Source organism: Pseudolactococcus chungangensis CAU 28 = DSM 22330 (genome assembly GCF_002441885.1).
GTDB classification, from domain to species: domain Bacteria; phylum Bacillota; class Bacilli; order Lactobacillales; family Streptococcaceae; genus Pseudolactococcus; species Pseudolactococcus chungangensis.
Map to the genome: position 1 here is coordinate 1 of NZ_JXJT01000021.1, position 40393 is coordinate 40393.

General features: G+C 38.6%; 38 protein-coding genes and 1 pseudogene. 36 read left to right on the forward strand and 3 right to left on the reverse strand.

The features are described 5' to 3' along the window. From RR45_RS08565 to RR45_RS08705, 29 genes and pseudogenes are all read left to right on the forward strand, one after another. Positions 1-539 (forward strand): annotated as a pseudogene (locus RR45_RS08565) (DUF3114 domain-containing protein); the annotation flags it as partial. Next, positions 536-1303: a hypothetical protein gene (locus tag RR45_RS08570; RefSeq protein ID WP_072353396.1), complete on the forward strand. Its 768-nt coding sequence runs from the start codon at positions 536-538 to the stop codon at positions 1301-1303. The pseudogene RR45_RS08565 and the gene RR45_RS08570, both read left to right, overlap by 4 nt. A gap of 37 nt (positions 1304-1340) precedes the next feature. Then, complete coding sequence (locus tag RR45_RS08575; RefSeq protein ID WP_143188701.1) at positions 1341-2069, forward strand: hypothetical protein; 729 nt, start codon at positions 1341-1343, stop codon at positions 2067-2069. A 322-nt stretch (positions 2070-2391) separates the two neighbouring features. After that, complete coding sequence (locus tag RR45_RS08580) at positions 2392-3252, forward strand: transporter substrate-binding domain-containing protein (protein WP_031365778.1); 861 nt, start codon at positions 2392-2394, stop codon at positions 3250-3252. Positions 3253-3315: 63 nt separating this feature from the next. Beyond that, positions 3316-4218: an amino acid ABC transporter permease gene (locus RR45_RS08585; protein WP_031365777.1), complete on the forward strand. Its 903-nt coding sequence runs from the start codon at positions 3316-3318 to the stop codon at positions 4216-4218. Next, positions 4215-4976, forward strand: a complete 762-nt coding sequence (locus RR45_RS08590; RefSeq protein WP_031365776.1) for an amino acid ABC transporter ATP-binding protein — start codon at positions 4215-4217, stop codon at positions 4974-4976. The genes RR45_RS08585 and RR45_RS08590 overlap by 4 nt, the downstream gene beginning before the upstream one ends. After that, a complete protein-coding gene (locus tag RR45_RS08595) occupies positions 4976-5200 on the forward strand; it encodes a DUF4059 family protein (RefSeq protein ID WP_031365775.1) in 225 nt (74 codons plus the stop codon). The genes RR45_RS08590 and RR45_RS08595 overlap by 1 nt, the downstream gene beginning before the upstream one ends. A 236-nt stretch (positions 5201-5436) precedes the next feature. Next, a complete protein-coding gene (gene trxB / locus RR45_RS08600) occupies positions 5437-6360 on the forward strand; it encodes a thioredoxin-disulfide reductase (RefSeq protein WP_031365774.1) in 924 nt (307 codons plus the stop codon). Positions 6361-6556: 196 nt separating this feature from the next. After that, the gene (gene secG, locus RR45_RS08605; RefSeq protein WP_031365773.1) at positions 6557-6793 is read left to right on the forward strand and encodes a preprotein translocase subunit SecG; all 237 of its coding nucleotides are present in this window, start codon (positions 6557-6559) and stop codon (positions 6791-6793) included. Positions 6794-6998: 205 nt separating this feature from the next. After that, on the forward strand, positions 6999-9296 hold the full coding sequence (gene rnr / locus RR45_RS08610) for a ribonuclease R (RefSeq protein ID WP_072353397.1): 2298 nt from the start codon (positions 6999-7001) through the stop codon (positions 9294-9296). A 13-nt stretch (positions 9297-9309) separates the two neighbouring features. Next, positions 9310-9780, forward strand: a complete 471-nt coding sequence (smpB, locus tag RR45_RS08615; protein ID WP_031365771.1) for an SsrA-binding protein SmpB — start codon at positions 9310-9312, stop codon at positions 9778-9780. Positions 9781-10153: 373 nt separating this feature from the next. After that, complete coding sequence (locus tag RR45_RS08620; RefSeq protein WP_031365770.1) at positions 10154-11323, forward strand: nucleotide sugar dehydrogenase; 1170 nt, start codon at positions 10154-10156, stop codon at positions 11321-11323. Between the two features lie 36 nt (positions 11324-11359). After that, positions 11360-12553 (forward strand): glycosyltransferase, encoded by a 1194-nt coding sequence (locus RR45_RS08625; protein ID WP_031365769.1) that lies wholly within the window; start codon positions 11360-11362, stop codon positions 12551-12553. A 219-nt stretch (positions 12554-12772) separates the two neighbouring features. After that, entirely contained in the window at positions 12773-13840 is a 1068-nt protein-coding gene (locus tag RR45_RS08630) for a FecCD family ABC transporter permease (protein ID WP_031365768.1), read from the forward strand. Positions 13841-13842: 2 nt separating this feature from the next. Beyond that, positions 13843-14604, forward strand: a complete 762-nt coding sequence (locus RR45_RS08635) for an ABC transporter ATP-binding protein (protein ID WP_031365767.1) — start codon at positions 13843-13845, stop codon at positions 14602-14604. A 100-nt stretch (positions 14605-14704) separates the two neighbouring features. Next, positions 14705-15745 carry an ABC transporter substrate-binding protein gene (locus tag RR45_RS08640; protein WP_031365766.1) on the forward strand — a complete coding sequence of 347 codons (1041 nt, stop codon included), beginning with the start codon at positions 14705-14707 and terminating at the stop codon, positions 15743-15745. A 12-nt stretch (positions 15746-15757) separates the two neighbouring features. Then, positions 15758-16771 (forward strand): NAD(P)/FAD-dependent oxidoreductase, encoded by a 1014-nt coding sequence (locus tag RR45_RS08645; RefSeq protein ID WP_072353398.1) that lies wholly within the window; start codon positions 15758-15760, stop codon positions 16769-16771. A gap of 247 nt (positions 16772-17018) precedes the next feature. Next, the gene (locus RR45_RS08650; protein ID WP_031365764.1) at positions 17019-17894 is read left to right on the forward strand and encodes a phosphate ABC transporter substrate-binding protein; all 876 of its coding nucleotides are present in this window, start codon (positions 17019-17021) and stop codon (positions 17892-17894) included. Positions 17895-18232: 338 nt separating this feature from the next. Beyond that, positions 18233-19093, forward strand: coding sequence for a phosphate ABC transporter substrate-binding protein PstS (locus tag RR45_RS08655; RefSeq protein ID WP_031365763.1), 861 nt, complete (start codon positions 18233-18235; stop codon positions 19091-19093). Positions 19094-19337: 244 nt separating this feature from the next. Next, a complete protein-coding gene (gene pstC, locus RR45_RS08660) occupies positions 19338-20261 on the forward strand; it encodes a phosphate ABC transporter permease subunit PstC (RefSeq protein WP_031365762.1) in 924 nt (307 codons plus the stop codon). Continuing rightward, positions 20261-21148, forward strand: coding sequence for a phosphate ABC transporter permease PstA (gene pstA / locus RR45_RS08665; RefSeq protein WP_031365761.1), 888 nt, complete (start codon positions 20261-20263; stop codon positions 21146-21148). Before pstC ends, pstA begins: the two co-directional genes overlap by 1 nt. A 279-nt stretch (positions 21149-21427) precedes the next feature. Further along, positions 21428-22231 carry a phosphate ABC transporter ATP-binding protein PstB gene (gene pstB / locus RR45_RS08670; protein WP_031365760.1) on the forward strand — a complete coding sequence of 268 codons (804 nt, stop codon included), beginning with the start codon at positions 21428-21430 and terminating at the stop codon, positions 22229-22231. 80 nt (positions 22232-22311) lie between these two features. Beyond that, complete coding sequence (gene pstB / locus RR45_RS08675; RefSeq protein ID WP_031365759.1) at positions 22312-23070, forward strand: phosphate ABC transporter ATP-binding protein PstB; 759 nt, start codon at positions 22312-22314, stop codon at positions 23068-23070. Between the two features lie 62 nt (positions 23071-23132). Continuing rightward, positions 23133-23786, forward strand: a complete 654-nt coding sequence (phoU, locus tag RR45_RS08680; protein ID WP_031365758.1) for a phosphate signaling complex protein PhoU — start codon at positions 23133-23135, stop codon at positions 23784-23786. Positions 23787-23969: 183 nt separating this feature from the next. Then, positions 23970-25076 (forward strand): SLC13 family permease, encoded by a 1107-nt coding sequence (locus RR45_RS08685; RefSeq protein ID WP_031365757.1) that lies wholly within the window; start codon positions 23970-23972, stop codon positions 25074-25076. Positions 25077-25176: 100 nt separating this feature from the next. Then, positions 25177-25584 carry a MarR family winged helix-turn-helix transcriptional regulator gene (locus RR45_RS08690; protein WP_031365756.1) on the forward strand — a complete coding sequence of 136 codons (408 nt, stop codon included), beginning with the start codon at positions 25177-25179 and terminating at the stop codon, positions 25582-25584. A gap of 18 nt (positions 25585-25602) precedes the next feature. Further along, positions 25603-26238, forward strand: coding sequence for a nitroreductase family protein (locus RR45_RS08695; protein ID WP_031365755.1), 636 nt, complete (start codon positions 25603-25605; stop codon positions 26236-26238). 27 nt (positions 26239-26265) lie between these two features. Continuing rightward, entirely contained in the window at positions 26266-26631 is a 366-nt protein-coding gene (locus RR45_RS08700) for a DUF1304 domain-containing protein (protein WP_031365754.1), read from the forward strand. A gap of 139 nt (positions 26632-26770) precedes the next feature. Further along, positions 26771-27367 (forward strand): 3'-5' exonuclease, encoded by a 597-nt coding sequence (locus tag RR45_RS08705; RefSeq protein ID WP_031365753.1) that lies wholly within the window; start codon positions 26771-26773, stop codon positions 27365-27367. 7 nt (positions 27368-27374) lie between these two features. On the opposite strand, the gene RR45_RS08710 is transcribed toward RR45_RS08705, so the two are convergent. Continuing rightward, complete coding sequence (locus tag RR45_RS08710; RefSeq protein ID WP_031365752.1) at positions 27375-27914, reverse strand: TetR/AcrR family transcriptional regulator; 540 nt, start codon at positions 27912-27914, stop codon at positions 27375-27377. A 150-nt stretch (positions 27915-28064) separates the two neighbouring features. Here RR45_RS08710 and RR45_RS08715 point away from each other — a divergent pair, with 150 nt between their 5' ends. Next, a complete protein-coding gene (locus tag RR45_RS08715; RefSeq protein ID WP_031365751.1) occupies positions 28065-30476 on the forward strand; it encodes a YhgE/Pip domain-containing protein in 2412 nt (803 codons plus the stop codon). Between the two features lie 16 nt (positions 30477-30492). On the opposite strand, the gene RR45_RS08720 is transcribed toward RR45_RS08715, so the two are convergent. Beyond that, positions 30493-31305: a Cof-type HAD-IIB family hydrolase gene (locus RR45_RS08720; protein ID WP_031365750.1), complete on the reverse strand. Its 813-nt coding sequence runs from the start codon at positions 31303-31305 to the stop codon at positions 30493-30495. A 451-nt stretch (positions 31306-31756) separates the two neighbouring features. Between RR45_RS08720 and RR45_RS08725 the strand changes: the two genes are divergently transcribed. The 5 genes from RR45_RS08725 (at position 31757) to RR45_RS08745 (ending at position 38263) form a co-directional block, all read left to right on the forward strand. Continuing rightward, positions 31757-33196, forward strand: a complete 1440-nt coding sequence (locus RR45_RS08725; RefSeq protein ID WP_031365749.1) for an NCS2 family permease — start codon at positions 31757-31759, stop codon at positions 33194-33196. A gap of 189 nt (positions 33197-33385) precedes the next feature. After that, positions 33386-34522 (forward strand): flavodoxin-dependent (E)-4-hydroxy-3-methylbut-2-enyl-diphosphate synthase, encoded by a 1137-nt coding sequence (gene ispG, locus RR45_RS08730; RefSeq protein ID WP_031365748.1) that lies wholly within the window; start codon positions 33386-33388, stop codon positions 34520-34522. Between the two features lie 284 nt (positions 34523-34806). Beyond that, a complete protein-coding gene (gene purF / locus RR45_RS08735) occupies positions 34807-36234 on the forward strand; it encodes an amidophosphoribosyltransferase (RefSeq protein ID WP_031365747.1) in 1428 nt (475 codons plus the stop codon). 127 nt (positions 36235-36361) lie between these two features. Beyond that, positions 36362-37348: an aromatic acid exporter family protein gene (locus RR45_RS08740; protein WP_031365746.1), complete on the forward strand. Its 987-nt coding sequence runs from the start codon at positions 36362-36364 to the stop codon at positions 37346-37348. Between the two features lie 6 nt (positions 37349-37354). Then, positions 37355-38263: a DMT family transporter gene (locus RR45_RS08745; RefSeq protein ID WP_031365745.1), complete on the forward strand. Its 909-nt coding sequence runs from the start codon at positions 37355-37357 to the stop codon at positions 38261-38263. Positions 38264-38349: 86 nt separating this feature from the next. On the opposite strand, the gene queA is transcribed toward RR45_RS08745, so the two are convergent. Then, positions 38350-39381 (reverse strand): tRNA preQ1(34) S-adenosylmethionine ribosyltransferase-isomerase QueA, encoded by a 1032-nt coding sequence (gene queA, locus RR45_RS08750; protein WP_031365744.1) that lies wholly within the window; start codon positions 39379-39381, stop codon positions 38350-38352. A gap of 107 nt (positions 39382-39488) precedes the next feature. Here queA and RR45_RS08755 point away from each other — a divergent pair, with 107 nt between their 5' ends. Continuing rightward, positions 39489-40193 (forward strand): glucosamine-6-phosphate deaminase, encoded by a 705-nt coding sequence (locus RR45_RS08755; RefSeq protein ID WP_031365743.1) that lies wholly within the window; start codon positions 39489-39491, stop codon positions 40191-40193. The last annotated feature ends 200 nt before the right edge of the window (positions 40194-40393 follow it).

Below are 40393 nucleotides of genomic sequence, written 5' to 3' on the forward strand. Positions count from 1 at the left end.
ACCACCAAATGCGGTATTGGTTGGATAAACCAATCGTGGAGTATATCAATAACAAACTACCAGTAGGCGAGGGAGAAACGAAGGATTCCGCTTATTTGAAGTGGTTGGAGGAAATGGGGATTGTAGCAGGCAATCCAGCGGCAGATTTGCATAATAGAACAACTAATACAGAAAATGCAGTTCATCCCAAAAATGAAAAGATTACAGCAGGACATATTGAAATCATTTTCACGCATGATTGTAATAATACGGTTAGTATGTGGAACCATTTAGAAAAAGATGAAAGTGGAGTTCGGTACGATACCAATCCAGAGCGATATACGAAAGATTACCAAAATATTGCTAACACAGATTCGGCGAATTATGCCGACCCTAAAATTGAAAATGGGAAATATATAAATAGTGGTAAAGGTCACAATCCTTTGGATGTAAACTTTCCACCAGAGACCGAATCTGAGTTGAGAAGCGAAGCAAAAAGTGAGTATAAGAAAAAACCACCTTATAAAACAGACTTGGGAAAAATCAGAGGTGGGAAATGAAATTAAAAAATAAATTTTCTATTTCCAAAATGATTTCGCTGTTAATGTTTGTCAGTGCTCTGAGCGTGTTAGTAGCTTGTACTCAGATTAAGAAAGGAATAAATTCAATGTCAGAAGATAAAAAAATTACGAAAATAGAAATTGGAGAAACCTATAAAGCAACTTGGAGTAAAATAGCTGATGAGAAAATAGAAAATGACAAAGTTCTTTATTATATAAAGTTTTTGGATGAAAAAACTTTTATGTATGTTGAGGATGACACGCAACACTACGAAGAATATTACTCAGAAGAACACGACGATATAAAACTTATTTCAATAAAACTGGGAACTTATAAAAAAAGTGGAGATAATTTTGTTCAAGAAAGCTATCTTGCTTATGATGATTTAGTTTTTTCTCCATTGATTGATGTAAAAAAGGGAGCTATTGGAGAGGTTAGTAGTTTCATGAAAAAACACAAAGAGTTTTTTGAGGAGGATATGATTTATAAGTATGTTATTGAAAAGTATGACGACTATTATCGAATAGATGGGAACAAGCCTAAAACTAGTAAACCGTCAGATGCTTTACGTATTTCAGATGTCAAATTACCAGATACAGTTGAGGAATTTTTGGCTCAGTATAACTTAACCTCCGAAGATAATAAAAAATCATCAGATGTTAAACCTCAATCTTATGGGCAATCAGAAAAGAAAAAGATGTTTGACCCTGCACAATTTCCAGTGCATAGAGAAGATGATGGGACAATATGGGTTGGTTTCTAATTTATCGTTAAGCGAAAACAGGGAGTGATGAAAAGTTATGGTAAACAAAAAAATTATTTATAAAATTGCTCTGTTGTTCGTTATGTTCCTTTCTTTGATGAGTTTAGTGGCTTGTAGCCAGATTAAGAAAGGAATAAATTCAATGTCAGAAGATAGAAAAGTTACAGAAATAAAAATTGGGGAGACTTATACAATGTCTTGGAAAAATTCTGATTTTATCGAAGCTGATAGGAGCTTTGATTATATAAAATTATTGGACGATAAAACATTTATATATGTCAGTGATGATACGCAACATTCTAAAGAGTATTACCAAAGAGACGGAGATAATAAAGTCATTTCGATAGAGTCAGGAACCTATGAAAAAGAGGGAGATAATTTTATTCAAAAAAGTTATCTTTCTGACCAAGGTTTAGTTTTCTCGCCAGATATTGATGTTAAAAAAGGCGTTAGTGGGAAACTAAGCAATTTTATGTCTAAAAATGAAAAATCGTTTGATAGTACTAAAGGTGGTGGTGTAGCTATTGAAAAACATGACAATTATTATCGCATAAATTCTTCAAATTTAAAAGGCAATCCGTCAGACGCTCTACACATTTCAGAAGTCAAATTACCAGATACAGTAGAAGAATTTTTGGCTCAGTATAACTTAACGTCAGATGTTAAACCCCAATCTTATGGACGAACAGAAAAGAAAAAGATGTTTGACCCTGCACAATTTCCAGTGCATAGAGAAGATGATGGGACAATATGGATTGGTTTCTGAATTATTATTAAGAGAAAATAGGGAGTGATGAAAGACTATAGCAAATAGAAAGATTACTTAATAAAATTACCTGGCTGTTCCTTAATCAAACTATCAGACAGAAAGTCATTATAATTTCGGAATTGGTATGGTTTTCTTATTAGTCTAAATAAATTTAGAAAGGAAAGTGGGCTCTCTATTTTTACTTATATGAGTATAAGAAATAAAATCTCTCGGGGTTTTATTTTTTTTATGGCGGTCATAATCTTTCATGATGATGCTGACAAATGAAGTATGATAAAATAAAAATATCTTATTAAATAGAAAAAAGAGGATTTTTTTGATGAAAAAATTTAAAAAAATAATCGTGTCAGGTTTAATTTTAAGTGCAGCAGTTGCCCTTGCAGCTTGCGAGAAATCGTCAACAACTGCGATATCTGATACATCAAAAAAAGATAAAGTTACGACTATTACAGTTGCAACGGATGCAGATACGAAACCTTTCACTTATTCTGAGAACGATAAACCGACAGGTTACGATATTGAAGTGGCGCGTGCGGTATTTAAAGCATTGCCAGAATATAAACTCAAAGTAGAAGTGACTGATTTTGATAGTGTGATTGCAGGTGTCGACTCAGGTCGCTATCAGTTTGCGGCTAATGATATTGGTTGGCGAGAAGAACGAGCTGAAAAGTATTACTTCTCAGTCCCCTTGTCTAAATCGAATAATGCTGTTGCTGTGAAGTCTGGTGTTAAAGTCAAAACCTTGGGTGACCTAGCTGGGAAATCTACAGAAGTACTGCCATCAGCAAATTACACCACCATTTTATCCAAATATAATGAGGAAAATTCGGATAAACAAGTCAAACTCAACTATGTCGATGGTAGCTATCCAACAGCTAGTCGATTAGCAGATGTTGACTCTGGCAAGATCGATTTTCTCTTATACGATGCGATTTCGCTTAAAACAATTATCAAGGACAAAGGGTTGAACGATTTGAAGGTGGTGAATATTGCCTCAGAATCAACAGATGCTCACGATGGTTTTGAGTATTTCTTATTTACCAAGGATGCACAAGGCAAGGAATTGAAAACTAAGGTTGACAAGGTCTTGAAAAAGCTAGAGGCAAATGGTACACTCAAAGAGTTATCAGAAAAATATTTTGGTGGTGATTTTGTACCATCAGCTGATGCCTATAAATAATCTGAATTATAAAAGGGTGTCATCGTTATCAGCCCGAAAAAGTATAGAAAGTTTTGATATACCATGAAAAAAGCAAGCAAAATAGCCTTCGGGATCTTGGCAGTCTTGGTGTTAGCAATTGTAATTGTAAGTGTCACGGTCAAAGGACAGTACACGTTTACTGCGTTCTGGACCATGTTTTTTGACAAGATTTTTAACTGGAATGCCTTTATTAGTGCCTTCAAACCTATCATCACTCGGGTGCCAACGTCCTTTATTATCACCTTGATTGCCATGGCGATAGGTTTAGTTTTAGGTTTACTCTTAGCCTTAATCAAGCTGAATAAGTTGCCCGTTTTAGACCAGATTCGTGCACTCGCCGTCAGCTTTATACGTGGCACGCCGATTTATGTTCAACTTTTATTGACTTATACTGGTATTCCTTTGATACTCAAAGCGATTAACCTTAATTATGGCACGGCTTATAATATCAATGATATTTCGCCGATGCTTTTTGTCATTTTAACCTTTGCTTTTAATGAAGCAGCTTATAATTCTGAGACGATACGTGCAGCGATTGAGTCTGTCGATGTTGGTCAGATTGAGGCAGCAAAATCACTCGGTATGACTAATTTTCAAGTTTTTAAGCGCGTGACATTGCCAGAAGCAGCAACAGTTGCTATCGCGCCCCTTGGCAACGCACTCATGGGCTTACTCAAAGGGACATCACTCGCCTTTGTTGCAGGTGTCATTGAAATGACCGCTGAAGCTAAAATCATCGGTGGCTCAAGTTTCCGTGTTTTCGAAAGCTACCTTGCCGTCGCACTCGTTTACTGGGCCATTAACCTCGTCTTCGAAAACTTGATTAGACTATTAGAGCGACGATTACAGATTACACCGAAACAAAAAAATAAAAGCCGTTTAATGCCAACAGGAAATCCTTTTGAACAGAGTTCAGTGGGCAATGGTGGAGGAGATGTCGTATGACCATCAAACTATCAAATCTATATAAAAAATTTGGTGACACTGTCGTCTTGGATGATGTGTCATTAGAAATTGAACCAGGTGATGTGATTGCACTGATTGGCGCATCTGGGGCTGGTAAATCGACTTTTTTACGCTCGATTAATTATCTAGAAGTACCAGATTCAGGCCATGTTGATATTGACGATTTGCATCTCGATTTTGCGAATATCAATAAAGATGATATTCTGAACCTTCGCCGTAAAACGGCCATGGTCTTTCAACAGTTCAATCTATTTGAGCGTCGTACAGCACTTGAAAATGTCATGGAAGGTTTAATACAAGTCAAAAAAATAGATAAAGTAACTGCAGCAGAACAAGCCGCGCAAGAATTAATCAAGGTTGGTCTTTCAGACCGGATGGCTTATTATCCGAAATTTTTATCAGGTGGTCAAAAGCAACGTGTCGGGATTGCAAGAGCGCTAGCTATGAAACCAGCGTTGTTACTCTTAGATGAACCAACGTCTGCTCTTGATCCAGAATTGGTTAGTGAAGTGCAGGCGTCAATCATTCAAGCCGCTAAATCAGGTCAAACCATGATTATCGTGAGTCACGAGATGGATTTTGTTTATCATGTAGCGAGCAAGGTGATTTTTTTAGAACAGGGGAAAATCATCGAATCTGGCACACCAGAAGACGTCTTTTATGCGCCAAAACACCCAAGAACGAAAGAATTTCTTGCGCGTCACACTAAAAATCTCGAAATAGGGAGTTTCCTTTAATGCAAGCTATTTTAGCCATTTATCTTAAATCTTTGTTTATCTCAGCTGTCCTTGTGTTAATTCTCAGCGGCCTCTATATGTTAGGCACCATTTCCCGAAACTATGATAAGCCTTTAAGTGTCCGTCAAAATAAAATTTTTGATATCTTATTGATTGATATTCTAACGATTCCAATCTTGAGTTTTGCTGTTTTGGCAATCTTGATTATTTTGAAATCTAGATGATTGATTACAACAATGTTCGTTTATCTGGAATACGTATGATCTCTAAAAGTTGGCGTTTACTTCTAACCTTTAGCGGTCTTTTTTCATGAGGCAATTATTTTTAAGGTCGTACAATATTTTGATAGGTTAATAAAACGATATACTTGCATATTCAACGTGAGAAATATAGAATGTAATTACCATTGATATTCCTGAAATAATTATTTAAGGAATATCAATAAAAAGTGAGGGGAAAAATGACTTTATATGATACAATCGTCATCGGTGCCGGTCCTGGTGGGATGACAGCAGCGATGTATGCAGCACGTAGTGAACTCAAAGTATTACTACTTGAACGTGGCGCACCAGGTGGCCAAATGAATAATACAGCTGAAGTAGAAAATTATCCAGGCTTTGCTACAATTATGGGGCCTGAATTATCAATGAAAATGTTTGAACCGCTTGAAGAATTAGGTGTCGAAAATGCTTACGGTATCGTCCAAAATGTAACTGCCAATTCTGAAGGCATCAAGCAAGTCATCACTGAAGATGAGGTTTACGAGGCTAGAACTGTCATTATTGCGACAGGGGCTCAGCATCGCCATCTCAATGTTCCTGGTGAAGCAGAGTACGGCGCGCGTGGTGTATCTTACTGTGCGGTCTGTGATGGTGCTTTCTTCCGTAACCAAGATATTTTGGTTGTCGGAGGTGGGGATTCGGCCGTAGAAGAAGCGCTATTTCTCACGCGTTTTGGTAGCTCTGTGACGATTTTACACCGTCGTGATGAACTCCGCGCTCAAAAAATCATTCAAGAACGGGCTTATTCAAATGAAAAAATTTCATTTATCTGGGATTCAGCCGTAGAAGAAGTTTTGGGCAATGACATGAAGATTACAGGCGTTCGGATTAAAAATCTTAAAACGGGTGAAATCAGTGAAAAAGAATTTGGTGGCTTGTTTGTCTATATCGGCATTGATCCGATGACGGATACAGTGAAAGAACTGGGCATTACGGATGAGAGTGGCTGGATTATAACTGATCAAGGCATGCAAACTAAAGTACCAGGTATCTTCGCAGTCGGAGATGTGCGCCAAAAAGACCTCCGTCAAATTACAACAGCAGTCGGAGAAGGTGCACTAGCTGGTCAAGGTGTTTACAAATATATCACGGATAATGCTTGATATAAATGACTAAATAATATAAAAGAATCGAAAGGTTCTTTTTTTATTTTAAGCAAAGATATGTTTTTTATGTTATAATGACTATGTGATGGCTATTTCTAGCACCAGGATTTTAAAGGATGACTGCCATCCGACCTGATTGGGATAGAAATAATCAAATGTTGGATGTAGAAAGTCGGAGAAGATGATAAAAGTTATTTACGATATTTTAATTGCAGTCTTACTTATATTGTCAGCAGTTTTGATTGTGTCAATTATGATTCAACCCTCTAAACAAGACAGCGCTGCGAGTGCCTTTACAGGCGGTGGTGATGAACTATTTGAGCGCCGTAAAGCACGAGGCTTTGAAGCCGTGATGCAACGTTTTACTGGTGTGATGATTGGACTTTGGCTGCTTGTTGGTTTTGCACTAGTTGTTTTATCTACCAGATAATGACGGGAATCTCTAAACTTTGTGCTTGAAGGCCGTTTTCGAGACAGGACAGATGAGGCGATTCTTGCTTTATCTATTGTACCATTGTCAAAACGGTTGAGTCGTAAAGTGTCAGGTACCCTAAAAAAAGCTGGGATAAACTCTCAGCTTTTTGTGTTATCACAACGAAATATATTGAGTCCTACTCAAAAAATAGAAAGAATATATGAAATTAAGTAAAAAAGTAACTGATTTTTTGGCAAATATGCCATCAAAATCAATCTCGCCAAAAATGTTGGCGACCAATCTCGGATTGGTTGACAATGCGAGCGATTATAAACATTTGCTCAAAACCATTGCCCAATTAGAAGAAAGTAAGGTAATCGAAGTGACTGCTGGGGGCAATATCGCCCTGCCACAACCAGAGGCAGAAGTTCTCGAGGGGACTTTCTCTGCCAATCCACGTGGTTTTGGTTTTGTCAGAATTGGCGAAAATGAACCAGATGTGTTTGTTAAGCGTGGTAACACAAAATTTGCCATGAACGAAGATATCGTTGAAGTCAAAATCACCTCACCAGCTAATCCGCTCAAAGGCAATGAAGCCGAGGGGAAAGTCGTTGCCATCAAATCACGCGCTGTGACAAATTTGGTCGGTGAGTTCTACGAGTTTGATGAAGAAGAAAAGAAAAATAGTGGCTCACTTCTTGGCTACGTTGTCAATAAAAATAAGAAAATTCCCTTTAAAACTAATATTTCTAAAAAAGGCTTGCATCCAGAAGTAGGCGATATTGTTAGAGTTGACATTACACATTATCCTGATCGTGACTTTCCAGATGTTTTACAAGGTTTGGTCGTAGAAATCATCGGAAAATCAACAGATACAGGGATTGACGTCCTAGAAGTCTTGGAATCAATGGGTATTCCGTCACCATTCCCAGAGGATGTGTTGGCGGAGGCAAACGCTGTCCCTGATGAAATCGACGAAAAAGACATCATCGGTCGTGTGGATTACCGTAATGAAATCAGTTTCACTATTGACGGCGCAGACGCTAAAGACCTTGACGATGCCGTGCATATCAAAGCATTAGATAACGGTAACATTGAGCTTGGTGTGCATATCGCTGATGTCAGCTACTATGTGACAGAAGGTTCGGCTCTTGACCGTGAGGCACTCAACCGCGGGACATCAACTTATGTGACGGACCGTGTCGTACCGATGCTACCAGAGCGTTTGTCAAATGGTATCTGTTCCCTTAATCCACGTGTCAATCGTTTCACGCAGTCATGTGTCATGGAAATTAATCCAGACGGCTATGTTGTCAACTATCAAATTTCTCAGTCTGTGATTAAAACAACGGAACGTATGACTTATTCTGATGTTAACGAAATGCTCGCTGGTAATCAAGATTTTTTGGATAAATTTGCGGCAATTGCTGAATCAGTTGAGCAAATGGCGAAACTTCATGAGATTTTGCTTGCCATGCGTGCCCGTCGTGGCTCAATTGACTTTGAAACGCAGGAAGCGAAAATCATCGTTGATAAATTGGGTAAACCGATTGATATTCAAGTTCGCAATCGAGGGACAGCTGAGATGATGATTGAGTCCTTCATGTTGATTGCCAATGAAACAGTTGCACGTAGTTTTGCGACACGTGAACTGCCATTTATCTATCGTGTGCATGAGCATCCAAAAGCCGATAAATTAACGCGTTTTATTGATTTTGCCTCAGTATTTGGTATTCCTTTGAAAGGGACACCTGAAAAAATGCAGTCAAAAGACCTGCAAGATTTCATGTTGAGAATCAAAGGTCAACCAGGCGAAATGGTGCTCTCAACCATGTTATTACGTTCAATGCAACAGGCACGTTATGATGAAGATAACCTCGGTCACTTCGGTCTAGCTGCGGAGTACTATACACATTTCACGTCTCCGATTCGCCGTTACCCAGATTTACTGGTGCATCGCTTGATTCGTGCTGAAAGCCATCCGACGACTGAAACGATTGAGCATTTCGAAGAAATTATCCCTGAAATTGCCAAACTCACATCATCTCGCGAACGTCGCGCCATTGATGCTGAGCGTGCAGTTGAAGCCATGAAAAAAGCAGAGTATATGGAGAGTTACGTTGGTACTGAGTACGATGTGACAATTTCGTCTGTCACCCGCTTTGGTTTCTTCGTGTCATTGCCCAATACCATTGAAGGCTTGGTGCATATGTCTACGCTAGGCGATGATTTCTACAACTTTAATGAACGTGATCTGACGCTCAAAGGTGAGCGTACTGGTAAGGTATTCCGTATGGGGCACCCTGTTAAAGTCAAGTTAGTGAAAGCCGATAAAATCACCGGCGACATTGACTTTGAACATGTCGACAGCGATTTAGATGTCGTTGAAGCCATTGAAAAGCGTAGTAGAGATAGCCGTGGCGGGCGTGATTCACGTGATAAACGCCCTGATTGGCAGAAAAATAAAGATAAGAAACCCTTTCATAAAAAAGGCGGAAAACCTGCTAGAAAAAAATAGGAGGTGTTTGTAAATGGCAAAAGATAAAGTGAAAGATAATGTCGTCGCTCAAAATAAAAAGGCACATTATGACTATGAGATTACCGAAACATTTGAGGCTGGCATTGTACTGACTGGTACAGAAATCAAGTCAGTTAGACAAGCTCGAATCAATATCAGAGACGGTTTTGCGCGTGTTAGAAATGGTGAGGTTTGGCTGAGTAATGTTCATATTTCGCCTTTCGATGAGGGGAATATTTGGAATGTTGACCCGACACGTAGTCGCAAACTTTTATTGCATAAAAAACAAATTGCTAAAATTGAAGCTGAAATTTCACAAGCTGGTATGAGTTTTGTGCCTTTGCGGGTCTATGTTAAAGATGGATTTGCTAAAGTCCTCATGGGGCTTGCCAAAGGTAAGAAAAATTACGACAAGCGTGAAACGATTAAGCGAAAAGAACAAAATCGTGACATTGCTAAACAGCTAAAAGCCTTTAACCGTTGAGTCTTCAACGGTTTTTTTGATACTCTAAAAAAATATGTCCCGATAATACAGTTTTTTGTCCTGAAAATATATAGGCAATTAAAGCTCATACTGTTACAATTTAACTATAGCTAATATGAAAAATAAAATAATTTAAGTTAAAAACATTAGATTAATCAAGAATATACTTTTGTTATATTGCCATATTTGGCTAGTTAGAAGATACATCTGTCATCGTTTATGAGGTAGACGATTTTTTTTACCTCAAAAACAGCTTGAATTGGCATGCATTTTTTTGTTTTTAATAAAAAATAAGAAAATAATTGAAATAAAGTTCAATACCATAAGCTGTACGGCTGATGATTAAAGAAAAAAGATTAGGAATCAATGGAAAATGAGGATATCGGTATTTGGGTTAGGTTATGTAGGATTAGCGAATTCATTGTTATTAGGTCAGCATGAGGAGGTGATGGGCTATGACATTGATAGTCACAAGATTAGATTATTGGAACAGGATTGCTCACCTTTAGTAGATGATTACATTGAAACATTTATTAAAGAGAAACGTTCTAATGTGAGCTATACGAGTGATTTTGAGCAAGCGGTTTTACATGGAGAGTATTTGGTGATTGCAACACCAACAGATTACGATGAATCAACAGATTATTTTGATACGTCGTCTATTGAAGAGGTAGTTGAAAAAGCAATTCAAATCAAAGCTGATGCGAAATTCATTATCAAATCTACGATTCCAATCGGCTATGTTGCGACCCTAAAAAAACAATTTCCAAGTGTTCAAACGATTATTTTTTGTCCTGAGTTTTTGAGGGAAGGAACAGCGCTGTATGATAATCTTTATCCGTCTAGGATTATCATTGGTGATACGACTGATGCAGCAAAAGAGATTGGTGCCTTATTTTTGCGAAATGTCTGGGATAAGGAAGTGGCTGTCTTATACACGGGTGAGACTGAGGCGGAAGCAATCAAGTTATTTGCCAATACTTACCTAGCCCTTCGTGTCGCCTATTTTAATGAATTGGATACATTTGCGCAGATAAATGGTCTTGAATCTAGGCAAATCATTGAGGGAATGGGGTTAGATGAGCGTATCGGTTCTCACTATAACAACCCAAGTTTTGGTTATGGTGGCTATTGTTTACCTAAGGATACCAAGCAGTTAAAACAAAATTATCGGCAAGTCCCTGAGCGCTTAATTTCAGCGATTGTTGCGTCAAATGATGTTCGAAAAGATTTTGTTGCCGATAAGATTATGGCGAAAAATCCTAAAACAGTTGGTATTTTTCGTTTAACGATGAAGCATGGGAGCGATAATTTTAGATACAGTGCCATTCAAGATGTTATGGCGAGACTGAAATCTAAGGGTGTTGAAATTGTTATTTACGAACCAACTTTGAGTATGCCACATTTTAAGAATCATCAACTTGTGCATAGTTTAGAAGACTTTAAAAACGTGGCTGAGATTATTGTCGCCAATCGCTGGGATGAAAGTTTGCGTGATGTGGCACATAAAGTGCATACGCACGATGTATTTGTGAGAGACTGAAATATAAAGTCGATCAACTAGATTAATGGAGAGAAAATGTTAAAATTTTTAAGTATATTTTTATTGGTTTATGGTGTGCTTGCCATTTCGCATATCGTATTTCAGATTGTGCTATGTCATAGTGATCATAGAAAACAGAACAAGAAAGCATTTAAGGACTTTCATAGTCAATATCAGGCTAGTGTTTCTGTGATTGTGCCTGCCTATAACGAAGTGCCTCAAATTTTGAAAAATTGTATTGATTCTATTGTGGCACAAAAGATCGCTAACTTAGAAGTCATCGTTGTGGATGATGGCTCGAAAAATCGTGAAGAATTGATTGAAAAAGTCTATGATACTTATCAATCCAATCAAAATGTTAAAATTTTATTGCCTGAGAAAAATAGGGGTAAGCGTCATTGTCAAAAACTTGGCTTTGATATTGCCAAAGGTGACATTATTGTCACAGTGGATTCAGATACCTTACTACATGATGAGGATGCTGTTGAAAAATTAATTCAGCGTTTTGCAAATAAAAAAGTTGGCGCTGTCACTGGCGATGTTCGAGTTGAAAACAAAAATAAAAATATCTTAACACGTCTGATTACGTATCGCTATTGGTCTGCTTTTCACCAAGAGCGGGCGGCTCAGAGCCGCTTTCACGTTGTCATGTGTTGTTCAGGACCATTTTCAGCCTATCGTAAAGAAATCATTGAGAAAGTCAAAGAAAAGTACATTACACAGTATTTCTTGGGCGAAAATTGTACTTATGGGGATGACCGTCATTTGACGAATTTGGTTCTTGAGTCAGGCTATGAAGTTGCTTTCCAAAGTGATAGTCAGGTTTATACGTTTGTCCCTGAAACAATTGGTGGGTATATCAAACAGCAAGTGAGATGGAATAAGAGTTTCTATCGTGAGATGCTCTGGACGATTAAGTTTGCGCATCAGCATCATTTTTATATGTTTTATGATTTGGTCATGCAATTTGTCTTGCCTTTTATGTTGGTTGTGTCTCTCATTGCTATGATGATTCAAACAGTTATTTATCAAGATGTCGGACATTTATATCAGTATTTGATTGTTTTGGTTTTGATTGCTATTGTTCGTTCATTGTACGGTATTTACAGAACTAAAGATTTCGGGTTTTTACTTTTTGTTATCTACGGCTTTATGCACGTGCTGCTTTTATTACCTGTTAGATTCTACGCATTATTGACATTAAAATCTACAAAATGGGGAACTCGATAAGTTTCATTTATGGTATAAAATATAATACTAATCCAAAGAACAGCTTGCTTAGGTAAGTTGTTTTTTTGTTAAATCTACCAAATTGACAAAATAATCTGACAAAAAATGTAAAAATATATTTACGTTTTGTTGGAAGTCGGCTATACTGAAATAGTTATAAAAATAATAAGACTGAAAAGCTAGAGTAAGCTTGAAGTCCTAATCTATAAAGGGGAAGAAATGTTTACCATCAACAAGAAACGAAAAATACCGATGATTGCATGGGTTGTACTGTTTCTGATGATGATTATCATATCTGTTATCGTTTCGGTCAGCAATGGTCAGGCTGAGATTTCATTTTGGGATGTCGGTCGTATTTTAGTCAACAAGATAAGTCACGGTACAATTGGTGAGATTAAGGAGTTACCAGTCTCTTCTGTCAACATCATTTGGTTTATCCGGATGCCGAGAATTCTATTGGCAATTTTTGTCGGATTGGGTTTGGCCTTATGTGGTACAGTGATGCAGGCAGTCGTTCAAAATCCGTTGGCTGATCCTTATATCTTAGGGATTTCATCAGGATCATCTCTTGGCACAACCTTTGCTATTTTGATTGGCTTTGGGTCGGGCTCAATTTTATCTCAGTTTGGGGTTGGTATTGGTGCTTTCGCCGGTGCTATGATTGCGACTTTATCCGTTCTGATGTTATCAAATATTGGTGGTCGAATGACAAGTGTCAAGTTGATTTTATCGGGTTCAGTCATTAGTAGCCTATTTGGTTCTATTTCGAACTTAATCGTTTATCTAGCAGGTAATTCTGAAGGGATTAAAACAATTCAGTTTTGGTTAATGGGGAGTCTCGCATCAGCAACTTGGTCTAAATTAGGCATGGTGATTGTGCCAGTTTTACTTGTTTTAGCTTTCTTTTTGACGCAGTCAAGAATCTTAAATGTGATGCTTTTGGGAGATGAGGCAGCGATTACACTAGGCGTTTCGCTCGGTAAATACCGCCGAGCCTACATGGCTATGACCTCGCTGATAACAGGACTCATCGTCGCAAATTCAGGTATGATAGGCTTTGTCGGTCTCATTGTACCACACATTGTACGTGGCTTATTTGGCAGTGATCACAAGGTGACATTACCGTTAACCGCCGTTTGTGGCGCTCTGTTTATGGTTTGGGCGGATTTAATTTCTCGGATTTTGATTCATAATGTAGAACTTCCGATTGGGATTATTACAGCCATGATTGGTGCACCTCTATTTATCTACATTATCATTAAAAAAGGGTATAGTTTTGGGGGCTAAAAATGAGATTATCTATTCAAAATCTTGAGATAGAAGTGGCGCATCAGTCAATTGTGCGTCAGGTTTCCTTAGAGGTACCAGATAAAAAAACGGTCGGTCTCATTGGTGCCAATGGTTCAGGCAAATCAACATTGTTAAGAAGTATTTACAAGAGTATCGCACCGACACAAGGAACGATTTATATAGATGATATTGATGTTTTGAATTCGCCTAATAAAAAGGTAGCAAAACATCTGGGTGTGGTAGGCCAGTTTAATGAACTGAATTTTGACTTGACAGTTGAGCAGATGGTTTTGTTAGGTAGAACACCGCATAAGAAAATGATGGAAGCAGATAATTTCTATGATTATCAACGCGTACAGGAGGCGCTTTTAAGAACGAATCTGATGAACTACAAAGACAGGAGTTATATCTCCTTGTCTGGTGGAGAAAAGCAGCGGGTGATTCTAGCCAGAACCATTGCCCAAGAGCCTCAGGTTATGATTTTGGATGAGCCGACCAATCATCTGGATATTCGCTATCAGTTGGAGATTTTGACGGCGGTTCAAAATCTTAATATCACGACCTTTGTTGCGCTCCATGATTTGGAACTGACAGCATCATATTGTGATTACATCTATGCGTTGAAAAATGGTGAAGTCATTGCGCAAGGGACGCCTGAGGCAGTCCTGACGGAAGAATTAATCGCTGAGATTTATCAAGTCAAGTGTCAAATTTATGAAAATCCGATTACGCATCAACTGGGGTTTCATTATTCAATATAATATAGAGAACTTCGAGTGGACGTGCCCCTTGCTTGGACAGATAACAAGTGGAAGTCAAGTTTCAAGTCTTCACAAAGTGAAGGCGCAGAAAGGGAAGAAAATGAAAAAAATTATAACGGCAACTATTTTAGGCTTATCAGCTTTGACATTAGCTGCCTGTACTCAAAAAACGACAGAAAAATCAACATCAACGGCAAGTCAATCAGATAAGACAACTTATCCACTGACGATTAAAAACTATCGAAAGAGTGTGGGAAGTGATTCGAAAGCAGACCCAACTTGGCCTGAAAGTACGCAAACATTTACGCATGTACCTAAAAAAGTACTAGCCAATACCCGCCCGATGGCTGAACTTTTACTCCATCTCGGACTTGAAAAATCAATCGCAGGTGTAGGGGCAGTTTTTGGTGAGAAAGATGCGAGCGTTGCAGCAGAATTTGACAAGCTTAAAAGTCTAGGTGATAACTATATTCCGCAGGAAACAGCTTTATCAGTTGACCCAGATATGGTTTTTGGTCGTGGTGGCTTGTTTGAAAAATCTGAGTGGGGTGTTGGGACGGTTGAGTCCTTAAATGAAATGAACATCCCAACTTATATTATGAAGACATCCATCAAAGGCGGAACATTTGATTCGATTTATGGCGATATAGACAATCTCGGCAAAATTTTTAACGTGAAGCCTGCTGCAGATAAATTTAAAGGTGAGTTAAAAGCACGTGAAACGGCTTTGAAAGACAGTCTAAAAGATGTCAAGAAAACACAGACCTTTGCTTATATCCATTCCAATGACCCAGCTGACATCAGTGGTTATTCATTAACTGGTGATACATTCTCTGTTAGTTTGTTCAAAATGTTGAAGCTCAAACAAGCCTATGATGTGCCAACAGGTACGGTAAGTATTGAAAAAATCATAGAATCTGACCCAGATATGATCATCATTCCAAAATGGGATGACACAGATAACGCTGAAAAAACCGTTAAAGGTCTTTATAGTAGTGATAAAGTTTCAAACTTAAAAGCGATTAAAAATAAAAAAGTTTACATTCTGAACTATAACTATCTGTTTGGTTATAGTTATCAATCGCTTGCAGGATTTGAAGAATTTGCCAAAGTCATCTACCCTGAACTTGCCAAAAAATAGACGAGGTAACCAATGACAGAAACAAATTATGATGTTGTGATTGTAGGTGGTGGACCATCTGGCCTTTATAGTAGTTTTTCGTGTGGTATCCGTGGTTTAAAAGTTAAGTTACTTGAAGCACGCGCAACACTTGGGGGCAGAATTCCCTTATATCAGGAAAATATCATCTGGGATTTAGGGGGCGCTCAAGGCAAGTTAGCGAGTGATATTGCAAACAATCTATTAGATGCTGCTCAGCAATTCTCACCAGATATTACTTATAATCAACAAGTAAAGCACATCAAAAAAGAAGAAACCGGCTTTACCCTAACGACTCAAAGTGGGCAAGAATACCAATCAAAAACGGTTATTTTGGCATCAGCTTTAGGGATTATTCAGCCTAGAAAGCTGAAAATACCTGATACCTATGAAAATCTCCATTATCCTGTAAGTGAAGTGATTAACTTCAAGGCGTATACGGGTCAAACCGTCCTTCTCTATGGCAATCCTGACTCCCTGTCTAGCTATGCCATTCTACTCAAACAAGTCGCTAAATCGGTAATTTTAGTCACGAAAAAAACAAATTTTCCAAATACCGAACATTTTGCGACAAATGTTACTGTCTTAACGCAAGTTGAGGTAAGCAATTTTGCATCGGAAGGAGACTTTATCTCTGCCGTTACCTTATCCGATGGACAGATTATTCCTGTTTCGCAAGTCTTGATTCATCTGGGTATGAAACGGGAAACCAACACAATCACATTTGAGAATTTTGAATTAGAAACAGTTGACCAACATGGTCACGACTTCATTAAAAATAAAGCAGACACGACAACAAGTATTGAAGGTCTATATGTTGTTGGTGATTTAGGTAGCTATCCCGATAAAAACTATATGCTAGCGGCTTGTATGACAGAAGGCTCAAATGCAGCTGGCCAAGCTGCTCGTTATCTGTATAATACAGCAAGAGGACAACTCATTGTTTCAACACATAATGACGTTTTTAAGACTAAAAACATAGACATGGTTTTGCAATACTTTTCTTGATAGTAAAGGACGCCCTAAGCGTCTTTTTTTACCATTCTTTTACATGATTTTTACAAAAAAACGGCAGAACTTTTACACAAGATTTGGTGATTCAGCGGTATAATTATTTTTGTAAGGCAATGGTGCCTACAAAAAAAAAAAAATAATGACAAACATAAAAAAAATTAGTTCGCCTAAGCCTATCCAAGTTTGGACGATGAACGATTTTGATTTTAGTGGTCATTAGGTCTTGTAAAGGGAAAAAATCATGAAAAAATCAGTTTTGATCGCAGCAGCAGCTGTTTCACTTTTTGCACTTGCAGCTTGCGGACAAAAATCTTCAGGCACAGCATCTTCTTCATCATCAACAGCTAAGTCAGAAAAAATCACTGTCGCAGGCTCAACAGCCTTGCAACCTTTGGTAGAAGCTAATGTTGAGAGCTTTACACAAGAGAACACTAACCTACAAATCACTGTTCAGGGTGGTGGTTCAGGTCTTGGTTTATCACAAGTCTCAAGTGGCGCGATTCAGATTGGGAATTCTGACCTTTTCGCGGAAGAAAAAGATGCTAGCTTAGCAGAAAAAGTTAAAGACCATAAAGTTGCTGTTGTAGGTTTTGCGCCAATTGTTAATAAAGACATCAAACTTGATGGTTTGACAACTGATCAACTTAAATCGATCTTCTCAGGCAAAGTTAAGAACTGGAAAGAAGTCGGCGGGCAAGATCAAGCTATTACAGTGATCAACCGTGCTGAAGGTTCAGGCACACGCTTTAACTTTGAAAAATATGGTCTTGAAAACACACAAGTTGTTAAAGCAAGCGAACAAGATTCATCAGGTGCTGTTGTACAAATGGTTTCACAAACACCAGGTGCGATTAGCTATGTTGCTTTCTCAAATATCAAAGACAGCGTTAAAGCACTTGAACTTGATGGTGTGAAACCAACTGAAAAAAATGTGGCAACAAATGACTGGAAAATCTGGTCTTACGAGCATATGTATACAGAAAAAGGCAACACAACAGATGGTCAAGAAAAATTCATCACTGCTGTGACAAAAAATAAAGCACTCCTTGAAAAATTAGGTTACCTCTCTATCGAAGATATGAAAGTCACTCGCGATCAAGATGGTAAAATCAAATAAGACAACTCATTAGCATTTCAAATCGTTCAATGTTCAAAATCAATACGGTATTATACTCGTTCAAGCACAAAATCAAAACAGCTTTTGGCTAGTTTTAGTCAACTCTTCGTCAAGCATCCTTATCGTATACCTATACGTTTTCGGATGCTTTCCTTGATTTAACTAAAACTATCTCGAAATCTAGCGTTTTGATTTGATACTTGAGTGAGTATAACGATGCAAGTTTGACCTTTCAAATTTGCTAATACATAGCAAAACCTCCAAAGTTTTTACACAAAATTTACATTTATCCACGACATAAATGTTAAAATAGAAGTATTGAACGATTTGGAGGAGTTATGAGGAGAAAGATAGTGCTTTTGGCCTCAGCCTTGGTAGTCCTTGCGACATTATCAGGTTGTGCTAAGTGGATAGATAAAGGTGAATCAATTACGGCTGTAGGATCTAGTGCCTTACAGCCTTTAGTTGAGTCTGCCGCTGAAACATTTGCCCAAGAAAATCCAGGAAAATTTATTAATGTTCAGGGTGGTGGTTCGGGAACTGGCTTATCACAAGTTCAGTCTGGGGCTGTTCAAATTGGTAATTCGGACTTATTCGCTGAGGAAAAAGATGGGATTGATGCTAAAAAATTGGTCGATCATAAGGTTGCAGTCGTCGGGATTGCACCGATTGTCAATAAAAAAGTAGGCATTAAGGCTTTAACAACAGATCAGCTACGTCAAATTTTTACTGGTGAAATTAGGAACTGGAAAGAAGTTGGCGGCAAAGATCAGAAAATTGTCTTGATCAATAGAGCTACAGGTTCTGGTACACGTGCAACATTTGAGCGCTGGATTATGGATGGCAAACCAGCCAAAAACTCTCAAGAGCAGGATTCATCTGGTATGGTTAAATCTATTGTTGCGCAAACTCCAGGTGCGATCAGCTACCTTGCTTTTTCAAATATAGATACATCAGTGACAAAAATTTCACTTGATGGGTACGCTCCAACTACGGCCAATGTTGCCGATAACAGCTGGCCGATTTGGGCGTATGAGCATATGTATACCAAAGGCCAACCTAATAGTCTGACAAAAACATTTTTAGATTTTGTCTTGTCTGATACAGTTCAAGACAGTCTTGTTCAAAAAATGGGGTATATTTCTGTCAATCAGATGCACGTGGAACGTGATGCTGATGGTCATATCACTACAAAATAAAATAATATTGCCTAACGCTTAAATGAGGGGATATAATGAGGCTTGTATGCTGAATCCTCTCAACACTGAAGGACATTTCTAAAAAATCGGACTTGTGACTTTTGGCTAAATTTTCCGATAACTTCGTTAGAGCTCTGCACCGTGCAAACGCACGCCTTGTCGCTTTGCCTCGCTCTCGAAAAATTTATCTCAAAAAACACAAGAGTATTTTCTAGAGATGCCCTTAATATAGAAATTAAATCGAATGAAAAAAGAAAATATTCAAGAAAAGTTACTTTCTAAATCAAAAAATTCCCAACTAGAGAAATTTGGCAAGACAATTACCTTCTTTTGTATTGCTGTGATTGTCTTTGTTGTTGCTATGATTTTCTTCTTTGTCGCACAAAAAGGGTTCTCAACCTTTTTTGTTGACAAGATTAATCCATTCAAATTCTTATTTGGGACGACTTGGAATCCATCAGAGCTTGGTCCTGATGGCAAACCTTTAGTTGGTGCACTACCGATGATTACTGGGTCACTTATCGTGACGGTTTTGTCAGCGATTTTGGCGACACCTTTTGCAATTGGTGCTGCCGTCTTTATGACAGAAATCTCACCAAATCGTGGTGCTAAATTATTGCAACCAGTTATTGAATTATTGGTTGGTATTCCGTCTGTTGTTTATGGCTTTATCGGTTTGACAGTCGTTGTACCAGCTATTCGTGCTGTCTTTGGCGGAACTGGTTTTGGTCTTTTATCGGGTATCTTCGTCCTTTTTGTTATGATTTTACCAACCGTTACTTCCATGACAGTGGATGCTATGAAAGCTGTGCCTAACTTTTATAAAGAAGCTTCACTCGGTTTAGGCGCAACACGATGGCAAACAATTTGGCGTGTCTTACTTCGTGCAGCAGCACCTGGTATTCTAACCGCTGTCGTATTTGGCATGGCTAGAGCCTTTGGTGAAGCCTTGGCCATTCAGATGGTTGTTGGTAATGCCGCAATTTTGCCAACAAGTTTGACATCTCCTGCGTCAACTCTGACTTCTGTCTTGACGCAAGGTATCGGAAATACGATCATGGGTACAGTTCAAAATAATGTTTTATGGTCACTCGCATTGATTTTATTGCTCATGTCTTTATTATTTAACATCGGAATGCGCGCTATTGCGAAGAGAGGAAGCTTATAATGAATCCTAAAAAAGTTGATAAAATGGCAACAAGTGTCCTCTATATTATTTCTGGCATTATCGTTGTCATTCTGGCGTCTTTATTGCTCTATATTCTCGTTCGAGGGGTGCCACATATTTCTTGGCATTTCTTGACGAGTCCCTCAAAAGCCTATGAAGTAGGCGGTGGGATTGGTATTCAGCTCTTTAACAGTATCTTCTTACTTGTGATTACGATGATTATTTCATTTCCATTATCACTCGGTGCGGGAATTTATTTATCTGAATATGCCAATCAAAAATCTTGGGTGACTAATTTGGTTAGAACATCAATTGAAATTTTGAGTTCATTACCATCAGTTGTTGTAGGTTTGTTTGGTTTCTTGATTTTTGTTGTTCAGTTTGGTTATGGTTTCTCGATTATCTCAGGTGCTTTAGCCTTGACCGTTTTTAATCTCCCTTTGATGACGCGTAATGTCGAAGAATCGCTAAAAGCGGTGCATCATACGCAACGTGAGGGTGGTTTAGCGCTTGGCTTATCGCGGTGGGAAACAGTCTTACACGTGATTGTACCAGAAGCCTTGCCAGGTATCGTGACAGGCGTTGTCTTGTCATCTGGCCGTATCTTCGGTGAAGCAGCAGCGCTAATCTATACAGCAGGTCAATCTGCTCCTGCCCTTGACTGGTCAAACTGGAACCCTATGTCAGTTAGCTCACCTATTTCTATTTTCCGTCAAGCAGAAACTTTGGCTGTTCATATCTGGAAAGTCAACGGCGAAGGCACTGTACCAGATGGTGCAGCAGTCTCTGCAGGTGCGAGTGCTGTCCTCATTATCTTTGTTCTTTTGTTTAATTTCGGAGCACGCTTTATCGGCAAGAAAAATCATAGCAAATTGACAGCATCATAAAATAGCAAGAAAGACTTTGAGCGGACGTTATACGCCTTCAAGTACAAAATCAGAAAGCTTTTGCCTAATTTTAGCCAACTCATCGTCAAACGTTCTTAACGTACATCTATACGCTTGCGAATGTTTTCCTTGATTTGTCTAAAATTAGTACAAAATCTTGTGTTTTGATTTTATACTTGAATGCGTATGTTTGCGAATGACCTTGCTTGGCAGGAGCGTAAGCGGAGGTCAAGTTTCAAGATTTCTCGTTGTGAAATCTAAGAAAGGAACAACACTAGTATGGCAACTTATGATTGGCAAGAACGTCATATCATTGGCCTTGATGGTCGTGAGATAGCCCTTGAAACGAAAGATTTACACGTTTTTTATGGCAGTAACGAATCCATTAAAGGGATCGATATGAAGTTTGAAAAAAATAAAATCACTGCTTTGATAGGACCTTCTGGGTCTGGTAAATCAACTTACCTGCGCAGTTTGAATCGGATGAATGATACGATTGCGATTGCAAAAGTAACAGGTGAGATTAACTATCAAGGTGTTGATGTGAACAAAGAAAACGTCAATGTTTATGAAATGCGTAAGCATATCGGGATGGTTTTCCAACGTCCCAATCCTTTTTCAAAATCAATTTATCGTAATATTACTTTTGCGCTTGAGCGTCAAGGTATTAAAGATAAAAAAACACTGGATGAGATTGTTGAAACATCTCTTAAGCAAGCGGCACTTTGGGATCAGGTGAAAGATGACTTAGATAAGTCTGCTTTAGCACTTTCAGGTGGTCAGCAACAGCGTCTATGTATTGCGCGTGCGATTGCGGTTAAACCAGATATTTTATTGATGGATGAACCAGCATCAGCGCTAGATCCGATTTCAACGATGCAGCTAGAAGAAACGATGATGACACTCAAAGAAAATTATACAATCATTATCGTGACGCATAATATGCAACAAGCAGCGCGTGCAAGTGATTATACTGGATTTTTCTATTCAGGTGATTTAATCGAATATGATAAAACAGCAAAAATATTTACGCGCCCTGAGCTAAAATCTACTGGGGATTATGTATCAGGACATTTCGGTTAAAATGTTGGGTCGCATGGTTGAAGACCTTAAAATGTCAAGAGACGATTAATGCGCCTGACCAATAAGATTAAGGAAACATTATGACAGAACCTATTTTACAAGTGAAAGATTTATCGCTTTTCTATGGCAAAAAGCAATCATTATTTGATATCAACATGGATTTTTATCCGGGTGAGATCACTGCCTTGATTGGCCCATCAGGATCAGGGAAATCGACACTTTTACGCTCAATTAATCGGATGAATGATTTAGTTCCCTCAGCTAAAGTGACGGGAAAAATCATGTATAAGGATAGTGATATTTACAGCCCAAAAACAGATATGGTTGAGCTGCGTAAGGAAATCGGCATGGTTTTCCAACAGCCTAACCCGTTCCCTTTTTCTATCTACGAAAATGTGATTTATGGCTTGCGACTTAAAGGTATCAAAGACAAGGCGATTTTAGATGAAGCAGTTGAGGAGTCATTGAAAGCTGCTAATGTTTGGGATGAAGTCAAGGATAAGCTACATAGTTCAGCGCTTGGTCTCTCAGGTGGTCAGCAGCAACGTGTTTGTATTGCTCGGGTTCTAGCTGTCAATCCTGATATTCTCTTGCTAGATGAACCGACATCAGCACTTGACCCAATTTCCTCTGGTAAAATTGAGACAATGCTGTTAGACTTAAAAGAGAGATATACGATTTTAATCGTGACACACTCAATGCAGCAAGCCAGTCGAATTTCTGATCGGACAGCCTTTTTCTTAAATGGTGAACTGATCGAGTACGATAAAACTAAGAAAATTTTCTTGGATCCAAAAGAACAGTCAACATCGGACTATGTGACGGGTAAATTTGGTTAAGCGTGTACCATCATACGCTGATTTAAAAACTCGTCTTAAAGACCTACTAAGAAAGGAATGATATGTTAAGAACACAATTTGAAGAAGAACTTAATAAATTGCACAACCAGTTTTATTCGATGGGCACGCAAGTGTCTGCTCAAGTCAACCGTTCTGTCCGTGCTTTCGTCAGTCATGATCGTGATTTGGCAGAAGAAGTGATTGAAGCTGACCAACAAATCAATGATCAAGAAACAAAATTGGAAACTAAGTCATTAGAAATGATTGCTTTACAACAACCAGTCTCACATGATTTGCGGACAATTATCACTGTTTTGAAAGCCTCTTCAGACTTAGAACGTATGGGTGACCACGCAGTTTCTATCGCCAAAGCAACGATTAGCCTGAAAGGTGAAGAACGTATCCATGTCGTTGAAGAAGATATTTCACTCATGGGTGAACGTGTCAAATCAATCGTGGATGCGGCACTCAACGCCTACATTCAAGGTGATGCTGAGCGCGCGCGCGAAATCGCCCATTGGGATGACACAGTTGACCAAATGTATGGTGAAATTCAAAACAAGACATTATCAGCTATGGAAGAAAATAAAGAAACGATTACAACAGGTAAAGACTATTTGTTGACAATCATGTACCTGAAGCGGATTAGCGATTACGCTAAAAATCTGTGTGAGTGGATTGTTTATCTGAAAACTGGTAAGATCGTTGAATTATAAAATTCAAAAAACTAATACAATTGCTTTGTACTCAAAGCAGTTGTATTTTTTTGTATTGTTTTTTATCAATTGTTAATTTTTGATGTGATTGTAGATGGATTAGATCATAAAAGCTATTTTCGACTGTAGTTTATGATAAAATAACAAATAGCTCAATCAACGATTAAGGGATAAGGATAGGACATGATAGCGAATTTAAAGAGAATTAGTAGGGATAAAACATTTTTAGTGACCTTGGTTTTAGCAATTCTTGCTTTAAGCCTGGGTACTGTTCACCTAAGGGATATTGATTTGAAAACGCTTCTTGCTTTGTTCAGTCTCATGGTCACAATTGCGGTTTATGCGAAGTTGCACCTGCTCAGATATATCGCAAATATCATCATCGAAAAATGTCAGTCAGTTAGAGCGATTGCCATGGTAGTTTTGCTCTTTTCTTTTTTAGGTGCTATGCTGTTTACCAATGATGTGGCGATTTTGACGCTGATTCCTATCGTTTTTAATATCAGAAAGCAGGTCAAACTGCCGACGATTGGGGTGGTGAGTCTAATGACGGTTTACGCTAATCTTGGCAGTGCTATGACACCTTTTGGTAATCCTCAAAATCTTTATTTAGTGTCTTATTTTCATCTGGATATCTTGGCTTTTTTGAAGCTGTCGCTACCGATTGGCTTGATCAGTTTGGCAACGCTATTCATCATTTTATTTGGTTTTTCAAAGGCTAAAATAGCGGCCGTTAAGACACCTCATATTGACGTTAAGTTCAAGCAAGTAGTTGTTTTAGGTGTTACAACATTTGTTGTCCTATTTGGTGTCTTGTCGGTTATCTCAATTTGGTTTGCTTTGGTTGCTAGTTTAGCCTGTGCTTTCTGGATTAAGGGAGAGATTGTAGCAGAAGTGGACTACGGCATTATTTTGACCTTTATCAACTTCTTTATCATCGTCGGTGCGGTCAGTCGAATTCCCTCAATTCATGATGTTCTGTCGACTTATATGGCACATAACAGTTCAGTCTTTGTGACTTCTGTTGGCATGAGTCAAGTTATCAGTAATGTCCCAGCGGCGGTTTTGCTCTCTAAATTTACGACTCGCGTTGGTGCTTTATATATCGGTGTTACTGTTGGGGGGCTAGGGACTTTTATTGCCTCTTTGGCTAATCTGCTCGCCTTCAGACAGTATCAGGCATTTTCTCATGATGGCACGGTCAAAAAATTTGTCCGCCAATTTACCTTGATCAATGTTGTCTATCTGGCAATCTTTTTCGGTATTGGATTTGTTTTAGTGACAATTTAATTTTTCGAGTTAAATGTCTTTACAAAAAATAAGGCACATGGTAATATTGACTTATCAACTGTTGACCGGTCAATGATAGTTGAAGAAGGGAGAGAGAATCTTGACACTTGTCAATAAAAGTAAGCTACTCTATCAATTAAAGTTAGCCAATCAGGAATTGGTCAGCCAATTTGAAAAGAGTACTGGTTTTAGTATTACACGATATGAAATGCTCTTATTTCTCAATGCGCAGGGACCTTGTTCTCAAACGCAATTACAACATGAGTTGGGAATCGATCGTGCGGCTGTGACTCGTCATCTCAAACGACTACAGGATTTATCCTATGTCACACGAAAAAGAAATGATCTCAACAATCGTGAAGTCTATGTTCAGATTACTGATTTTGCTCAAAAAGAACTGGCTAACTGTGAGCAGCACCATGAGTCCTTGGAAAAGGACCTGTACTTCGGACTTAGTGATGAAGAAGAAGTCCAACTCTTAACCCTCTTAAATAAAATAACTAAATGAAAGAAGCTATGTTATATAATGACAACTTTAAAAAATAATGATTTCTCAGATATTGCCTACAACAGAAAATCAATCCGTGTTTATGATGAGACGGTTAAAATTTCACATGAAGAAATGTTGGAAATGATTGAGGAGGCTACACTTGCACCTTCTTCAGTGAATATGCAACCTTGGCGTTTTGTTATCGTTGAAAGCGATGAAGAAAAAGCTAATTTGAAACCACTCATCCGTTTCAACACACGTCAAAATGATACATCATCTGCTATGATTTTGATTTTTGGTGATATGCTATGTTATGAATTTGGTGAAGAGATTTATGACAAAGCTGTTGCCGAAGGTAAAATGTCACAAGAAGTGCGTGACCAACAAATTGGTGCAATCATTCCTTACTACAAAAACTTCACACGTGAACAAATGAACGACGTTGTTAAAATCGACTCTAGTTTGGCTGCTATGCAATTGATGTTGAGCGCGCGTGCACATGGTTATGACACTAATCCAATTGGTGGATTTGAAGCAGATCAATTAGCAGCAGCATTTGGTTTGGATCCTGAACGTTTTGTACCAGTTATGGTACTTTCTATCGGGAAAGCAGCAGAAGTTGGTTATGATTCAGTTCGCTTAGCTGCTGATAAATTTACAACATTTAAATAAGAACATCATCTAAAAGAGGGAATTAAAATGACTATTTTATCTACTATACTCGCTACTTTGGTTGCGCTTGAATTCTTTTACATTATGTATATTGAAACAATCGCAACAACTTCAGACGCAACAAGTCGTATTTTCAACATCGCCAAAAATGATTTGAAAAACGAGACAATTAATGTTCTCTTGAAAAACCAAGGTGTTTACAACGGTTTAATTGGTTTGGGACTGCTTTACAGTGTCTATCTATCATCAGCATCAGTTGAAATAACACGGCTCATCTTGATTTACATCATTCTTGTTGCGCTCTATGGTAGCGTAACTAGCAATAGAAAAATCATTTTGACCCAAGGTGGTCTAGCGATTCTCGCCTTGATTGCAACATTTTTAAATTTTTAAGTAACATCTTTTCTAAAAAACACTTAGGTGTTTTTTTTTGATTTCCCCGATTTCCCCTGAAATATGGTAGAATATGGAGGAAAAAAGTTGCGTTTACGCAGACAGTCGAATCAAAAATAACTGAGAACATGAGGTGAAAATGGAAAGTATAGAAAAGTATGTCGCATTTGACTTGGAATTTAATACAGTAGATGATACTGAGCATCTGATTCAAGTATCGGCAGTTCGTTTTGACAATGGTAATGAAACGGCAAATTTCGATGCTTTTGTTTATTCGGATGTGCCACTTAACTCTTTTGTTGTCGGGTTGACAGGCATTACGCAAGAAAAGGTTTTGACAGCAGATAAGGCAGAAACCGTCTTATCAGACTTGAAAACTTTTATTGGGGACTTACCTGTTATCGGCTATAATGCCAATAAATCCGACCTGCCAATACTACTTGCGAATGGTCTCGATTTGACCGACGCTTATGCCTTAGACGTCTATGAAATTGCTGATAGCATGCGCGACAATAAACTGCATGGGATGAAGAACTTCCAGTTAAAATCTATAGCTGAATTTTTCAATGTCGTTGAGAGAAATGCGCACAATGCCTTGGCTGATGCTAGAATGACTGCGCGTGTTTACGAGGCCATGAAAGATACACAAGAAGCCGAGAAACTGTTAAGTAAGCAGAATGAAAAAGAGATTAACGATGACGATAATCCCTTTGCTGGCTTGGCTGGTTTATTTTAAAAGTGGCTTAAAAATGCCCCACAATCGCAATTAAGGTGTCCGTAATTTCTTTCGGACTTTCTTTTTTTCCACGCTTAATCCATAATTGGACCATTCCGAAAATAGCATGGGCAGAATAGGTAGTTTGATAATCTATCCTAATCTGATCCAGCTTTTTTTGCCCTAAATGTGTTGGAATGACTGTTTTTAGTAAGGCTTTTAATTTTTGACGGAGGAAAATATGAATTTCTCGAGTACCATTTTCAGAAAGTAAAGCGGACAGAACAGATTCTTGATACAGAAAATCAAATATTTCAAATATAGCAGTGGGTACATCGGTACCGTTTTGATCAAAAATCGTTTCGACTCTAGTGAAAAAGACACTTTGATATTGATCAATCATCTCATACTTATCTTGATAATGCGTGTAAAAGCTAGAGCGACTAATTCCTGCACGTTTGACTAATTCTGTTGTTGTAATTTGGTCAAACGTTTTTTCTTTGAGTAAGTCGCTCATTGCCATTTCAATGGATCGACGGGTTTTAGTAATTCGAATATCAGTCATGATGAAAGCCTTTTCTATAAATTTTTTAAAACAATAATGAACAGAGTGTCTATTTTCTTGTATCAAATACTTGATATCTCATCTACAAGTATTATAATAAAAAATATAAATAAAGACAAGGTGTCCAAAAAAACGTCATTAAAGGAGATAGTAATGATCAAAAAAGAATGGCAAGTCATTCTAAAAAATAAGTTTCTTATTGTCATTATTGTGGCATTAGCAACAATACCAGCACTTTATAATCTGATATTCCTCAGTTCGATGTGGGATCCGTACGGTAAAATATCCGACTTACCTGTTGCTGTAGTCAATGAAGATAAGTCAGCATCGATTAACGGTAAAACAGTTAACTTGGGCGACGACCTAGTCGATGAATTAGGGAAAAGTCGTGATTTGGCTTATCATTTTGTGAGTCACAAAACTGCACAAAAAGGGCTCAAAGATGATAAGTATTATATGCAAATCACAATTCCTAGTGATTTCTCAAAAAATGCAGGTAGTCTCGTAAGTAACGATCCGACCAATGCCGTGATTCATTATCAAACATCTGTCGGTCATAACTTTATCGCAAGCAAAATGAGCGAATCTGCTATGGAAAAGCTAAAAGAAAAAGTTTCCGAAAACATCACCAAAACCTACATGAAAACGATTTTTGAAAATCTGACAACTTTGTCAGATGGTGTAACGAAGGCTGCAGATGGTAGCGATCAGTTAGTCGATGGTAGTGGTGAATTAAAATCGGGTGCTAACCAAATCGCGACAAACTTAGATAAACTCTCATCATCAAGCTTAACCTTTAAAGACGGTGCAGAGACCTTGAACGTTGGCCTAGGCCAATATACAGCTGGTGTGACAACGCTCTCTAATGGTGCCAATGATTTATATCAAGCCGTTACCAAGTACACCAATGGCGCCACTCAAGTTGCTGAAGGCAATAGTAAATTGAATGCGGCATCTGGTCAGTTATCAGCTGGTATTTCCGAATTAGCAACTAAGACTCAAGAAGTCGATCAGTTGGTAGCGGGAAGTGCAAAATTGAGCCAAGGTTTAAGCCAGCTTTCTGATGGTTTGACCTTGAAAAACGTGTCGGATATAGAAAAGCTAGAAGGTGGATTAGAGCTTCTAAATCAAAATCTACAAAATTATAAGACAGCAGTTACAGCAGCATCTGTTCCGCCAGAAATAGCGCAAGATTTGGCTAATATCGCAGCAAGTTTACAAACGATGTCAAATGAAGCGAAAGCCGAACAAGAAGAAAAAATGGCTAAGCTAGTTGCAACGGATGCTTATCAAAAAGCGACGGATGCAGAAAAAGCAACACTTACCAGCTTAACAGTACCAAATGCTGTTTCAAGCATCCAAAATATTGAAGGCAATTTGGCTGATTTGCAACAACAATTGACGACCATGCAAAATAAAAATGCAGCAACAGTTAGTCAGCTTGCAGATAGTAGTCAAGGATTATTGCCAACTGCCAAAGGCGCCTTAGCGCAATTGGTCACTGGTTTTGCGACTGCTAAAGATAGTGTAGACGGTATCTTTTTACCTGGTGCGCAACAAATTAGCCAAGGAACCGCTCAGCTAAAAAATGAATTAACAACTGGCGCAGACCAATTAACATCAGGTGTCTCACAATTTAGCGCAGCAACAGCCCAATTAAACACAGGTGCGCAAACCTTAGTCAGCAACAACGCTCAGCTCACAGCTGGTGCTGCTAAACTTGCGACCGGTGCCAACCAATTGAACCAAAATTCAGCTAAATTACGAGAAGGTTCAGGACAGTTAGCAAACGGTGCAGGCCAAATTTCAAATGGTGCCACTCAGTTAGCAACAGGTGCTAATACCTTAACGACAGGCATCGGAACGCTCCAAAATGGTGCCAATACATTAGCAACTGGCCTGGGTGAAGCAAGAACAAAACTCGCTGCGAACCAAACTGGACAAACCAACGCTGAGAAGATTGCAGAGCCACTTAAAGTGACCCACACAGATAAAGATAACTCGTCCAAAAATGGTGTTGGTATGGCACCATACATGATGTCTGTTGCCTTGTTTGTCGGAGCAGTTGCGACCAACATGATTATTTCAGGTAGTTTATCAGGTGAAAAGGCTAAAAATCGTCGTGATTACTTATTGGGTCGATTGGCTGTCAATGGCGTAATTGCTGTTGGTGAAGGTGTCCTAGTTTATCTTGCGGTTCATGTGCTAGGGCTATCTGCCAATCACGAATTCGCCATGTTTGGTTTCACGATTTTGGTCGCCTTTACCTTTATGTTCATCGTGACCTTCTTTAATACTTGGTTAGGAAAACCGGGTGCCTTCCTCATGCTGATTTTGCTTTTGTTACAACTAGCAGCCAGTGCAGGCACTTATCCACTTGCCTTGACAAGTACATTCTTCCAAAAAATTAATCCTTGGATGCCAATGACTTATGCTGTCACAGGGTTCAGAGAAGTGATTTCACTAACAGGACAAATTGGTCAAGAAACAGGAATTCTTCTTGTTTTGTCAATGATTTCTCTCGTCCTCCTTGCTCTAGTCGGCAACAAAAAAGCTAAATCATAATCAGATTTAGCTTTTTTTATAGTAGCAGATTTTCAAGAGTTTTGGCGACACCATCTTCATCATTACTGTAAGCAATTTGCTTATCAGCATGTGCAAGAAGTATATTACTAGCATTTTTCATGGCGTATCCAGTTCCTGCTAGTTTAAGCATTTCAATGTCATTATGTTCATCACCAAAAGCAATTAAGTCTGAGGTGTCTTGATCATTAAGTTTGAGTAAATGCTTAAGTGCTGATGCTTTGCTGACACCTTTAGGGACGACTTCTAAAATACCATTTTGACCACCCCAGGCGCTGACGTTGACTTGATTGCTAAAATAATCATCTATGTGGTTGGCTAACTGTAATTTATCTGTAAAACGTGTCTGGAGTAGGATGGCATTAGGATCATCATCCAGCTTTTCCATCCGCATCTGATGATAAGGTTCGAAGTTGTTAATACCAAAAAGGCTAGGACTAGCATGTTCAAACGAATTAATGAAGAATTTACGGCGAAATTCTGCGGCTAGGAAATCAAGTTTAAAGGCTTGTTGCTTTTTAATGAGGTCAAAGACGAGAGATCTATTAATGTGCTTAGACACGGCGTGCTCCCAGTTTTTACCAGGAATGGTGGTCATGGCACCATTGAAATTAATCATCGGTGTTTCAAGACTTAAATCATTGTAGATTTGAATCGCCATACGATAGGGGCGACCTGTTGCGATAACAATCTGATGTCCCTCTTTTCTGACGGATTGGAAGATATTTTTTGTATAGTCTGAGATTGTGATACCATCGGATTGCAAGGTTGTACCATCAAGGTCAATGGCAATTAATTTTTTGTTTGTCATGTGTTGATTTTTGCGTGAGTTAACATGAGGATCAACTCAAGCCTTCCTAGTGTTGATTTTAGTGCTCTTTATCTAGTATAACATTTTTCGGAACGAACGCTAGTTTTTAGGAATATATGTCAGAATGAAATGTTATATGATTTGATTTAGAAATCAAAACAGTCTTATCTTATAAAAATCCGAACATTTAATCAGTAAAGTCAATTAATTCTGTGCGTTTACCTTGAAAGTCCTGATAGCTTACATTAGAATAGGTTAGTATGCTCCATTCACCATAAAACCAGAATACTTTTGGTTATTTTTCATCACTTCGTTGTTAAAAAGTTTTGCCGTATACCTATACGCCTTTGCCTTTTTGCCTAGAAGTGATGAAAAATAGTTCAAAAGTTTGTTCTTATTTTATAGCAAATTGAGTATATTACTAATTTATTTTTGATGGAAGAAGGATATTATGGATAAGTTTTTTAAACTTAAAGAGAGCGGCACAACGGTCAGTCGCGAGATTATGGCAGGATTGACAACGTTCTTTGCGATGAGCTATATTTTATTTGTCAATCCAGATATGTTATCGAAAACGGGTATGCCCTACCAAGCTGTTTTCTTAGCGACAATCATTGCCTCTGTTATCGGGACTTTGATTATGGGACTTTTTGCTAATGTTCCTTATGCACAAGCGCCAGGTATGGGGCTAAATGCTTTCTTTACGTTTACAGTGGTTTTTGGTCTTGGTTATTCTTGGCAAGAAGCGCTTGCGATGGTGTTCATTTGTGGGATTATCAATATTCTAATCACAGTGACTAAAATTCGTAAAATGATTATCAAAGCCATTCCTGAGAGCATCCAACACGCTATTGGTGGTGGTATAGGGGTATTTATTGCTTATATCGGAATTAAAAATGCTGGTCTATTGAAATTCACACTTGACCCAGGGACTTATACTGTCGTTGGTAAAGGTGCGGATAAAGGAACGGCTACAATTGAAGGTGCAGCATCTGCTGTCCCAGCTTTGGTTAACTTTAACCAACCAGCTGTTCTTGTCGCTTTAATTGGTATTGCTATTACAGCGATTTTGGTTGTTAAAAATGTTAAAGGTGCGATTTTAATTTCAATCGTTGCAACAACTGTTTTGGCAATTTTTGCTGGTGTGGTTGATTTAAGCGCGATTGACTTTAAAGCTAACTCTCTTGGTTCAGCTTTTAATGAATTAGGTGATACTTTTGGTGCTGCTTTTAGTCATAAAGGCATGGGAACGTTGTTCTCTGATTCTGCTAAAATTCCACAAGTTTTGATGACAATTTTGGCTTTCTCGTTGTCTGACACTTTTGATACTATTGGGACATTCATTGGAACAGGTCGACGTTCAGGTATTTTCTCAGAAGAAGATGAAGCGTCTCTTGAAAATGGTTCTGGTTTCTCATCTAAAATGGATAAAGCCTTGTTTGCAGATGCAACAGCAACTTCTATTGGTGCGATTTTTGGAACCTCAAATACAACGACTTATGTTGAATCGGCAGCCGGCATTGGTGCTGGTGGTCGTACTGGTTTGACATCAGTTGTCACAGCAATTTGTTTCATCTTGTCATCAGTTTTACTACCATTTATCTCAATCGTGCCGAGTGCAGCAACAGCACCAGTTTTAATTATCGTTGGTGTCATGATGCTTGGCTCATTTAAGGACATCAACTGGACTGATTTGGAAGAAGCGATTCCTGCTTTCTTTGCGTCAATCTTTATGGGTCTTGCTTACAGCATTTCATATGGTATCGCCGCAGGTTTCATTTTCTTCGCCATTACAAAAGTTGTAACAGGAAAAGTCAAAGAAGTTAGCCCAATCATCTGGGTGGTCAACTTCTTGTTTATCATTAACTTTATTATCTTGGCAATCATTTAATATCCTTTTGGTAGTGCTGAGTATTTCGTTAAGCCATACCAAATTGTGACAAAATCTTAAAGCGTTCGTAAACTATTACGACGTTTTTTTGATATAATTTAGAAGGTAACATTTTTAGTTAATACTGTTTCGCTTTAAAATTTAGCATTTTTAAAGCGAAACAGTATAAGAAAGAAAGTAGGTCAGATTTTGACTTTAACACATAGAAGAAATACCCGTGCTGTCAAAGTTGGTGATGGTCCAAATGCTGTTATCATTGGTGGTCGTAACAAAGTGATTTTGCAATCCATGTGTACGACTAAGACACAGGATGTCGCAGCGACGGTTGAGCAAATCAATCAGCTTGAAGAAGCGGGCTGTCAATTAGTACGTGTTGCTGTGCCTGATATGGCAGCAGCGATTGCGATTAAAGAGATTAAAGCTCAGATTAATATTCCTTTAGTGGCAGATATTCACTTTGACTATCGTTTAGCTTTGCAGGCGATCGAGTCAGGTGTTGATAAAATTCGGATTAATCCTGGGAATATTGGTCGTAAAGACCGTGTGGCTAAAGTCGTAGAGGCTTGTAAAGCACATCATATCCCGATTCGTATTGGGGTAAATGCAGGCTCACTTGAAAAGAAATTTTTGCAAAAATATGGTTATCCAACTGCCCAAGGGATGTTGGAATCAGCAATTGAGCACGTTGAAATCTTAGAAGAATTAGATTTCCATGATATCATCATTTCGATGAAAGCATCTAATGTTGAATTGGCACTTGAAGCTTATAAATTAGCTGCTGAACGCTTTGATTATCCTCTTCATTTAGGGATTACAGAGGCAGGGCCTTTGTTCTCTGGTTCTGTTAAATCAGCTGCTGGTATGGGTGCGCTTTTATCACTTGGTATTGGTGATACTATGCGGATTTCTTTATCAGCTGACCCACGTGAGGAAATTAAGGTTGGTCGTGAAGTGATTAAATCATTTGGTTTGATTGATAATGCGGCAACACTTGTTTCTTGTCCAACTTGTGGTCGGATTGAAATTGATTTAATCCCAATCGCACAAGAACTTGAAGCATATATTGGCAATATTAAAGCACCTATCACCGTAGCAATTCTTGGCTGTGGTGTTAATGGTCCTGGTGAAGCGCGTGAAGCTGATATTGGTCTTGCGGGCGGTGCAGGTAAAGGCATGCTTTTTAAAAAAGGTAAAATCATCAAGACAGTGGACGAAGCTGTCATGTTAGAAGAATTTAAAGCTGAAATTGATGCCATGTACAAACATTACCAAGAAACGGGTAAACTACATGACGATGAAACAATTGACGCTTCGGAAAATAATTAAAGAAAAATCCTGAGTTATTAAAAGTGAACAGTAAATTAGGCAGTCAATTTGATTGCCTAATTTTTTCATCTTGTTTTCGGAAACGTATCAAGTCATAAAATAAGTAAAAACCGAACAATCGTACTGTATTGTCTCTTAAATCGAAGATTTTTACTGTATTTTGCTTAACAATAAGTGTAAAATAAAGGTCATGAGATGTTTCTAAAGTCGCGTTATAGCAATTATGCTCAAATCAGTATAACAGACATATAGAAACCACAGAAAAATTTAAAGAATGGTGCAAAATGACTTACGAAGTAAAATCACTTAACGAAGAATGTGGTCTATTTGGTGTTTGGGGGCATCCTGAAGCTGCCAGGCTAACTTATTTTGGCTTGCATGCTTTACAACATCGAGGCCAGGAAGGCGCAGGCATCATCTCAAATGATAAAGGAAAACTCAAAGGACATCGAGACCTTGGCCTCTTATCAGAAGTTTTTAGAGATGAAAAGCATCTTGAGAAATTGACAGGCCATGCGGCAATCGGTCATGTCCGCTATGCAACTGCAGGTTCAGCGTCAATTGATAATGTGCAACCATTTTTATTCAATTTTTACGATGCTCAACTCGGACTTTGTCATAATGGTAATTTGACTAATACGCGAACATTAAAACGTGAGTTAGAATCTAAAGGTGCGATTTTCCACAGTAACTCAGATACGGAAATTCTCATGCATTTAATTCGTCGTGGTTTTTCGACTAACCTCATGGATAATGTTAAATCTGCGCTTAACACGGTTAAAGGTGGCTTTGCCTACCTTTTAATGACAGATGATAAAATTATCGCAGCACTTGACCCTAACGGGTTCAGACCACTGTCAATTGGTCAGCTGACGAATGGTGCCTACGTCATTGCCAGTGAAACTTGTGCTTTAGATGTCGTTGGTGCCACTTTTGTTCAGGATGTCTTGCCAGGACAAGTCGTAACTATTGATGATAAAGGTGTGCATATTGATACCTATACGACCCATGTTGACATGAAAATTTGTAGCATGGAGTTTATCTATTTTGCGCGTCCGGATAGTAATATCAATGGTGTCAATATCCATACAGCCAGAAAAAATATGGGGCGTCTTTTAGCCAAAGAAAATCCACATATTGAAGCAGATATTGTGGTTGGTGTGCCTAATTCATCGCTTTCTGCAGCCTCAGGTTTTGCAGAGGAGTCAGGATTACCTTACGAGATGGGCTTGGTCAAAAACCAATACATCCAACGCACCTTCATTCAACCCACACAGGAATTACGTGAGCAAGGCGTTCGGATGAAACTTTCAGGCGTTCGCAGTGTTGTTGCTGGCAAGCGCGTTGTCATGGTAGACGACTCTATCGTGCGTGGTACAACTTCAAAACGAATCGTTAAGCTCCTTAAAGAAGCAGGCGCAGCAGAAGTCCATGTCGTCATTGCAAGTCCGCCCCTTGCTTATCCATGTTTCTACGGTATTGATATTCAAACTCGTCAGGAACTAATCGCAGCTAATCACACCGTACCAGAAATCAATGAAATCATCGGTTCAGATAGCCTCCATTTCTTGTCAATAGACGGTTTGAAAGAAGCTATTGGTCTAGGTGACCAAATCTGCACCTCTTATTTCGACGGCATCTATCCAACCCCACTCTATGATTACGAACACGATTATAACCTCGGGTTGAAAGAAAAAGTATCTTTTTATTAATTTAGGAAATGTAGTTTGAGCTCCTGTTCAGACTACATTTTTAATCGTTAGAGATTTCCAGATTCAGAAATCCTATCACTGCGTGCAATGCTACCAACTTGTGAAAAGGGATATGCTATAATAAATTATGAAGATTTTACCGAAAGATTTTAAGATAGGTTCTCGGACGGTCAAGACAGTCATTGCGGCTAGTTTGGCCATTATCATTGCAAACGCCTTACATTTGGAGTACGCCACAGCAGCAGGTGTCATTGCGATATTAAGTGTTGGTAATACTAAAAAGTCAACTTATCAAAGTGGTAAAAATCGCTTGCTTAATTTTTTAGTTGCCATGATGATATCTGTTATCTTGTTCTCAATTTTAGGACACCATGTCTTGGTATTTGGCCTTTTTCTATTGATTTTTATCCCTTATTCCGCTGCTTGTGGGATGTCAGAGGGTATCGCACCCAATGCCGTCCTAGTGACACATCTCTTGATAGCTAGCCAAATCACACCTCAGCTTTTGCTGAATGAATTTCTGCTTAATTTTATCGCTATATCCTTAGCTTTTATCGTTAATCTCAGAATGCCAAATTTTCAGGAAGAATTATCAGAACGAGAAAAGCGAGTGGAGCATCATTTTCGAGATTTATTTAAGCGCTTGAGTTTTATTATGAATAAACAATCTGAGCAAGCGCATTTTTTACATAAGGTAGAAGATTTAGAGCAGTATATTTCTGGAAGTTTAGCTTTGTCAAGGACACATATGGATAATCGATTTGGCGATGGTGATGCAGGAGCGAGTTATGACTACTTTGCCATGCGTGCCACACAAGTTGAAATTTTCCATGAAATTGCTGAGATATTACTTCAAATTGAAGTCACTGTTCAAAAAGACCAGTTGATAGGCTTGAACCAACTTTTTAAGGCGATTGGCAAAAGTTATGCCAAAGATAACGACGCAAAAGCGTTGATGCAACAAGTAAAAGAGACACTAGATATCTATCGAACGAGTGACCTACCCAAAACCCGAGAAGAGTTTGAGGCGCGTGCAAGACTTTTTCAGATTTTACAACTAATTCAGACCTTCATTCAAATTAAACGAGACTATGTACTAGAAAGTGAAACTTGAGGTGCCATGACTAAAAAACAAATCGAATCTTGTCTACTACTGATGCTAACAGCTTTTATTTGGGGCATTGCCTTTGTTGCTCAAAAAGTCGGTACGACCGATGTCGGACCACTGACTTTTAGTGCCAGTCGCTATTTTTTAGGAGGATTAGCTGTCTTACCTTGTGCTTATTTTTTTGCAGATAAAAACATGACCAAGGCCAAGCTCAAAACCTCTTTACTAGCGGGTAGTTTTCGTGGTGTTTTTCTGTTTATCGCCAGTTTCCTCCAACAAATCGGCATTCAATATACGACAGTTGGTAAGGCTGGTTTTATCACAACACTTTATATCATCATCATTCCTTTGATCGGATTAGCTTTCAAGAAAAAAGTCAGCCTGCGCATTTGGGTGAGTGTTGCCATTGCACTTCTAGGGATGTATCTGCTTTGTCTGGCAGGTGGTAGCTTTAATGTACAAACAGGAGATTTCTATATCTTCTTTTGTGCCATCGGCTTTGCCTGCCAAATCCTTTTTATAGACTATTATTTACCAAAAGTCGAGCCGATTTACTTCGCCATGACCCAGTTTTTCGTCGCAGCACTCATCTCACTTGCTTTGCTACCATTTTTTGAGCCACTTGAGTTGTCGGGAATCATCTCAGCCAGAGTTTCAATTTTATATGCCGGTCTGATTTCAGCAGGCATCGGCTACACCCTACAAATCATCGCTCAAAAGCACGTTAAACCCGTCGTGGCATCCATGATTATGAGCCTAGAGGCTGTCTTTTCACTCTTCGCAGGCTTTATCATCCTCGGAGACCGCCTGTCTAGCCGCGAACTCATTGGTTGTGCCCTCGTCTTTAGCGCCATTATCTTAGCCCAATTACCGACCAAGTCGGCCAATGCCAAGGCAGATATCATGCCAGAAATACTTTAAAATCAAGACAAGAAAAAATCCTCTATCTCAATTACTGCGACAGTAGACTGAGATAGGGGATTTTTATCATAGGTGTCAAAACTGCCTTATTTGACAAACATAGCGTCACCAAAGCTAAAGAAGCGGTAATGTTCATCAATGGCGTGTTGATAAGCGTCTAAGACAAATTCACGACCAGCAAAAGCAGAAACAAGCATGACTAAGGTAGACTTAGGCAAGTGGAAGTTGGTTGAAAAAGCATCAACGACTTGGAATTTGTAGCCTGGCTTAATGAAAATATTCGTCCAGTCGCTATCGTCTTGGACTTTGCCACCAAATTTTTGGGCAACGGATTCAAGTGTTCGAATTGATGTCGTCCCAACGGCAATCACACGTTTACCCGCAGCTTTTGTGGTATTGATAACATCAGCAGTCTCTTCAGGTAGGACATAAAACTCACTATGCATATCATGTTCTTCGATGTTGTCAACACTGACAGGACGGAAAGTACCGAGACCAACATGCAAGGTCACCCAAGCGATGTTCACACCTTTTGCTTTAATCTGAGCCAAAAGGTCATCCGTGAAATGAAGGCCAGCAGTTGGTGCAGCTGCTGAACCATTTTCTTTAGCATAAACAGTCTGGTAGCGACCTTGATCCTTGAGTTTTTCATGGATATAAGGTGGCAGCGGCATTTCACCTAGACTTTCGAGGACTTCTAAGAAAATGCCATCGTAGTTAAACGTGACGATGCGACCACCGTGGTCTAGGCTATCATCAATAACTGTCGCTGTCAATCGACCATCACCAAATGAAATCACAGTCCCATTTTTCAGTTTTTTAGCTGGTTTGGCGAGTACTTCCCAAGTATCGGCTACTGTATTTTTCAAGAGGAGGAGTTCGATATGACCGCCTGTGTCGGCTTTTTGGCCATGAAGGCGGGCGGGTAGCACACGTGTATTATTGAGCACCAGTGTATCACCAGTCTCTAGTTCATCAATGATGTCATAAAAGTGTTTATCTGTCATCGTTTGCGCCGTCTTATCAATGACGAGCAAGCGACTTTCAGAGCGTTTTTCAAGCGGTGTTTGGGCAATCAGTTCTTCGGGTAAGTCAAAATTAAAATCTTCTATATTCATAAAATAAATTATATCACTTTTAAGATGTAAATGCTTGACAAATTAACCCAATAGCGTTATAATTGGTCTATACCAATAATTGAATTGCTTGACATAAAGGAGAGACCATGAAAATCATTAAAGTTAAAAATCAACTCGAAGGGGCTAAAGTCGGCCTTGACATCTTGAAATCACAAATCGCAGCTGGCGCAAAAACATTTGGCTTGGCAACAGGCTCAACACCCGTTGAATTCTACAACCAAATCATCAACAGCGACATTGATTTTTCCGATAAAACTTCTATTAACCTTGATGAGTATGTTGGCCTTGACGGTTCTGATGAACAATCTTACCGTTACTTTATGAGCCAACATTTATTCAATGAAAAACCATTTAAAGAAAACTTCTTACCTGATGGCAAAGCAGCAGATTTAGAAGCTGAAACAAAACACTATGATGCGATTATTGATGCACATCCAATTGATTTCCAAATTTTGGGTATCGGTCACAATGGTCATATCGGTTTCAACGAACCTGGTACACCATTTGATATAACAACACATGTTGTAGACTTGACAGAAAGCACAATCAAAGCTAACGCGCGGTATTTCGAATGTGAAGCTGATGTGCCTAAAAAAGCAGTCTCTATGGGAATTGCAAGCATCATGAAATCTAAAACAATCGTCCTCATGGCTTGGGGTGAAGGTAAATCTGAGGCCATTAAAGCAATGGTTGAGGGTGAAATTACTGAAAGTATGCCGGCGTCAATCCTTCAAAAACATGATGATGTTATCGTGATTGTGGACGAAGCAGCTGCTAAATTGTTGAAATAAAACTTAAAACACTGAAAAAGTACTGCTATATTGCTTATAGTAGTGCTTTTTTTTAGGTATTATTGATATATTAGTTTGAATAATAAGTAAATTATGTTAAAATAATAATATAAAATAAGTCAAGATAATGATTAAGTGGTAAAAATATAATTGATTGAAAATAAAATGGTAAAAACTTGACAGAAAAGGAGGGGAATCGT

What these genes read in the sequence shown, in the direction of transcription:
- RR45_RS08695 (WP_031365755.1), top strand. Translation starts at nt 25,603, where the DNA reads ATGACAACTTTAAAAAATAATGATTTCTCAGATATTGCCTACAACAGA.
- RR45_RS08685 (WP_031365757.1), top strand. Translation starts at nt 23,970, where the DNA reads ATGATAGCGAATTTAAAGAGAATTAGTAGGGATAAAACATTTTTAGTG.
- pstB (WP_031365760.1), top strand. Translation starts at nt 21,428, where the DNA reads ATGGCAACTTATGATTGGCAAGAACGTCATATCATTGGCCTTGATGGT.
- RR45_RS08740 (WP_031365746.1), top strand. Translation starts at nt 36,362, where the DNA reads ATGAAGATTTTACCGAAAGATTTTAAGATAGGTTCTCGGACGGTCAAG.
- RR45_RS08585 (WP_031365777.1), top strand. Translation starts at nt 3,316, where the DNA reads ATGAAAAAAGCAAGCAAAATAGCCTTCGGGATCTTGGCAGTCTTGGTG.
- RR45_RS08595 (WP_031365775.1), top strand. Translation starts at nt 4,976, where the DNA reads ATGCAAGCTATTTTAGCCATTTATCTTAAATCTTTGTTTATCTCAGCT.
- RR45_RS08745 (WP_031365745.1), top strand. Translation starts at nt 37,355, where the DNA reads ATGACTAAAAAACAAATCGAATCTTGTCTACTACTGATGCTAACAGCT.
- rnr (WP_072353397.1), top strand. Translation starts at nt 6,999, where the DNA reads ATGAAATTAAGTAAAAAAGTAACTGATTTTTTGGCAAATATGCCATCA.
- RR45_RS08570 (WP_072353396.1), top strand. Translation starts at nt 536, where the DNA reads ATGAAATTAAAAAATAAATTTTCTATTTCCAAAATGATTTCGCTGTTA.
- pstB (WP_031365759.1), top strand. Translation starts at nt 22,312, where the DNA reads ATGACAGAACCTATTTTACAAGTGAAAGATTTATCGCTTTTCTATGGC.
- smpB (WP_031365771.1), top strand. Translation starts at nt 9,310, where the DNA reads ATGGCAAAAGATAAAGTGAAAGATAATGTCGTCGCTCAAAATAAAAAG.
- RR45_RS08720 (WP_031365750.1), bottom strand. Translation starts at nt 31,305, where the DNA reads ATGACAAACAAAAAATTAATTGCCATTGACCTTGATGGTACAACCTTG.
- pstA (WP_031365761.1), top strand. Translation starts at nt 20,261, where the DNA reads ATGAATCCTAAAAAAGTTGATAAAATGGCAACAAGTGTCCTCTATATT.
- RR45_RS08645 (WP_072353398.1), top strand. Translation starts at nt 15,758, where the DNA reads ATGACAGAAACAAATTATGATGTTGTGATTGTAGGTGGTGGACCATCT.
- phoU (WP_031365758.1), top strand. Translation starts at nt 23,133, where the DNA reads ATGTTAAGAACACAATTTGAAGAAGAACTTAATAAATTGCACAACCAG.
- purF (WP_031365747.1), top strand. Translation starts at nt 34,807, where the DNA reads ATGACTTACGAAGTAAAATCACTTAACGAAGAATGTGGTCTATTTGGT.
- RR45_RS08650 (WP_031365764.1), top strand. Translation starts at nt 17,019, where the DNA reads ATGAAAAAATCAGTTTTGATCGCAGCAGCAGCTGTTTCACTTTTTGCA.
- RR45_RS08635 (WP_031365767.1), top strand. Translation starts at nt 13,843, where the DNA reads ATGAGATTATCTATTCAAAATCTTGAGATAGAAGTGGCGCATCAGTCA.
- RR45_RS08705 (WP_031365753.1), top strand. Translation starts at nt 26,771, where the DNA reads ATGGAAAGTATAGAAAAGTATGTCGCATTTGACTTGGAATTTAATACA.
- RR45_RS08655 (WP_031365763.1), top strand. Translation starts at nt 18,233, where the DNA reads ATGAGGAGAAAGATAGTGCTTTTGGCCTCAGCCTTGGTAGTCCTTGCG.
- RR45_RS08640 (WP_031365766.1), top strand. Translation starts at nt 14,705, where the DNA reads ATGAAAAAAATTATAACGGCAACTATTTTAGGCTTATCAGCTTTGACA.
- pstC (WP_031365762.1), top strand. Translation starts at nt 19,338, where the DNA reads ATGAAAAAAGAAAATATTCAAGAAAAGTTACTTTCTAAATCAAAAAAT.
- RR45_RS08755 (WP_031365743.1), top strand. Translation starts at nt 39,489, where the DNA reads ATGAAAATCATTAAAGTTAAAAATCAACTCGAAGGGGCTAAAGTCGGC.
- RR45_RS08580 (WP_031365778.1), top strand. Translation starts at nt 2,392, where the DNA reads ATGAAAAAATTTAAAAAAATAATCGTGTCAGGTTTAATTTTAAGTGCA.
- trxB (WP_031365774.1), top strand. Translation starts at nt 5,437, where the DNA reads ATGACTTTATATGATACAATCGTCATCGGTGCCGGTCCTGGTGGGATG.
- RR45_RS08725 (WP_031365749.1), top strand. Translation starts at nt 31,757, where the DNA reads ATGGATAAGTTTTTTAAACTTAAAGAGAGCGGCACAACGGTCAGTCGC.
- RR45_RS08700 (WP_031365754.1), top strand. Translation starts at nt 26,266, where the DNA reads ATGACTATTTTATCTACTATACTCGCTACTTTGGTTGCGCTTGAATTC.
- RR45_RS08575 (WP_143188701.1), top strand. Translation starts at nt 1,341, where the DNA reads ATGGTAAACAAAAAAATTATTTATAAAATTGCTCTGTTGTTCGTTATG.
- queA (WP_031365744.1), bottom strand. Translation starts at nt 39,381, where the DNA reads ATGAATATAGAAGATTTTAATTTTGACTTACCCGAAGAACTGATTGCC.
- RR45_RS08590 (WP_031365776.1), top strand. Translation starts at nt 4,215, where the DNA reads ATGACCATCAAACTATCAAATCTATATAAAAAATTTGGTGACACTGTC.
- RR45_RS08715 (WP_031365751.1), top strand. Translation starts at nt 28,065, where the DNA reads ATGATCAAAAAAGAATGGCAAGTCATTCTAAAAAATAAGTTTCTTATT.
- RR45_RS08625 (WP_031365769.1), top strand. Translation starts at nt 11,360, where the DNA reads ATGTTAAAATTTTTAAGTATATTTTTATTGGTTTATGGTGTGCTTGCC.
- RR45_RS08630 (WP_031365768.1), top strand. Translation starts at nt 12,773, where the DNA reads ATGTTTACCATCAACAAGAAACGAAAAATACCGATGATTGCATGGGTT.
- RR45_RS08620 (WP_031365770.1), top strand. Translation starts at nt 10,154, where the DNA reads ATGAGGATATCGGTATTTGGGTTAGGTTATGTAGGATTAGCGAATTCA.